Source organism: Marinobacter sp. G11, from assembly GCF_021282325.1.
GTDB classification, from domain to species: domain Bacteria; phylum Pseudomonadota; class Gammaproteobacteria; order Pseudomonadales; family Oleiphilaceae; genus Marinobacter; species Marinobacter vinifirmus.
This window is the reverse complement of sequence record NZ_JAJSPB010000026.1, coordinates 1-55,073: the sequence shown is the minus strand read 5'-3', so window position 1 is coordinate 55,073 and position 55,073 is coordinate 1. Positions and strand designations below refer to the sequence as shown.

The following is a 55,073-nucleotide window of genomic DNA, read 5'->3' as shown; positions in this document are numbered from 1 at the left end:
CCCCCGAAACAACCAGGCTAAACCCAACCCAAAACATGCCCCCGATAGAACACATACTCCCAGAGCTAAAACAAACCCTGAACGAGGCCACCACAGCCCTGCTGCAGGCCCCACCGGGCGCCGGTAAAACGACGAGGGTGCCGCTGGCTTTGTTGGATGCCCCGTGGCGGGAGAACCGGAAGATCCTGATGCTGGAGCCGAGGCGGCTGGCGGCCCGGTCGGCGGCTCGGTATATGGCGAAGCAGTTGGGGGAAGCGCCGGGGCAGACGGTGGGGTATCGGACCCGGCTGGATACCAAGGTATCCGGGGCCACGCAGATTGAGGTGGTTACCGAAGGCATTCTCACGCGCCTGATTCAGAACGACCCGATGCTGGAAGACTATGCGGCGGTGTTGTTTGATGAGTTTCATGAGCGATCACTTCAGGCAGACCTGGGTCTGGCGCTGGTGCGTGAGAGCCAGCAGGCGTTGCGGGAGGATCTTCGGTTGCTGGTGATGTCGGCCACGCTGGACACTGCGCCCATTGCCCGGGTGTTGGGGGATGTGCCGGTGATTACCAGCGAGGGCCGGGCGTTTCCGGTGGAGGTGTTGTACCGGCCTTTGCCCCGCAATGGCCGGGTTGTGGACCAGGTGGTGGCAGTGGTCCAGGAGGCCCTGCGGGATCAGACCGGCTCCCTGCTGGTGTTCCTGCCCGGTGCTGGCGAGATTCGGCGGGTGGCGCAGCAGCTAGCGGGGCAGTTCCCGGATAACGTGGTGCTGGCGCCGCTGTATGGCAATTTGAAATCCGAGGAGCAGGATCGGGCGATTTCACCGGCGCCAGAGGGAACCCGCAAGATTGTGCTGGCCACGGCCATTGCCGAGACCAGTCTGACCATTGAAGGCGTGCGGGTGGTGATTGATGCCGGCCAGCAGCGTCGGGCGGTGTTTGATCCGAACAGCGGGATGACGCGGCTGGTCACCGGCCGAGTGTCGAAGGCTTCTGCCGAGCAGCGTAAGGGCCGGGCCGGGCGGGTTGAGCCGGGGGTGTGTTACCGGTTGTGGAGCGAGTCCGAGCAGTTCGGGCTGGCGGATTACACGCCGCCGGAGATTCAGCAGGCGGACCTGGCACCGCTGGTGCTGGAATTGGCCCAGTGGGGTGCCCGGTCGCCGGAGCGGGTGGCCTGGATTGATGCGCCGCCGAACGCGCACTGGCAGCAGGCGGTGGAGTTATTGCAGTGGCTGGATTTGCTGGATGCCGAGGGTGCCATTACCGACCATGGTAAGGCCGCCCGAGAGTTGGGCCTGCATCCGCGGCTTGCCCATATGGTGATCAAGGGCCGTGCACTGGGTCTGGATCAGTTGGCGGCAGAACTGGCGGCGTTGCTGGAAGAGCGGGATTTGCTGGGGCCGGGCTCGGGGGCCGATCTGCATGAGCGGATTCGGGTGCTGCGGGGCGAGCGCGGTCACCGGGGGCTGGATCCGGCTCGGTTGAAAGCGGTTCAGCAGGCGGCGAAGCGGCTGTGTCGGGGCCAGTTTGTGCAGGAGCTACCGGCAGAAACTGAAGTCGGCCGGGTGCTGGCCCAGGCTTATCCGGACCGTATTGCCCGCCGCCGACCGGGCACAACACCCCGTTACCAGCTCAGCAACGGTAAGGGCGCAGTATTGCGGGAGGAAGACCCGCTGGCCCGGCAGGAGTGGCTGGTGGCGGCAGACCTGGATGGCAAGGCCCGGGAAGCGACGATGTACCTGGCGGCGCCGTTAGACCTGGTGGATCTGGAGCAGGATCTGGCCGGGCACATTGAAGAGCGGGAAGAAGCGTTCTGGGACGACAAACGCGGCACCGTGGTGGCCCGGAAGGTTCGCAAACTCGGTGCCCTGATCTTGGCGGAAAAGCCCCTGCAACAGGTAGCCCCGGAACTGATCCAGCAGGGTTTGCTGGATGCGGTGCGCCGCAAGGGGCTGGACAGCCTGCCCTGGAATCCGGGTGCCCGTCAGTGGGTTGCCCGGGTGCGATTGCTGGCTGCGCAGTTTCCCGGTAACTGGCCGGAGGTGAGCGACAGCGCCTTGCTGGAGACCCTGGAAATCTGGCTGGCGCCTTTTATGGCGGGCATGAAGCGCTGGTCAGACCTGGCCAGCATCAATCTCGTCCAGGCCCTGAATTCTCTGCTGGATTATCCGCAACAACAGCAACTGGAAGAGCTGGCGCCCCGATCTCTGACCATTCCTACGGGCCAGAACGTGACCCTGGATTACAGCGCCGACAACGGCCCGGTGCTGGCGGCCAAGCTGCAGGCGCTGTTTGGCTGGACAGAAACCCCAAAAGTGGCCCGCAGCCGGGTGCCGGTGGTGATTCACCTGCTGTCACCGGCTCAGCGGCCGCTGGCGGTAACGGCGGACCTGGCCAGTTTCTGGCAGAACGCCTACCCGGAAGTACGCAAGGAACTGCGGGGCCGCTACCCCAAACATCCCTGGCCGGAAGACCCGCTTACCGCCCAGGCCCAGCAGGGCACGAAAAAACGCCCGGCCAGATGAGCCTGGCCGTAACGGTTATTTCACGATGGTGCGGCTCTTTTCCAGGTACACCGCGCCTTCCTGCTTCACGGTATCCGGGTCGGCGCGCTCGGAAGCCTTGTGGACCAGCTCCAGACGCTCGGCAATGTCTTCCAGCTCGTCATCCATTTTGCCCAGGGCATTTTCCAGGGTGTAGGTGAGCTGGTGCACTTCGTTCATGGCTTCCGGGGTCAGCTCGCCGGCAAGTACTTTTTCCAGCCGGTTGTTGTACTCGGAGAGATTGGCAACCGCCTGCTCGAGGGTTTTCGAAGGCTCGCCCTTGTAATGCTCGTAGTCGTCATCGGCGAATGCGAGGGCGGCGAACAGCAGGGCAGCAGCGGCTGCGGCAATTTGCAGGGTGGTTTTCATGGAGCATCCTCTTCACTGTTAAACGTTAATGCGAATTATTACCAATAATATCTGGGCGTGCAACAGGAATTCGTGCGCAAACGGAAAAATACCGCTTGCCAGTGGCCGGAAGCTGTATAAAATGCCGCCACTCTCCACCCTGTGCGGCGATAACCATGCACCTTGTATCCTTCAACGTGTTCCGTACTCTCGGCTTTCCGGACACCACGGTCCTCAAACCTGAACATTTTTTGCGCCACAAGCCTTTGCTGCAGGATGCCGACTGGGTGCTGTTCCCCGAATACTGGCAGATCAATGCCCTGATTCACGGCCTGAAATGCCGGGTCTTCCCCAGCGTGGCCAGCTACCGTATCGGCCACGACAAAGTAGAAATGACCCGGGCCTTCCAGACCGTGGCCCCCGAGCACACACCCTGGACCATCATTGAAGCCAATGGCCCCCAGGAGCGTGAGATGCTGTGGGATGCCATGGCCCTGCCCTTTGTGGCCAAGTTGCCCAAGGCGAGCATGGGTGAAGGCGTGTGGCTGATCGAGTCCCGGGCAGACTGGCTGAAGTATTGTGAACGCAGCGATGTGCTTTATGTGCAGGAGTACCTGCCGATCGACCGGGATGTGCGGGTGGTGATCGTGGGCGACCGGGTTGTCACCGCCTACTGGCGCACCCAGGCCGAACAGGGCTTCTATAACAATGTGGCCAGGGGTGGGCAGATTGTCACCGGTGACGTGCCTGCGGCGGCTATCGAGCTGGCCCTGCGCCTGGCCCGGGAGCTGGAGGTAGACCACGCCGGCTTTGATATCGCGCTGGTCGAGGGCTACCCCTATGTACTGGAATTCAACCGCCTGTTCGGCAATCAGGGCCTGGGCCAGGGCAGTGACCTGAAAGACGCAATCCTGGATTACCTGCAGCGCCAGAGCTGCCCCCAGGACCCGGATGGCCCGACCGAACCGACCCCGCTTTGGCCGGTGGCGGTGTAAGCAAAAACTCTGTGCCGGACGTCCGGTTCCCGTTGCCGGATTTATGGGTACATATGCGCATTTGTGGTGATCAGAAAAAAGCCTGATGATCGCGACATTCACGGGTAGCACGGCGAGTCTGTGCTACCCTTTTTTTATGCCCGTTTACCCTGTGGAGGGACACACCACCCATGAACCAGACCCCCAACGCCGATATCGCCGATTACTACAGCGCCGAGACGTTCAAGCGGATCAAGGACTTTGCCGATGGCAAGGAAACCCCGTTTGTGGTGATCGACACCCAGACCATCGAACGCCAGTACGATGAGCTGATCGACGGTTTCCCCTACGCAAGCGTCTACTATGCGGTGAAGGCTAACCCGGCCCCGCAGATTCTGACCATGCTGCGGGACAAGGGTGCCAATTTCGATATCGCGTCGGTGTATGAGCTGGACAAGGTCATGGGGCTGGGTGTCACCGGCGACCGCATCAGCTACGGCAACACCATCAAGAAGGCGAGGGACATTCGCACCTTCTACGAGAAGGGTGTGCGTCTGTATGCCACCGACTCCGAAGCAGACCTGCGCAACATTGCCAAGGCGGCCCCGGGTTCGAAGGTGTATGTGCGTATCCTGACGGAAGGTACCCTGACCGCCGACTGGCCGCTGTCCCGCAAGTTCGGCTGCCAGACTGATATGGCCATGGACCTGCTGATCCTGGCCCGGGATCTGGGCCTGGTGCCTTACGGCGTGTCGTTCCATGTCGGTTCCCAGCAGCGGGAAATCGGCGCCTGGGATGCGGCGCTGAACAAGGTGAAGGTAATCTTCGAGCGCCTGAAGGAAGAAGACGGCATCGAGTTGAAGATGATCAACATGGGCGGCGGTTTTCCGGCCAATTACCTGACCCGTACCAACGAGCTGAGTGTCTATGCCCGGGAGATCCTGCGTTTCCTGCAGGAGGATTTCGGTGAGGAGCTGCCGGAGATCATTATCGAGCCGGGGCGCTCGCTGATTTCCAATGCCGGGGTGCTGGTGAGTGAGGTGGTGCTGATTTCACGCAAGTCCCGCACGGCGCTGCACCGATGGGTGTTTACCGATGTGGGCAAGTTTTCAGGCCTGATCGAGACACTGGATGAGTCGATCAAGTTTCCGATCTGGACCGAGAAGACCGGCGAGGGCGAGGACTGTGTGATTGCCGGGCCGACGTGTGACAGTGCCGACATTATGTATGAGCACCATAAGTATCCGTTGCCTTTGAACCTGGCGATTGGTGATCGTATGTATTGGCTTTCTACCGGGGCTTATACCACTACTTACAGTGCCATCGAGTTTAACGGGTTTCCTCCGTTGAAGGACTACTACATCTAGGTTTGGAGTTTCTGCCAATTGGAGTCTGGCCGCGGGGCGGGGAGGTGTTTTCCTCTGGAAAAAACAACTCGCTGCGCTCAGACATCTTTTTTCCGGCGGAAAACACCTCCCCACCCCACGGCCTGCGGCCGTGTTCGGGGGAGTCTGATTAGCTCATGCCATCATTGCAGGGGCACCATGAAAAGGATCAGCTTCCGGGCTGGTCCTTTTTTCGTTCCAGGTCCAGGGTGAAGGCCAGGGGCAGGACCAGCACGCTGTAGGCGATCATGGTGATGATGGCGTGTCTGGGGTCGCCGGTGGTGTCGGCGATGAGGCCGCCGAGCATGGGCACGCAGAAGCCCATGGTGTAGCCCACCAGGAAGGTGCCTGCGGAGAGGCGGCCGGTTTCGGCGGAGCTTACCAGGAGCGGTGGCAGGGCGACGAGCAGGATCAGGAGGATGCCGGCGACGAAGCTCATGACGGTGGCACTGGCGATGAACCACCAGCCTTCCAGGAACACGGTGCCGGTGGTGCCGAGGATGCTGAGGGCCGCGGTTATGACGATGGTGGTGCGGCTGCCTACCCAGCGGCGGGCCATTTTGAGCACGACCAGGGAGGCGAATACCTGGGCAATGTTGTACCAGAACAGGGCTTCGGAGAGCATGCTGATTTTGCCCTGCTGTTCCAGCAGGTTGCCCATGTAGGCATTGAGGCCGAAGAACATGGAGCCGGACAGGCCCAGTAGCAGGCCAATGCGCAGGGTAAGCGGGTTTTTCCAGTCTGGCAGCCAGGCGGCGCGGCGTACGGGGCGGGCCATGTCCCGTTTGGGCAGGAACAGGGTGGCGGCTACCAGCAGTGCCGGTAGCGACCAGACCAGCAGGGTGGCACGCCAGCTGTTGTCCAATAGCGGCATGAGTACCGGCAGGGTGATGCCGGCGCCGATGAATTCACCCATCAGCATGCCGTTCATGTAGATGGCAGAGCCCATGGCAATGTGGTGGGGTTCCAGCCAGCGCGGTAACAGTGCCGGCAGTGCCGGTTGCATCATGGCAACGCCCAGCCCCATCACGGCGCTGGCGAGCATCAGGGTGAAGGTGTCGGGTACCAGGCCCCGGCCGGCGGAACCGATCACCATAATAACCATGGCCATGGCCAGGGTGTTTCGGGGGCCGATGCGGGAGATCGACAGGGAGCCGGGCATGGCGCCGATGGCGAGCATCAGGATGGGCAGGGTGGTCAGGGCACCGGTGAGGGCCTGGCTCAGGGCCAGTTCGTCAGCAATAAATGGCGCGAGGGGCGGGGCGACCAGTATAGGTACCCGGAGGTAAACACCGGCCAGCCAAAGCAGCACCGCCACCGGCAGCAGCCTGGCTGGCGGTGGCGGTGTGGTCGCGGCGGAGTTGCTTGCCACGATGGTGCGAATCAGTCTTCGCTGGTGTCCGGCAGGTAGGCGCCGTCTTTGTCGTGAACTTCCTGGCCGGTGACCGGCGGGTTGAAGGCGCAGATCAGGCGCATGTCTTCGGTGCCGCCGTACAGGGTGTGACGGTCGTGCTTGTCGAGGGCGTACAGGGTGCCGTCGGTAATTTCGTGCACTTCACCGGTGGCAAGGTCCTTGATGCGGCCGTTACCGGCTACACAGTAAACCGCTTCCAGGTGGTGCTTGTACCAGAAGGTGTGCTCGGTGCCGGCCGGGATGATGGTTTCGTGGAAAGAGAAACCCATACCGTCCTTTTTCAGCAGCAGGCGGCGGCTGGTCCATTGCTGGGCGCTGACTTCGCGCTCGGTACCGATGATGTCTTGCACTCGTACGATTTTCATTCGCATTCCTCATTTGGTGATGGAATAGCCATACAGTATAAACATGTCTGTCAGGCCCGGTTCAACCGCCAGTCATCATAAACCGCCATGGCCTGCTCGATGGCGGAGGCCAGATCCTGCCGCTGGGAATGGCTCAGGGAGCGCTGTTTGCGGCACCGGTCGAAGGCTTTCTGGATCTCCCTTCGGCTGGCTTTGCCGAGCTGTTCCAGCCAGTGGTGATCCGCCGGTTCCAGTTCCAGTAAATCCCGGCCGGCGTGGTTGCGATGGCTGATGTGCCACCAGTGGTCCACGGCCCGACCTAAAACAACATAGCCGAACTGGCTGTCCTGTACAGGGCCAAAACTGGCGGTTTTCAGGCCGTCTTTTATGGGGCCGATGTTCAGGGCCGGCAGTACCAGTCTGTCTCCGTAAAAATAACTGCCCGCTGCCCCCAGTACACCACCTATCAGAGCGCCGGCACCCAGGGACGAGCCCAGGGTCAGGGCGTCCAGGCCGGCACCGCCCACGGCCCCGGCACCAAAGCCGGCGCCGGCCAGGTACTTCTTGCTGACGGCCCAGTGCTGGCGGGTGTCTTCCGAGAACAGGTCATGCTGGCTGGCCCACTCCAGTTCCGCTTCCTGCCGCTGTATGCGCTGGTGCTGGTACAGGTGTTCGATGCTCACCCGCAGGGTTTGCTCCCGTTTGCGCTGACGTTGATACCAGCGTTCCCGGAGGGTTTCGGCCAGGGTGGCATCGCTGGTGCCGGCAATCTGGTCCAGGGTCAGGGTGCGCTTTTCCTGCCAGGACATCAGGTCTTCCAGTGCCCGGGCGATCAGCTGGGCCGCTTGGTGCCGTCGCTGGCGACGTTGTTCTGACAGCAGGTGAGTGGCCTGTTCCAGGGGCTGTTCCCAGTCCGGCTCCAGTTGGCCAAAGGCCCGCAACAGGCTAAGATGTTGTTCGAACGGGGCGCGTACGGCGTCGAACTTGCGGACAACCTGGAAGAACTGGCCAAGGGCAGATTGCCAGGTGTCGCTGTAATCGTCGTCGCCGATGCTGTTGATCAGGGCCAGGCTGGGGCGCCCGGTCCAGCGCAAAATGGTCATCTCCGCTTCGTGTTCGGCGCTGTAGGGTACGGAGCCGTCCACCACGTAGATAATGCCGGCCCCTTCGGTGATCGGCGCCAGAAGTTCGCATTCATCCACAAAGCGGTCGTCGCCCCTATGCTGCAACACGAAGGCGCGCACGGTTTCCGGGTGGTCTGAGGCCGACAGGCTGTGGGCTTCCAGCCATTGCAGTACCCTTCGGGGGCGCTGGAAGCCGGGAGTATCCACCAGGGTGTACAGTTCCTGGCCGTCGACGGTCAGCGGGTAGGCTTGCCCGGCACGGGTGGTGCCCGGTTCCAGGGCAATGGCGATGGCGTCGTTCTGGGACAGGGTGGCCACCACGCTGGATTTACCCTTGTTGGGGTGGCCCACCACTGCAAACACCGGTTTCTGATTCATCATGCGGTACTCCCGGTGTGATACGGGTTATCCGGCAGCGCCGGTAGCAGGGCAACATTGGCAAACCCGGCGGGCAGGCGTTCGGTGAAGCGCAGCCAGGGCTGGACTAGGTGTTCCGCCGGTTCCCGGTTGGCATCGGGCGCCAGTGGCAGAATGGTCAGGGTGGTGCCATCCGGCCAGCGTGCCCGGGCCTGGTCCAGGAAGTCATGGAGTTCCCCGGTCGGTGGCTCCCAGCTGCGGGTAACCAGCACGACAGAAGGAGCCCGCTCCCCGGCCAGTTGTTCAGCCAGGCTCTCCAGTACCCCGTCATCTTCCGCCAGGGACGCCCGGCCACCGGCTTTGAGTACCCGGCTGTCCTGCGCCAGCAATGCTTGCGGCAGTTCCGGCTCCCCGGCTCCGGCCCAGCAGATAATGTACTGGCTGTCCTGCAGCTGCCCGGGCCTGGCCCGGGTGCGGGTATCGGGCAAATCGTCGGCATCGTTGTGCTGGTTGCCGGTGTCCAGGGTCGGAGTTTCCATGCGGTACATCAGGGCCTGCATGCCGGGATGACGTTGCAGCAAGCGCTCCGCCTTCCGGGCCAGCAACCACTGGCTGAGTGCCAGCAGAAGCAGGCGGGGCAGCAGTACCCAGGTCAACCACAGCATCACCACGAAGGGCCACCATTGCCCCCATTGAACCGGATCGGTGCCGGTACTGCCCGGTGAGGCGCGGAAGAAACGGGTGGCTTCCACCAGTTCCCGGGAAGGTTCTGCGGCCGGCCACAAGCCGCCCCAGGGGCTGGCGATGGCCTGGATCAGGCTATGGTAGCTGTGGGCGGCGGTATTGAGCGTGGTGCTCCAGCCGAAGGCCAGGTCCTGAACCACCAGCATCACCAGTAAGGTCAGCAGGCCAGCCAGGGCAAACAGGCTGCCGCCTGTGTGGGCGGCCCGGGCCATCAGCGCCGGTTGTAATTGTGCCAGGGTTGTTCCGGGCGGCTGCGCTTGCAGGCGCCGTTGCAACCAGCTCCAGGGTTGCCATCCGGCCAGCGATTGCACGGTGGTGGCCAGCGCCAGCAAAAGCTGCAGTAACACGAACGCGATGATCACCGTGACATTGATGCGCTGGCCGCCATCGTAAAACAGCAGGCCGGCCATTGTGAGCACGCCGAACACCGCACCTGCTGCTGCAAAGCCGCCGTTAATCCGCCGCCAGCGCTGCTGCACCGCCCGGCCTGCCTGGCGGGCATTGCCGGGGCCGCTCAGGCGATCCATCTGTTCCAGCCACAGGGCGGCATCCGGGCTTTGGCCCCGTTGCTGGCAGTCCAGGGCAAAGCGCCGGTCCCGGCGGTGCAGAAAGGCGGGGGCCTGGTCCCTGTCCCGCTGGATGCGATCATCAAAATCCAGCAGCAGACGAAGGGGGTTGTGGCTCATGCAGTGTCCTGATGAATTCGGTCGGATTGGCTTTCCTGCTAGGATATAGCCAATAACACTAACGAAGCCAGCCGGGAAACCCATGCCCCACCACCTGATGAACCTGCGTAACGTACCCGATGACGAGGCCGAGGAAATCCGCGCCCTGTTTGAAGAACACGAGGTGCGCTACTACGAAACTCCGCCCAGCCGCTGGGGCATCAGCATGGGCGGCTTCTGGGCCCATGATGACGACGAAGCTGCCCGGGCCCGGGCGTTACTGGATGAGTACCAGGCGCAGCGGCTGGAAAGCCAGCGTGAGCAATACCAGAGTCGCTGCGAACGGGGAGAAACAGGGCTGTGGTACCAGTTCCGCAAACGACCGGCGACCTTTCTGGCGGCGCTGGTGGCGATTGTCGTGATTCTGGGATTTTCCTTGCTACCCTTTGTGCGTCTTGGCTAGAAGTGCCCGCTATAGCTGAACACTAACAACAATCCGGAGAAACGGATGAGCAACACACAACAATCACCGGTGGTCTGGACGCCGGACCAGGACACTCTCACTCGGTCCCGCATGGGCCAGTTCAAGGCCTGGCTGGAGCAGCAGGGCTTTGGGCCCTTTGCCGATTACCAAGCCCTGCACCAGTGGTCGATCACCGAGCTGGACACCTTCTGGCAGAAGGTCTGGGATTACTGTGGCCTGGCCTGCGAGACACCGGCCAAACGGGTGCTTGGCAACCGTGAAATGCCGGGCGCGGAATGGTTCCCGGGCATGAAGCTGAACTTCGCCGCCAACCTGCTGCGCCTGTCTGATGGCGACCATGCCGACAAAGAAGCCGTGGTGGCCTACTGCGAAACCCGGCCGGTGCTACGCAAGACCTACGCCGAACTGAAAGCCGACACCGGTGCGCTGGAAGCCTTCCTGCGCAGCAAAGGCATCGAGAAGGGCGACCGCGTGGCCGGCGTGGTCACCAACGGTTATGAAGCACTGGTCGGCATGCTGGCGGCCACCAGCCTGGGCGCGATCTGGAGCTCCGCCTCCCCGGACTTCGGCATCGGCGCCATCAACGACCGCTTCGGCCAGATCGAACCCTCGGCCCTGATTGTGGTGAATGGCTACGGATACGGCGGCAAGATGTTCGCCCGCCAGGACGACTTCGCGGAACTGATCGCTGGCCTGCCGTCCCTCAAGACTGTGGTCAGCATCGCCCAGTTACCGGACGAAGCGCCGATCCCCGGCGAACTCGTCAACACCTGGGATGACGCCCTGAAAGCCGGCGAAGGCCAGGCGCCCTCGTTCACCCCGGTGGACCCGGACCACCCCGTCTACATCCTCTATTCCTCCGGCACCACCGGCAAACCCAAGTGCATCGTGCATGGCACCGCCGGTTTACTGGTCAACCACGCCAAGGAACTCATGCTCCACGGCGACGTGGGCCCGGAAGACCGCTTCCTGTACTTCACCACCTGCGGCTGGATGATGTGGAACTGGCAGGCCTCCGCCCTGATGACCGGCGCCGCCGTGATCACCGTGGATGGCTCCCCGGGTTACCCGAGCCTGAACTTCCTCTGGGAAACCGTGGCCAGGGAACGAGTCACCCACTACGGCACCAGCGCCCGCTTCATCGCCGGCTGCCGCAAAGCCGAACTGCAACCGGCGAAAACCCTGGACCAGAGCCCTCTGCGCGTGGTGTTCTCCACCGGCTCGCCGCTGTTACCGGAAGACTACGACTGGATCTACACCGGCGGCGCCCCCAATGCGTTGCTGGGCTCCATCGCCGGCGGCACCGACATCTGCGGCTGCTTTGTGGGGTCTACCCCACTGCTGCCGGTACGTAGAGGCGAAATCCAGTGCCGTTTGCTGGGGGTGGATGCCGTGGCCTACGGCGACGACGGCCAACCGGTCAGCGAAGGCCGCGGCGAACTCGTCTGCCGCCAGCCGCTGCCGTCCATGCCCGTCAGCTTCTGGCAGGACCCGGACGGTGAGCGCTACAAAGATGCCTACTTCAACACCTTCCCCGGCGTCTGGGCCCACGGCGACTTCATCGAATTCACCGAACACGGCGGCGCCATCATCTACGGCCGCTCCGACGCCACCCTCAACCCCGGCGGCGTAAGAATCGGCACCGCCGAAATCTACCGCCAGGTGGAAACCGTTGCCGAGGTCAAAGACAGCCTCGTCGTCGGCCGCCAGATCGACGGTGACGTGGAAGTGGTCCTGTTCGTCGTCCCCGCCGAAGGCCAGACCGTCACCGACGACCTGGTCAAAACCCTGAAAACCCGAATCCGCGAAGGCGCCAGCCCCCGGCACGTACCGAGGCACATCGTCGAAGTGCCCGATATCCCCTACACCCGCAGCGGCAAGAAGGTCGAGTTGGCAGTCGCCCGACTGATCAACGGCTCGAACAAAGCCGATAACCGGGATGCCCTGGGTAACCCGGAAGCGCTGGACCGGATTCGGGAGCGTTTGGCTACAGCCGGCTTGTTACCGGAATGATCAGGGGTGTTTTGTTGACAAAGTGACGGCCGTCATCGCTGAGCAAAGGGTTGCGGAAACCAGCTCGGCAGTCCGATAAGCGGTGGGGGAAAGCCCTCCCAAAACTGTGCGGAGCCATGGATGGCGGAGCCCAAGCGCCCCATGGATGGGCCGAAGGAGCGTGTTTTGGGAGGGCTTTCCCCCACCGCGATCACTCCAAAGCCAGAAAAACGAACAAATGTTAGAAAGTTTCGTAAATTCCCGCCATTTCATCAGCCTGTAACCGAAGATCAGGCATTATCCGTACGTTCTTATACTAAGATCGTAATCAAAATTCCGCAAAAAATGCTATCTTAGTAGGTCTATCAAAAGTTCCGAATCAGTCACTGGCAAAACCGGACGTTCACAAGACGCCCGAATGCGCCATGACCGTCCTGAACCCACCCCATAGCCTGAGGACGAAAATGAGCAACTCCAAATCCAAGATTGTCTACACGTTGACCGACGAGGCACCCGCCCTCGCTACCCGGTCACTGCTTCCCATCCTGGAAACCTTCGCCAAGCCGGCTGGTATCGACTTCGAAACCAGCGACATCTCTCTCGCGGCGCGTATTCTGGCAGGCTTCCCGGACTACCTCGAGGAAGACCAGCGGGTGCCGGATGCCCTGGCTGAATTGGGTGAGTACACCAAGGATCCGGACGCCAACATCATCAAGCTGCCGAACATCTCTGCGTCCATTCCCCAGCTGCGTGCTGCCATCAAAGAGCTGAACGAGCAGGGCTACAAGGTTCCCGAGTACAAAGAAAACCCGGAAACCGACGAAGAGAAAGAAATCCACGCACGTTACTCCAAAGTGCTGGGCAGCGCCGTTAACCCGGTACTGCGTGAAGGTAACTCCGACCGCCGTGCACCGGCTGCGGTAAAAGCCTTTGCCCGCAAGTTCCCGCACACCATGGGTGAGTGGAGCCCGGCTTCCCGTACCCACGTGGCGCACATGCGCGGTGGCGACTTTTACTCCAGCGAGCAGTCTGTAACCCTGGACAAGGCCACCAACGCCCGCATCGTGTTCGAGAACAAGAAGGGTGAGCAAACCGTTCTGAAATCCGACCTGCCGCTGCTGGAAGGCGAAGTGCTCGACGGCATGTTCATGAGCAAGAAGGAACTGGTGAAGTTTTTCGAAGGCGCCATCGAAGACTGCGAAAAGACCGGTGTGATGTTCTCCCTGCACGTGAAAGCCACCATGATGAAAATCTCTCACCCGATCGTTTTCGGTCACGCGGTGAAGGTGTTCTTCAAGGAGCTGTTCGACAAGTACGGCGACGTGTTCAATGAAATCGGCGTAAACCCGAACAACGGCTTGTCTTCCGTAGTTGAGAAGATCAAGCAGCTGCCGGAATCCAAGCAGGAAGAAATCCAGGAAGCCCTGCACGCCTGCTACGAGCACCGTCCGGAAATCGCCATGGTCGATTCCGTTAAAGGTATCACCAACCTGCACGTACCGAGCGACGTGATCGTAGACGCCTCCATGCCGGCAATGATCCGTAACTCCGGCAAGATGTGGGCCCGTGATGGCAAGCTGAAGGACACCAAGGCGGTTATGCCTGAGTCCACCTATGCCACCATCTACCAGGAAGTGATCAACTTCTGTAAGACCCACGGCGCGTTCGATCCCACCACCATGGGCACTGTGCCGAACGTCGGTCTGATGGCCCAGAAGGCGGAAGAGTACGGCTCCCACGACAAGACCTTCGAAATCAAGGAAGACGGTATCGTTCGCGTTGTCGCTGAAGACGGCACTGTACTGACTGAGCACAACGTTGAGCAAGGTGATATCTGGCGCGCTTGCCAGACTAAGGACCTGCCGATCCGCGACTGGGTCAAGCTGGCGGTCAACCGCTCACGTTCCAGCGGTATGCCGGCGGTATTCTGGCTGGACGACGAGCGTGCCCACGATGCCCAGCTGATCAAGAAGGTCGAGAAGTACCTGGCCGAGCTGGACACCGAAGGCCTGGAAATCCACATCATGTCTCCGGTTCGCGCTATCCGCTGGACCATGGAGCGCCTGATCCGTGGCTTGGATACCATTTCCGTAACCGGCAACGTGCTGCGTGACTACCTGACCGACCTGTTCCCGATCCTGGAGCTGGGCACCAGCGCCAAGATGCTGTCCATCGTGCCGCTGCTGAACGGCGGTGGTCTGTACGAGACCGGTGCTGGCGGTTCCGCACCCAAGCACGTACAGCAGCTGATCCAGGAAAACCACCTGCGTTGGGATTCCCTGGGTGAATTCCTGGCCACCGCAGTGTCCCTGGACGAGCTGGGCGAGAAGCAGAACAACCAGCGCGCCCGCCTGCTGGGCCAGACCCTGGACAAGGCTACCGAAAAGCTGCTGGAGAACAACCAGTCTCCGTCCCGTGTGACCGGCGAGCTGGACAACCGTGGTTCCCACTTCCACCTGGCCCGTTACTGGGCGGAAGAGCTGTCCAAACAGGATGAAGACAAGGAACTGAAAGAGTTCTTCACCAAGCTGTCTGCACAGCTGGAAGAGAACAAGGACAAGATCCTGGAAGAAATGACGGTGGTACAGGGCAATCCGGCGGATATCGGTGGTTACTACCACGCGCCGGCGGAGAAAGTGTCTGCCGTTATGCAGCCCAGCGCAACGCTGAACAAGATCCTGGTCGACGCCCAGGCATCTGTGAGCTGAGGCTCAGTGTCAGGCCGGGATGTTTCCCGGCCCTGATCAAAAAACCGGACAGCCATTGGCTCTCCGGTTTTTTTGTTTTCTAGTCGTCCTCGTCAGGGTCTTCCTGGTAGCCCTTGCCGGTCTCACCCGCCTTGCGCAGCTGGATCAGCGTCAGTGGCGGGCCAATGATCTCGAATACCACGGTCGCGCCGATGACCAGTGGCAGGATGTAACCCAGTTCCGGTAGCCGTTCGGTGGCTACCAGCGCCAGGCCCAGGGCCACGCCTGCCTGGGGCATCAGGCAGGCCCCGATGCGGTTACGGGTATCGGGCGCCGAGCCGGCCAGTACGCTGCCCAGATAGCCACCGGCAAAGCGCCCTGCCACCCGGGCCAGCACGTAGGCCACTCCCAGTGCGCCCAGTGTTGGCAGTGCCAGCCAGTCCAGCTGGTAGCCCGCCATAAAGAAGAACAGTGCCAGGAAGGGTTCGGAAATACCGTCGATTGAACGGAATGGCCGCACGTGGTGCCGGGCGAGGTTGGCGACGACCACGCCCAGGGTCATGCAGGTGAGCAGGTAAGACAAGCCGAGCCAGCCGGCCAGCCCCGCGGCTACAAACACAAAGCCGGCGGATTCTAGAAGCATGGGCTCACCGGGCCGCAGCCGGCCGGTCAGCCACGCCATGGGCAGGCCCAGCACAATACCCAGCAGTACCGAGCCTCCGACCTCCATCACCCCGTGTAACATGGCCGTAGGGCCATGGGTATCGCCGTTGCCAATCAGCAGTCCGGCGCTGACCAGCAGGATACTGAACAGGATAGCGCCCCAGGCGTCGTCGATGGCCACCACCTGGAACACCAGCCGGGTCAGCGGGCCGTTGGCGCCGGATTCCCGCAGTACATCCAGCGTGGCGGCCGGCGCCGTGGCGGTGGAAATGCCGCCCAGCAAGAGCGCTGCCGCCAGGTTACCGGTGGCCCACCAGGTAGCCAAGGTAACGGCTGCAGCGGTCACAAAGGTGACCACCAGGCTGACAATCAGAGCCTCCTTGCCCTGCTTGAGGTCCCGGGCAGACATCCGCTCGCCCAGCAGAAAGCCCACCATAGCCAGGGTCAGCTGGGTAATCAGGTGAAAGCTCTGGCTGGCATCTGCCGGCAGCAGGTCCAGAAGGTCCGGCCCTGCCAGGGCGCCCAGCAACAGCAACAGGGTGACCCGGGGCACATGTACTTTCTGGCCGACCGCATGGGCCGCCAGGGCCAATAACAGGGTGGCGCCAATCAGGATAAGGTCGTTGGCGTGATTCACCGGATCAGTCCTGTTGAAGGGGCGCGAAGGTGGCCCCGGTGAGCCTGGCCAGGTCATCCGGAGCCAGTTCGATCTCCAGGCCCCGTTTTCCGGCGCTGACAAACAGGGTTGCGAAGTTGCGGGCCGAGTCGTCGATAAACGTCTTCAGGCGCTTCTTTTGCCCCAGCGGGCTGACGCCACCCAGAACATAGCCGGTAGTGCGCTGAACCAGCTGTTTGTCGGCCATGGCGGCCTTCTTGGCCCCGGCGGCCCGGGCAATCAGCTTCAGGCTGAGCATGGCGGATACCGGCACCACGGCGACGGCGAGGTCTTTGCCATCCAGCGAGACAACCAGGGTTTTGAACACCTGGTCCGGATTGGCGCCGGTTTTTTCCACGGCTTCGTTGCCGTAGCTTTCGGCGGCCGGGTCATGCTCGTACTCGTGCACGGTAAAAGCCACCCTGGCGCGTTGGGCGGCGAGAATTCCGGGGGTCATGCAGGCTCCTGTTGCAATCACGGTTTGCCGGAATTAAACCACGGGGCGCCGGTAACTGCATCCCGGTTGCTGCCGGATGATGTGCTTTGATCTATAGTGAAACCATTCAGATATAAAACAAAGGCAACAATATGCATTCACTGGCTCGCCGCGCCCTGAACCTCAGCGCCATTCCCCGGGACCTGCACTCGGTCACCTTCCGGGACACTGCCTCGGAGCACCCGGAACGGGTCGACCTGGCCCCAGAGGTTCCGGAAGCCGTGTGGCGCAGCGTGGAAGCCCTTTACCGGACCGGGGTTCATCCCGGTATCCAGCTGTCTTTGCGTTATCGGGGCGAGCAGGTGCTGCATCGTGCCATCGGTCATAGCCGGGGTAACGGGCCCCACGATCCCCGCTCGATGCCCCGGGTGCCGATGACTACCGAAACCCCCGTCTGCTTTTTCTCTGCCTCCAAGGCGGTGACTGCCTTGCTGATGCATATGCTGGCAGAGCAGGGGCTGGTGAACCTGATGGACCCGGTGTCCTACTACTGCCCGGAATTTGCCAGCAGCGGTAAGCGCACCATAACCGTGCACCAGATCCTGTCGCACCGGGGCGGCATTCCGGCCATTCCCCGGGAAACCCCCATTGATGTGTTGTGGGATAAAGACGAAATCTGGCGATTGCTGTGTAACGCCCGGCCGGTGGAAGTAGACGGCGCCAAGGTGGCTTACCACGCCATCACCGGCGGCTTTGTGTTGCAGCGGGTGCTGGAGAAGGTGACCGGCGACAGCATTGATGCCTACCTGGACAAGTACCTGCGCGGGCCCATGGGCATGAAATGGTTCACCTACGGTATTGGTGCGGAACACCTTCCGGACCTGGCCAGTAACTACGCCACCGGGCCTACCCCGAGGTTTCCGGTGTCCTGGATTGTTAACCGGGCGCTGGGCGGCGACATCGGGACCGTTGAGCGAGTGACCAATGATCCCCGTTTCCAGGAAGCGGTGATTCCCGCCGGTAACCTGTGTGGCACCGCTGAGGAGATGAGCCGGTTCTTTCAGATGATGCTGAATGGCGGCACCTGGAATGGCCAGCGGATCTGCAGCGAACTCACCATCCGGCGTGCGATCCAGCAGTTCGGATCCCTCCAGGTGGACCGTACCATGATGTTGCCCATGCGCTTCAGTGCCGGCATGATGCTGGGCGGCAATCCGGTGGGGCTCTGGGGGCCGCAAAGCCGCTATGCCTTTGGCCACGTGGGCTTGATCAACAAGTTCTGCTGGGCGGACCCGGCCCGGGATATTTCGGTCAGCCTGCTCAATACCGGCTTCCCGATAGTCGGCCATCATTTACCCGCGCTGGGGAAGTTTGTCTATACTGTGTGCAAGCAGTTTCCGTTATTGCCGGAGCATCGCCGCAGGCTGGTGGCAGCATGAGCCGGGGCACCGGGGTTAACGGAGTGTTAAAAAAAGTGAAAGCTTGTTCATTTTAATTGAACTTTGTCGGACAGTCCGGCACACTTTTTCACGCAAGACTTTCAGGATGTGGAAGTTACCAACGACTCAATGGATGAGACCCCTATGCCAAAATCAAGGCTATCCCCGCCCGAACCCCGCCGCGTGCAACTGGACTATCACGAGAGCATGCGCTCCCAGGTCCAGCAACAGCTGTGCAACGAAGTAGAGCGGCTTGAACGCCGTATCGAAACCCTGCGCATGACCAAGGCCCCCCACGCTGCCCTGATGATTTCTACCTATGAGCGCATGATCAGCCGCAAGAAGGGGGTTTTGCAGAACTGGGATTTGTAGCCGCTACTGCCGGTTGGCGGCCGATTCAGCACTCCAGAACGTTATGGCCTGGTCTGCCGGCTGGTAGGTACAGTTGTTCTCGTTCGGTACCCTGGGAATATCTTCTTCGGTCGGGTAGTCGGCCGGATCCGCTTGTGGGTCCGGAACCCTTGCCGGCTCGTTATTGGAGGCGTACAGACGTACCTCGCTCATGGCGTAGTTCAGCTCAACCCGGATGCAGTCCGGACTGGGGTCGGCATCGGCACTCTGATAGCTGCTCAGGTCGAGTATCTGCTGGTCCGGGTTTTTGATGTACAGGGTGTCTTTCTGCGCCTCTTCTGCAAACTCCTGCCTTAACTCAATACCGCCGTAGCTCCGGCTGACATAATCGACGGTGGCAAACTCCGGCTGGTTGTAACCAAGGTTACTGAATTCATTGGCGTTGAAACGGCTGCCGGACAGCAGGCTGAGCAGCTGCGGTTGCTGCTCGCGCTCCGTTTCCTCAACGTTGCGGGCGACATATTGAATCACCCGGTAAACCTTGCCATCGAGGTTTTCCGCGGGCGGCTGATAACGCCAGTCCAGGGTCTGGTAAAACCACTGGCGATTGTTGAGCGCTTCCTGGTTGGCCACGGCATCCTGGTCGGTAAACCGGATGATGGCGCCGGCGCTGCGGCTGTTGTAGTTACCGGCTTCGCCCGAGGCGATTCGCTCGCGGATATAGCGCCTGCCTTCATCAAAGTTATCCACACGGCCCACGCTGATTACCTGGTTCATCAGGTCGAGCGGGTTTCGAACCCGGGTATAGGCCTTGCCATCGTCTGTCGGTTGGGCGCCGATAAACTGGTCGATATGACGCCGGATGCTTTCGACAAGCTCCTGGTTCCCGGCCGTGTCGTCGTTTCCGGCCGGCTCAATGCCTGGATAAAAATCACTGAAACGGGTGAAGCTCAGAGTGTCCGGGGCCTGTTCGGTGTCGGCCAGGCCAAAGGTACGGAAGGTCAGGTCGACATCATCGGCCGGGTTGAAGGCGGAGGAGTCATCGCTGCCACCGCTCTCCACACGGCACCCACTCAGGGTCAGCAACGCCAGTGATATGGCAACAAAAAGGCAGGAATGTCTCATTTCAGAAGGCCCCGGGGTGCGAAATTCGTTGTGAAAGGCTAAAGTGAGCTGTGCTGACAATAAACGATAAAGCACGCAGCTACCCGCGCGGAGATCACATTTTGCAGCAACGGTTCGCCCAGGCCGGGATTCCGGTGCTGGTCCTGTTTCTTGTACTGGCAGCCCTGATTCTGCCGGCCCCGGCCATGGCCCAGGATGCCTGCCGCAGTGGCGAAGTCCGGCTTGACCGGAACACCGGTGCCATCCGTGACCTGGGCGGATGCTTGCGGTACCTGGAAGATCCGGACCAGAGCCTGTCGATTGATCAGCTCAGAAACCTTGAGGCCGAAGCCTTCACCCAGCATGAATCCGGCGTGCTCAACTTCGGCTACACCGAGTCTGCTTACTGGACCCGCTTTGACCTGAGTACCCATGCCCTGCAGGGCGAGACCGACTGGATACTGGAGCTGGCGCTACCGCTGGTGGACAGCGTCGAGTTGTTTCTTGAGCGGGATGGCATGCTGGTAGACCAGCGCCAGGCCGGCTACCAGGACAACTGGGAAGACCGCGACCTGGCCGTGCCCAACCCTACTTTCCGGCTGAAGCTGCCTCCTGACAGCCGCACGCGGGTATTCCTGCGCATCACCAATACAAACACCTTCCGCCTGCCCATCACCCTCTGGCACCCGAACGAATACATCGAGAAAGTTTCTATTGATGAAGCGGTGCGCGGGGTGCTGCTCGGTGCCATCCTGGCGATCCTGGCCTACAACCTGTTTGTGGCGGTGTCGGTGCGCGAACGCAGCAACATCTACTATGTGCTCTACCTGGTGGGTGCGGCGGTGTTTATTTCTACCGAGCAGGTCCACGGCGTGCAGTTGCTGGATGAACGGCCTGCCTTGCTGAACAAGGATTACCTGCACTACCAGATCATCCTGACCTGGTTCTTTGGCCTGCTGATGGCCCGCTCCCTGCTGGAAACCCGTGAGCGTTCACCAGACCTGGACCAGGTGCTGCGGCTGTGCCTGTATTCGGTGGTGCTCACCTTTGGCCTGTCCATTTTTATGCCCTATTCGGTGGCGATGGAATGGATCGTACTGGATTCGATCCTGCTCAGTATCATCCTGATCGTGGTCAGTTACCTGTCCTGGCGTTACTACAACCCGGCCGCCCGGGCTTATTTCTACGCCTGGACCATGGCGCTGATCGGCTTTGGTATCTATGCCCTGACGGTGATGGGCTACCTGCCGCTGAATACCTTTACCACCTACGCCCCGCAGTTCGGGCTGACGGCCCAGATCATCCTGTTTTCCTTTGCCCTGGCCGACCGCATCAAGCAGGTACAGGGTGAAGCCATGGCCTGGAACCGCCGGGCCCTGGCCAACCTTGGGCGTTACCAGTCGCTGTTCAACAACGCCATCGAAGGCGTGTTCCAGATGTCACCGGAGCGGAAATTTGTGACCGCCAACCCGGCCATGGCAGAGCTTCTGGGTTACAACAGCAGCCGTGAACTGCTGGATGAAAATCCGGACGTGCTGGAAACCTGCATAGCCGATGAGCGCCTGCGGCGGCTGGTGGTGGAGCAGCTGGAAGCACGGGGCACGGTTAAAGGCATCGAAGCCCGGTATTTTACCCGTGAGGGCGAGGAGCGCTGGGCGACCATCTCCTTGCACACCGCCTACGATGCCGAGGGCATGCCGGTGCACCTGGAAGGCACCTGCATCGATGCCACCGAAAGCCACCAGCGCCTGCAGATCGAGCGTGAACGGGAACAGGAACGGCTGGAGAAAGAGCTGGCCCGCAACTCCGCCAAGGCCAAGAGCCAGTTCCTGGCCAACATGAGCCATGAAATCCGGACGCCGCTGGCGGCGATCATCGGTTACGGCGAAACCCTGCTGGACCCGGACCTGGACGACCGGGAAAAGCGCAGCAGCGCCGAAACCGTGGTGCGCAGTGGCCGGCACCTGCTGGAACTGGTGAACGACATCCTGGACCACTCCAAGATCGACGCCAACAAGCTGGACGTGGATGTGGTGCCGGTGAACCTGCCGGAGTTGCTGGATGAGGTCCGCGCGTTCTTCGAGCCACGGGCCCGGGAGAAAGGCCTGGATTTCCGCATTGTCTGCGAGTATCCGCTGCCAGAGCAGATCTGCACGGACCCCACCCGATACCGGCAAATTATCATCAACCTGTGTGCAAATGCGCTGAAATTCACGGAAAGTGGCTCGATTTCCCTGGTCATCCGCTGTGACCGCGAGGCCGAAACCCTGATTGCCCGGGTGGTCGATACCGGTATCGGCATGAAGCCGGAGCAGCTGGAGCGGTTGTTTGATCCGTTCGCCCAGGGCAGCACCGCCATTTCCCGCCAGTACGGTGGCACCGGGCTGGGGCTGAGTATTTCCCGCCGGCTGGCGGAGCTGCTGGGAGGGGATATCCGGGTAACCAGTACCTACGGCGAGGGCAGCGAATTCGAGGTTTCCATCAGCACCGGCAGCCTGCAGCAGGTGCACTTCCTGCGGGATGCCTCGGAATTCAGCCAGCGCCGACGGGCCATTGCCATGGTGCTGGCACCGAGGTTGTCGGGCCGGATCCTGTGTGCCGAAGACAACGAAGTGAACCGCCGGCTGGTATCCCTGCTGGTGGCCCGTACCGGCGCCGAGCTGGTGCATGTGGCTAACGGTGCCGAAGCCCTGGAACGGGTAAGGCGCGAAGACTTCGACCTGATCCTGATGGATATCCAAATGCCGGTCATGAACGGCCGGGATGCCACCCAGGCGATTCGTGAAGCAGGTATCAATACGCCCATTATTGCCCTTACGGCTAATGTCATGGCCGAGGATATTGCGGAATATCGGATGGCTGGCTGTAACGAGCACCTGGCCAAGCCGATCGACAAGCAGCGGTTCTACGAGATGCTGGCCCGCTACCTGACCCATTGCCCGGAGCCGGTTACTGCTACGGACAGGAGCTATTCCGGCCGGGTTCTGGTGGCCGAAGACAACGAGGACAACCGTCGGTTGGTGGAGCGCATGCTCCGGCGCCTCGGCCTGGACCCGGTTCTGGTGGCCTCGGGGGATGAAGCTGTGCGCCGCGCACTGTCGGATACCGTGCACCTGGTGTTGATGGATCGCCACATGCCGGGAATGGACGGCGTGGAAGCTACCCGCCTGCTTCGCCAGGCCGGATTCCGCCGGCCCCTGATAGCCTTCACCGCCGGTGACCAGGCCGAGAACGAAGCCCTGCTGGCAGCCGGCTGTGATGGCGTGCTCAACAAGCCCATCGACCAGAGCCACCTGCAGGCCCTGCTGGATCGCTATCTGGGAGCGCAGACCGTGGACAGCTCGGGCCTTGATGATGACCTGGCGCACCTTGTTTCCCGCTTCCTGTCCGGCCTTGCGGAGCGCCAGCGCCGCATGAAGCTGGCCCTGGACGACCGGAATGTTGACGTGCTGCGCACCGAGAGCCACCAGATCAAGGGTACGGCCGGAGCCATGGGCTACCCGATGATGACGGAACAGGCGGGCAGGCTTGAACACTGCCTGCGACAGAATGAATACGACTGGCCGGAAATCGCACAACGGCTGGAACAACTGAACCATATGATTGACCAGGCTCTGAAGGCACTGGTTTCAACCACCGGTACCCGACAGGAACAGACCCATGAGTGACCAGAATCGCCCCCAGGAAAACAATTCACTGAGTATGATGTACGGCACCTACGCAGACGTGCTGTTTGTGCTGTTTCCGTTTCTTGTCATTGCCATGCAGCGGCTGTGGGATGGCAATGTCTATGAAACCCTGATGCGGGCGGACCTGAGCATTGCCGCGACCATCATGGCAGGCCTGGCCATCGGCAAGTTTGTGCTGGGGCTGGTGACCAACCGCGATCTGGGCCGGTACAAGGAGCGCATTGTCTTTTTCATTGCCCTGACCTTGTTTGTGGTGCTGGGGCCGTCCATCATTCTGATGTTGAGTATCGTGGGCAATACCGAAGTCCCGGGGTTTGTGGCCTTTGTGCAGCCGGTGCTGCTGATTGTGGCCATTTCGTTGTACACAACGGCGGTCAGCATCAGCAATATACTGGTGCGGGAAGGGGCCGGAGCCGGCGAGGGTGCCGACAGCCGGCCAGCCGGCGAGCGGGAACAGGGCCGGCCGGGCCCTGCGCCGCTGGAGCTGCCGCGCAAAACCGGCAATGACTCATTCTGAGTAACGGGACACAACAGGAGAGAATGGATGACGGATCTGAGAGTACTGGTGGTTGAAGACGAGCCGGTCATGCGCGAGCGGCTGGTACAGATGCTGTACAAGGCGGGCGCAACGCTGGTGACGGAATGCAGTGATGTGGCTTCGGCCAGGGCAGCGTTCGACGCCAGTGAATACCAGATCATTCTGCTGGACCTGGGGCTGCCGGACGGCAACGGCCACGAGTTGATGACCCGCTTCAAGGAGGTTCGCAAGGAGCAGCACATCGTGCTGGTAACGGCGGATGATTCGATTGAGAGTATCCAGCGGGCAATCAGTGCCGGCGCCAACGGCTACGTGGTCAAGCCCTATTCCCAGGAAAAAATTCACGATGTGGTGAGTAACTACGCCATGGTCCACGGTGGCGACATGGCGCAGATGCAGGGGCTGAACCGGCACCACTGACCGGTCCAGCCTGCGTTGGTTCAGGCCACCTGGCGGGCAATCCAGGAGTTGTAACGGGTGGCCAGCGCACGCACATAGCGGGCCTCGGCGCCGTCCAGGTTGCTCAGCACACCCTTGAAAATCCAGCCACGCTCGTACAGACCCAGCACCCGCTGCTCGTCATCCAGGTTGACGCGCTGATTCAGTTTCTTGCAAATCGCATCCAGCAGCGGCAGCTTTTCCGGACGTTTGATCGGTGCCTGCCGGTTGGTCATTGGCTGGTTGGCTGCCCGTGTAGTCGGATGTCTTCTCATGATCTTCTCCTTGTCGTTTTGCGGCTGCAAAAACAGAAAACCCCGGGGCCTGAGGCAACCGGGGTCTGGCAGAGAAGCTGCCCCGGTCGCTGCAATGGCTCCCGGGACTGACCGAAAGCCGTTAGATGTCTTTCACCATGGCGCGCACGGATTGCCCTGCTTGGCAACCGGCGGTGGTAATAACGGTGTACTTGGTAATCATTCTGGACCTATCGGCTCTGTGATTTCGGTTCGGTATCAGTGTATCGGCAATTGGCCGGTTTGCAATAGCCTCTGCCATTCGGCAAACCCGTACAGACGCCGTGGGCTCTCGGGGCCATAATTCGCAGCGTCACGTGTTTTTACGTTGTGCAATCCTCGATGCCTCCGTATCAGGTATCGGATGGATCTCTCCTTTCTACGCAGCCCCCATGGGCTGCGTTTTTTTTCGCCTTCGGAAACTTCGTAGCCACTAGTCCCTACAGCCAATTCCGGCCGGATTGGCGATAATTTGCACACCAATCAAGTGGTACACTTAAACCGAATACAGAGGTTGAAACCGAAGAAAATGCCCGAAGACCCTGCCCCCGCCCGCAACAAGTTCCGTTCTGATTTTATCGTTGAAATCGCACTGCTCGCCGCCGTTGCCGTTTACCTGGTGATCGCCCAGGGGCAGTCTGTGGGAGACAACCTGAGCTTCACCGTTGTGGGCGCCAGCCTGATGGCCCTGGCCACTTACTGGACCCTGCATACAGCCCGGGATGGCCTGGAAGTTATTGCACTGAGGCTTCGCCCCGGCAAGTAAGTTTTTGCCAGGTGTGGTGCAGGATCAGGGCGTCGTTGGCGGCCCGGTGAACCGGCAGGCCCAGTTCGGCAATCACCTGCTGGCGCACGCCGGACCAGTGCCGGACCTGGGTCTGGTCGAGCAGCATGGAGATGGACTCCAGCTGGAAGGCCGGTGTTTCTCCGGCGGCCCGGTACAGGCGATGCAGCCAGAAACTGTCGAAGGTCCAGGCATCACAGAACACCTGCCCTGACAGCAACCCGTTCAGCTGTTCGACAACCTCGGCTACCGGCCGGCCGTCCTGCTCCAGCCGGCTGCGGGTGATACCGTGAATGGCCTCGGCACTGTCGGACCAGTCCTGCCATTGCCTGTTGGGGCGGATCAGCCAGCTGTGCAGGGTGCCGTCAGGCAGGCACAGGCCAACCTCGATCGGGTAACTGGCGATCAGGTCAAGGCTGGAGGCCTCGAAGTCGATAAACGCTGGGCAGGAATCCGGTTGCATCAGGTGTCGGTTCTGGTTCATTGTCGTTTTCTCCCGAGTTTACCGCCGATCCTGAGTTGACGCGAACCCAACCGGTGTTTGCGCTGTTACAATACCGCTCAGCTTTGAACGCCCTGTGACACACCCCCTGCTATTGTGGTGAGATTCCCATGACTGACACTGTTGTCGTTATTTATTCCGGAGGCATGGACTCGTTTACCCTGCTCCACCTGGCCCGTTCCCGGGGTCTGAAGGTCCATGCGCTGTCGTTCAATTACGGCCAGCGCCATGTACGGGAGCTGGAGGCGGCGCGCGCCGTGTGCCAGGCCGAGGGTATTCTCCACAAGGTGATTGATATCCGCGCCATGAGCGAGGTGATGGCCGGTTCTTCCCTGACCTCTGACGCCGAGGTGCCGGAAGGGCACTATGAAGAAGACTCCATGAAGTCCACTGTGGTGCCCAACCGCAACATGATTCTGCTGTCCCTGGCCACCGGCTACGCGGTAACCGTGGGCGCGGGGGCTGTCTGGTATGGCGCCCACGGCGGCGATCACGCCATCTATCCGGACTGCCGGCCCGAATTTGTGGAGAAGATGGACGCTGTATGCCGCATCGCCAATTACGAACCGGTGGGTATCGAAGCGCCGTTCATGGCCCTGGACAAGGGCGAAATCCTGGCTGAAGGCCTGAAGCTTGGCCTGGATTACAGCCAGACCTGGACCTGCTACAACGGCCGGGATAAAGCCTGCGGCCGTTGCGGCTCCTGTGTCGAGCGGCTGGAAGCGTTCGCCGCCCACGGCCTGGACGATCCGCTGGCCTACGAGGGCAATGCCTGATGTACCGGGTGAAAGAAGCCTTTTACACCTTGCAGGGCGAGGGCGCCCAGGCGGGCCGGGCGGCGGTGTTCTGCCGGTTCAGCAAATGCAATCTGTGGAATGGCCGGGAGCAGGACCGAGCGACGGCGGTGTGCAATTTCTGCGATACCGACTTTGTTGGTACCGATGGCCAGAACGGCGGCCGCTTTGAAACCGCCGAGGCGCTGGCGGCCCATATCCGCAGCCTGTGGCCGGATGCCCCTGGCAGACCCTACGTGGTGTGCACCGGGGGCGAACCGTTGTTGCAGCTGGATGAGCCGCTGATTGCAGCCTTCCATGCCGAGGGCTTCGAAGTGGGGGTGGAAACCAATGGCACCCTGCCGGCGCCGGACGGTATCGACTGGCTGTGTGTGAGCCCCAAGGCGGACGCCGAGGTGGTGATAACCGAGTGTGATGAACTGAAGCTGGTCTTTCCTCAACCGCTGGCCCCCCCGGAGCGCTTTCTGGGCATCCGGGCCCGGCATTACTTTTTGTCTCCGATGGCTTCGCCCTCGGTGCCGGACCAGGGCAATGATCCGGTCAAACAGAGCAATACCCGCAAGGCGACCGATTACTGCCTGGCCCATCCGCAATGGCGCCTGACCCTGCAGATGCACAAGATTCTGGGCATCGACTGACTCAGGCGGTTTTCCGGAAACCGGTTTCCCGGGCACGGAAGTGGCTCGGGCTCAGGCCGGTCCAGCGTTTGAAGGCACGGGTAAAGTTGGCGGCATCGGCGTAGCCCAGGGCATCGGCAATCTGGCTCAGGTTCATGCCCGTGGTGCCGAGCAAGTCCTGTGCCCGCTCCAGCCGAACCTGGTCGACCAGGTTCTGGAAACTGGCGTCTTCTTCCTGCAGCCGGCGCTTGAGCGTCCGTTCCGAGACAAACAGGGTACTGGCCACCCGGGCCAGTTTCGGCGGGAACGGATGGCTGGTTTCGATTACCCTGCGCACCCGGCAGGCAAAGCCGGCGTCTTCCGTGAGTTGTTTCAGCGCTTCTTCACACTGTTCCCGCGAGCTCTCTGCCAGCTGTTCATTGCTGAACCGGACCGGCTGTGCCAGCTGGCTGACGGGAATTACCAGGGCATCCTCATGGGCGCCATACTCTACCGGCACGCCCACCACGCGACGGAATCGGTGGAAATGATTCGGCTCCGGGCCGCGCCGGAGAATCCGGGTACCGGGCACCGCAGCCCCGGTCAGCTGGGCTCCCATGGATACGCAGCCGTACAGCACAGCATCCAGCACAAAGCCCTGCAGCGGCCCCAGTTCGACATCACAGGACACGGTGTAACGGGCGTTCTGGCCACTCAGGTGCTTTTCCACTTTCAGGTGCGGTGCCCGCAGTGTCAGATAACGGGTCATCAGCTCCAGCGCTTCTTCCAGGGTACGGCTGCTCATCACCGCAGTACCCAGGGCTCCGTGCAGGGGCAACCGGAGTTCCCTCGCCAGCATGATGCCCAGGCCAGGTTCGCCGCTTTCGATGATCGCCCGGGTAACAAATTCACTGGCCTGGGCCTGGCTGACCCGGAGATCGGTGGAGTTCAGGCGGGCCGGGTCCAGGCCGACCCGGAGGATCAGATCCCGGTCGTCGACGCCAATGGTGCGGAGCAGCTCGGCCAGGGTATGCAGGTAGATGGCCGGCATACCCAGGTCCTGTGCGGTAGAAACGGAGGCGCGCATGGGTTTCCTCGTCAGTGTCTGTTGTTGTTATGCAAGGGAGTCAGTCACAGATTATGGCCTTTTGCCGTGCCCGACCCCATGACTCCAGTGACGGGTCAACGGGCCGGAGAGGCCAATTGCCTGTATGCCGGCCCTGTCACTGACTGTGCCGGCGAATAAAGTCTTCCAGTACCCGGGCCGAGCGGCCGGGTTTCTCCAGCATGGGCAGGTGGCCCACGCCCCGGAAGACGTGTACCTCGGCATGGGGCGTGGCGGCTCCGAACCAGTCCACGCAGCGGGTGGGCGTGATAACGTCTTTGTCGCCCCATTGCACCTGCAGCGGCGGGGTTTCGGTTCCCAGATAGCGGGCCGGTGCCAGCGGGTCTGCCAGCATGTCGTTGAAAATATGGCGCAGGGAATCCCGGCGCTGCAGCAGGTCGGGCCCCAGCAGGCCAGTCATGGCCAGGCCCGGCAGAGTCGGTTTGCCGTTGCCGACGCTGTTGAACATTCGGTAGACCCCGCTCCAGTCCCGGGGAATGAGGATGGCATCCCGGTCGGTTTTGAACGGTGCGTTGAGGTCGGCGTCCGGCTGTTCCGGTATGCCGGCACTGTTCAGCAGGGTGACGGTACGCGGTGGCCGGTCGAGCGTGTGCGCCATCACCGAGGCAATGGCGCCGCCCATGGAACTGCCGGCAATGTGCAGGTTGTCGGTGGCATAGCCTGACAGCCATTGTCCGAGCCGCCGGGCCTGGCTTTCATAGCGATAGCAGGCGTCTGGCCGGTACTGGCTTTCTCCCAGGCCGGGCACATCCGGCACCAGCAGGTGCCAGTCTGCGGGTAGCATCTGCATCCACAGGGCCCAGTTTTCTTTCATGGCGGCAAAGCCGTGAATCAGCACCAGGGTCGGCTTGCCCGGTGTCGGCCGGCCCCGCTCCAGAAACACCAGCCGGTGTCCGTCGACCAGGGCCTCCTTGCGGCGGGCGCGCAGTAACCAGCGCTGGCCGGTGCGGGCGGCAGGCCACAGATTGGGGGCAGGAATTCTCATGGGGACAACCTCGTAACAACAAACCGGCTCCCAGTGTAACGGGCTGTGGCCGGGGAGCTATTGCCGGGTTGCCTGTGCTGGCGGTCGGTCGGGTCAGTTATTGCCCAGATGGATGTCGGTGATCACCGGATTGTGGTCCGAGGCCCGCCACGGCTGAGGGCCTGACAGGGCGGAGCGCTGGTTGTAGGCAAGTGCCCGGGCTTCATCGGCATTGATGTTCCAGGTTTGCGCGTGGCGGACCCGAGGCTGCAAGTGCCTGTCGGCCAGGCTGTAATCGAGCGAGCCCTTCTCACCCCGGTAACGATAGCTGTGGTAGGCGCAAGCCTCCGGCCCGCAGGGGTAAAAGCGATGTACCTGGCTATGGTATCCGGCCTGTCGGAATCTCTGAACCGGTGTTTCCATGGCATAGCTGTTGAGGTCGCCGGTAATCAGGGTGCCGGCGAATCGGGCGGGAGCGGGCAAGGAATCCAGCCAGCGGATCAGCGCCCCGGCTTCTTCGCTGCGGCGATGGCTGTAGCAGCCCTGACCGTCTTGCCGGTCGGTCTCCTGGCCGGAGGCTTGCCGGCAGGATTTGGATTTCAGGTGCGGCACCACTACCTGTAAAGCATCACCGCCGGCTGCGGGGCGAAACGCCTGTGCCAGTGGCGGACGGCCCTGGTGCCGGAATGTACCGGAGCGCAGCCGGTGCGGCTGACCGGCCGGTACAACCCGGTCTGTGCGGTACAGCAGTGCGGTACGAATGGCATCGGAGCCGTCCTGCCCCGGGGTCCTGATGAATGCCCATGGTTCTCCGAGCGTCTCTACCAGTTGCGTGATAGCGCTGTCCGGGCCGTAACCGTCGTTTTCCAGCTCACTGACCGCAAGGATGTCCGGCTTGGCCTGCAGGATGGCACTGCGCAGCCGCGAGGCCTGCACCTCCAGTTGCTGAAGGGATTCGGCACCTCTGGGTGTCGGGAAGCCGTTGCCCCGGCCATTGCCGTTAAAGAAGTTCTGCAGGTTCAGGGCCATGACCCGGACATGGTTCCGGGCCGGAGCCGGTGGTGCGTCTGGGCGGGGATTGTTGCGCTGGAACCGGGGCATCACGGACGGTTGCAGGCGCCACTGGCTGAACCGGAAATCCAGAACGCCTTCAAGCCGGGTTACCCGGTCGCCGGCGCGCAGGGGTGCATCGCCGGCAAGGTTGTTCAGCCAGGGCACGGGGTTGGGCTGGCGCTGGCTTTTGCCGTCGTCCAGAAGTACCCGGTGGAGTTGGTTACGTTGGCTTCGGGCAGCGGCTTTGGCGCCCGGGGGCAGGTGTTCGGTGGGCGTAACCTGATCGGAGCTGGCCAGGGTGAGTTCGCCATAGCGGGCCAGGTTGTAGTGGTCGATCATGGTCAGGGGCTGGCTGAACCTCACTCGCATGTTTTCAAGGTGTTCCGGTACCTCGGGCCAGGGCAGGCTGACCTCAACGGGTTCCGGGAGTGGCGCAGTACCGCAGACTTTCAGGTTCCGGACAGCCACCAGCTCGGTCAGCCCGTGGAATTCCTTGACGGTGCCGGTCACTCGCAGCCGTTGCCCGGGCTTGCCGGTTTTTTTGCGGGTGTAGATAAACAGGGCTTCGGAGGTGGCGGGGTTGTTATCGGTTTCGTGGTCGGCCTGTTGCAGGTAAAAGCCGTTGAAGCCTCCGGGTTCCCGGGCGTCCCGGGTAACTATGCCTTCTATAGTGACGGTTTGTCCGGCCAGGGGAGAGCGGGTGCCATCAGACTGGATGCGATGGATGGGGGTTGCCGGATCGCCACAGGAGGCCGCCGCCGCTGCAGGTAGCAGGGCGGCGAGGATCAGGCTGATAAGGGGTATTCGTTCTGGCTTGGTCACCGGGCCAGTCTAGCAGAGACCGGCAACCGCTTTGAGTGCCCGTTCCCGTTTGCTGCCAAAACCGAGTTGGTCGGGATTGGCCAGTTCCACCTGTTGCACCAGCGGGTCCGGGTGCAGGTTATCCAGCGTAATGCCCATGCGTGCCAGCACATAGGGTGCCAGGGCGGCGCGGGTTTCAAGGTGCAGCCTGCCCTGTTCCATGCCGTAGTCATTGGCAATGATCTGCTGCTGGGCTTCGGTCAGCCGCTGGTCGGGGGTAATTTCCAGGCTTACCATGCGCTGCCAGTCGTCATCCTGGCCGGCGGTTTGCCGGGCTTTCTGGCGCAGGGCTTCCGGGTGCCCCTGGAAACGGCTCAGGGCAAAGTCCCGGAACTCGCGGTTGGCATGGCACCAGGCGCGAACGTGCCAGTTATTGCCGGTACACACCAGGGTATGGGGTTCCAGCAGGCTTTCAGCGGCTTCTGGGCGGCTCAGGGAAATATAGCTGGCGCGCAGCTGGCGGCGGTAACGGGTTGCGGTTACCACCGCACGCATGGTTTCCGGCGCAACGTGGCGGCAGGGCTCCACGACCACGGTGTTGCCGGGCAGGCCCAGATCCAGCTCCGAGAAGGTGGCCCCGAGCCTTTGCTGGCGGGCCAGCAGGTCATGGTATTCGCTGACCTGGCCATGGGTGACCACCGGTTTGAAATCCCGGGCGGGGACATAGCCTTTAAGGTGCCGGTCGTAGACCAGGTTGCCCGGTGCCAGCTCCCGAAGGTAGGTATTGATGTCTTTGGAAGCCTGCTGCCGGCCGATTCCGAAACTGTGGCAGATGTGGTTGGTGGTCAGCCGACCTTCCCACAGTGCGATGGTTTCGATGAGTCGATAGCGAAGCAGCAGATCCCAGCGAATGGGCCAGTCCGTTTTCTTCATAACCAAGCGCTCACGATCCAGTAATTTGCGTGGCATTCATGTTACCCGCTCCCGTCACCGGGGTGTGTTACGGCCCATTAATGTAAAACATTGTCAAACGGGGCGCCAGCAGCGCCTTCGGTTTCGGCAAGTGCCTAGTGGTGCCGGCCTGGTGTGGCTGGTTAAATACCTGTCTGCAGCAACTTTTAAGGCTGCTATCTTTTATTGATTCCAATCCAGATTTCCCAGCCGGAGTTGCCGATGACCCGAATGGTCGTTTCTTTGTCTGCCTTGATCATGAGCATTGTGCTCCTGGTCAGCGGCAACGCCTTCCTTATGACTCTGCTGGGTATCCGGCTGAGTATCGAGCAGGTGTCTCCGGACGTGATCGGCTGGGTACTGGTGTGCTATTCCATCGGCTTTGTGCTGGGCACATTGTATGTGCACAAGATTATTGGCCGGGTCGGCCACATCCGTGCGTTTGCGGTGTTCGCGGCGATGGCTGCGGTGGCCGCACTGTTGTATCCGATGGCGGTATCCACCCTGTTCTGGGCGGTGTTGCGGGTATTGTCCGGTTTCAGCGTGGCCGGCGTTCTGGTGGTGATCGAAAGCTGGTTCTCCAGCCGCGCGACCAACAGTAATCGCGGTGCCATGTTTGCCGTGTACCAGATTGTGTTCTACCTGTCCGCCGCCGGCGGCCAGCTGATCGTGAATGTGGGTGACCCGGCCAACTTCCTGCCGTTTTCACTGGCCGCTATTTTACTGGCCCTGGCCCTGATTCCGCTGTCCCTGACCCGCATGGAAGCACCGGTGATCGAGCAAGCTGCCCGGATGTCGGTGTTCAAGCTGGCCCGGGAATCTTTCTCCGGGGTTGCCGGGGCGCTGGTCAGCGGGGTGCTGATTGGTGGCTTCTATGCCCTCGGGCCGGTCTACGCCACCCTGGTGGGGCTGGATGTGGCGAAAACGTCCACCTTTATGGCCAGTGCCATTGTTGCCGCCATGCTGCTGGCCTGGCCGCTGGGCCGGGTGTGCGACCGCTTTGACCGTCGTCGCGTGATGTTCTGGGTGGCCCTGGCGGCTGCCAGTTCGGCGGGCGGTGTGGCGGTGCTGGGCGCCGGCAACCTGGCCTTGCTGACCCTGCTGGTGGGGCTGTTTACCGGATTGTCTGCCACCCTGTACCCGATTGCTGTGGCTATTGCCAACGACCGCATGGACAGCAACCGTATCGTGGCCGCCAGTGCCACCCTGCTGCTGAGCTATGGCATTGGCAGTGTCATCGGGCCCATCGCCATGGCCGAGCTGATCAACCAGCTGGGGCCGTCGGGCCTGTTCTACGGCAATGCCGGTTTCCTGCTGGTCCTGGCTGTAATCACCAGCTACCGCATTACTCACACCGACGATGTGCCGGTCGAGGATCAGGAGCACTTTGTGCCCGCCATGCCGGAGGCTTCTTCGGTACTGGCCGAGCTGGATCCGCGGAACGAGGATTTCCACGAATCTCCGGAAGTGGAAGAGATGCAGGAAGAGTTGCGCCAGGCTGGCTGACGCAACTTGCTGAAACTTTCGGTTATCACCGATTATATTTTCACTTCGGTATCTGTATTTAAATCAACGATTAGCATACTATTGGTGAATATTCAGCAATAGTAAGTTTTCGTCAGTTCTTGCCCGGGCGTGGTTTGCCCCGGAGCAGATCAGCCTCAGGAGTAGATTGTCATGAGAGAACAGTTCCCCTTTGCCGTTGCCCGGGTTACCCGCCGCTGGCGTAAAATGCTTGATGAACGCCTGAAAGACCTCGGTGTTACCCAGGCCCGCTGGAGCACCATGTTCTACCTGCAGGAAGGCGGCGAAGGCCTGACCCAGCGCGAACTGGCGAGCCTCATGGCCATCGAGAACCCGACCCTGGTGCGCCTGCTCGACAGCCTGGAACAGCAGAACCTGATTGAGCGCCGCCCTTGCCCGAACGACCGCCGGGCCCGTCGCCTGCACCTGACCAAGGCGGGTGTGGACTTTATGGAAGAGCTGACACAGAGAGCCTCCGACCTTCGGGAGGAGATGCTTGAAGGGATTTCCGACAAGGATCTCGAGTGCACCCTGAAGGTGTTCCACAAGATCATGGAAAACGCTGAAAAGCAGAAGTAACCCTTGGCGGATAATTCGGTCGAGGGCCTGAAGGCTCGATACGGCGACCGCTGGCGCTGGCTGGCGGTCATCACGGTTGTGATGGGTACCATGGCCACGGTGCTCAGCGCCACAGTGGTCAACGTTGCCCTGCACGACATCATGATGGAGTTCGGAATCCGTCAGGGGCAGGTGCACTGGCTGGCGACCGGCTTTATCGCCGCCATGACCACCACCATGCTGGCTTCCACCTGGTTGCTGGACCGGTTCGGTGTGCGGCTCACCCTGGCCTGTGCCATGGCCATGTTTACCGTCATTTCAGTCATCGGCGGCTTTGCCGAAACTCCCGGCCAGCTGATCGCCGCGCGGGTGGGCCAGGGCGCGATGGCGGGCCTGATGCAGCCAATGGGCATGTTCCTGGTGTTCCGCATTTTTCCGCCTGAACAGCGTGGCCAGGCCATGGGTATCTATGGCATGGGTGTGATCCTGGCACCGGCCCTGGGCCCGGTACTGGGCGGTTTTCTGGTGGACCAGTTCAACTGGCGCTATGTGATGTACGCCCCGGCACCGGTGACCCTGCTGGGGGTGTGGATGGCCTGGCGCTTTCTGCCACTACCCCGCTCCCGGCCGGCCAATTATCCCTTCGATTTTCTCGGCCTGGCATTGCTGGGCAGCCTGATCGCGCTGACCCTGGACACCCTGACCCGCCTGCAGGAACTGACCGGCCAGGAAATCCGGGTGCTGGTTCAGGGCATGGTCGCGGTTGCCCTGCTGGCGGCCTTCCTGTTCCGTGCCCGCACGGCCCGTTATCCTCTGATAAAACTGGACTTGCTGCGCCGTCCGGTATTCCTGTTTGCCACCCTGGGTGCCATGGCACTGGGCCTGGCGCTGTTTGGCTCTACTTACCTGATTCCGCTGTTTGTACAGACCACGCTCGGCTTCTCCGCAACCGAGGCTGGCCTGCTGATGTTGCCGGCTGGTATCGTTCTGGGAATGACCTTCCCGCTGGCCGGACGGCTGGCTGACCGGCGCAGTGCCCGTAGCCTGGTGTTGTTTGGTATTGTAGTGTTTGCCCTGTCGGCGGTGCTGTTTGCGGTAACCGGGCACCTGGTGGGCTTTGGCTGGCTGGCATTCTGGGCCATTCTGGGCCGGATCGGCATCGGCTTCATGCTACCGGCGCTGTCTACCGGGGCCATGAACCCCCTGCCGCCGGAGTTGATGGGGGCGGGTTCCAGTACCATCAACTTTGCCCGGCAACTGGGCGGCGCACTGGGTGTTAATATCGTGGCGCTGACCATCGAATTCGGGGCGCATCAGGGTGGGCTTCCTACCTTTTCCGCGTTCCAGTCGGCCTGGTGGCTGGTAGCCGTGTTCGTGGCGGTAGCCGCCATCCCGGTCTGGAAGATGCGCAGCTGAGTTTTCATATAAATTTACCCACCGGAGGCCTTTCTGAATGGATGCTTTTCTCGCATCGACCCTTGCCGTAGCCATTGCCGAGATTGGTGACAAAACCCAGCTGTTGTCGTTGTTCCTGGTTGCCCGCTATGCCACCCGTACCCCGATCATCCTGGGCATCCTGATTGCTACGGTGCTTAACCATGCGCTGTCCGCGTGGATTGGCGCCTGGGTGGCGGCACAGATTCCGGCAGCCTGGCTACCCTGGATTCTTGCCGTGAGCTTTATTGCCATTGCCCTGTGGCTGCTGGTGCCGGATAAAGACGACAGCGACGACTCGAAGTTTCTGGGCATGGGGGCCTTCATGGCCACCACCATCATGTTCTTCCTGGCCGAAATCGGTGACAAAACCCAGATCGCCACGGTGGTACTGGCGGCAAGGTATACCGAGACATTCTGGGTTATTATCGGAACCACCGTTGGTATGCTGATTGCCAATGTACCGGTTATTCTGGCAGGTCGCTGGCTGATGGAGCGCCTGCCCCTGGCCACCGCGCGGATCAGCGCCAGTATTCTGTTTGTGGCGCTGGCGGCGGTTACCATTTGGACAACCTTGATGAACTCCTGACGCCTTCGCCGGTCTTCTGGTGTGGCAGGATTTTGAACAGGAAACAAAGATGATGCAGTTGAAGTACCGTTTCTCGTGGCTGCTGGTGCTGTTGCTTGCCAGCCTTGGCATGCAGGCCAGTGCCCAGCCTGCGCCGGAACCCGGGCCCGGGGAGCAGGAAGATGCAAAGGAAGAAATCGACCGGTCTCCGCGGGTGCCAACCTTTCCCCTGAACGGTGACCTGGCGGGGGAGCTGCAGGTATTCACCACCGCCTATGAAGACACCTTTGCCGGCATTGGCAACGAACTGGCGCTGGGCTACCTGGAACTGGTTAAAGCCAATCCCGGCGTGGATCCCTGGCTACCGGGGGACGGCTCGGTGATTACCCTGCCCCGTATGTATGTGCTGCCGGACGTGCCGCGCAAGGGCATCGTGATCAACCTGGCCGAATACCGTCTTTACTACTTCGCGGAAGATGGCGTGCAGGTGTATCCGGTAGGCGTGGGTACCGAGGAAAATCCCTCACCGCTGACCAACGCCGAAGTGACCATGCCGCTGGAGTCTCCGGCCTGGTATCCGCCGGCCAGTATCCGGGCCGAGTACGAAGCCTCCGGCGATTTCCTGCCCCGGATGATTCCCCCGGGCCCGGGTAATCCGCTGGGTTCCCATGCCCTGTTGTTGAGTGAGAAAGGCTACCTGATTCACGGCACCAACAAGCAGTTCGGTGTCGGCATGGCGGTCAGCCATGGCTGCTTTCGCATGTACAACGAGGATATCTCCCGCTTTGTCTACCAGGTGGAGAAAGGCACTCCGGTACGGGTGATCCGTGAATCGGTGAAGGTCGGCCTGTCGGGTGGCGAGGTCTGGCTGGAAGTGCACCGGCCCCGGGAAGATTACACCGCAGAGGATCGCGACAAGCTCTGGCAACAGGTGTTCGAGAAAGTCGAAACCTTTGTTGAGGAACATCCGGACGTGCAGGTGCGGCGACAGTCTATCGAGATTGTCGTAGACCAGGCCGATGGCATTCCCACCATGATTGGCGAAAAGCTCACGCAGATGGCCTCTGAAAAGAGCGCCGAACCGCCCCGGGAACAAAAAACCGAACCCGGACAGACGCTGTACTTCTGATAGCGTGGCGGGATCGAACAAGGCCCCTTCTCACCCTGTACCCGGGCTACACTCGCACCGGGATGAACGAAAAGGTGAAAAACACACCGTTTATTGTGGATGCACAGACCGGGTGCCGTGCTATGGTGAAAGCCATAGAAGCCGGAAAGGCCGAGCACTTTGTGCCGGCCTGGCCCTGGGCACCGCTGGGTTTCATTATCAGGCGCTTGCCGGAGGCCGTTCTGGCGCGCATGTTCTGACCATCCCGACCGGAGGGCATGATGCACGCACCGCCATTCCAGAGTCGATCCAGCCACCGGAGGGCAACCTTCTGGGGCTTGGTGTTCCTGGCCGGAGCCCTGTTGTTACTGGTCAGCCTGTCATGGCAGGTACTGGCCCAGCAGGAGCGGCGCGGAACCGCCCTGGTGCTGACCGTGGAAGGTGCCATTGGCCCCGCCACCATGGATTACGTAACCCGGGGTCTTCGCCGGGCCGAACAGGATAATGCCGGGCTGGTCATCCTGGAGCTGGACACCCCGGGTGGCCTGATGGACTCCATGCGGGAAATCATCAAGGCCATCCTTGCCTCCGACGTACCCGTTGCCACCTACGTTTCGCCCCAGGGCGCCCGCGCAGCCAGCGCCGGTACCTATATCCTCTACGGCAGCCACATCGCGGCCATGGCGCCCGCCACCAACCTGGGTTCTGCCACGCCGGTACAGATGGGCGGCCTGCCCGGCTCTCCGGAACCAGAATCTCCTTCCCCTGCAGACGACGCACCTGAAGACGCCAGCGAAACCGAAGACGCCAGCGCTGAACCGGAAAAACGCCGTGGTGACACCGCTATGGAACGCAAGGTGCTGGAGGATGCCGTCAGCTATATCCGTGGCCTGGCCGAGCGCCACGGCCGTAACGGTGACTGGGCGGAAGAGGCTGTGCGCGAGGCGGTAAACCTGGGGTCCAGTGAGGCGCTTGAGCTGAACGTGATCGATGTGGTGGCTCCGGACCTGGCAGGACTGTTGTCCGCCGTTGACGGTCGCACCGTGCAGATGGCCTCTGGCCCGCGCACCCTTGAAACCGCCGGGCTGCAACTGGTTCGGGCCGAGCCGGACTGGCGCACCCGCCTGTTGTCGGTGATCACCGATCCCAACGTGGCCTACTTCCTGATGATCATCGGCTTCTACGGCATTATTTTTGAGTTGGCTAACCCGGGGGCCGTGGTGCCGGGCGTGATCGGCGCCATCAGCCTGGTGCTGGCACTGTTTGCCTTCCAGGTACTGTCGGTGAATTACGCCGGCCTGGCGCTGATTATGCTGGGGTTGGCATTTATTGTGGGGGAAGCCTTTGTGCCCAGCTTCGGGATACTGGGTATTGGCGGCATTGTCGCCTTTGTGACCGGTTCGGTGATCCTGATGGATGGCAGCCACCGGCAGATTTCCCTGCCCACCATTGGCGGAACAGCGGTGGTGGCTGGCGGCTTTATGCTGTGGACAGTCACCCGCTTTATCGGCCTGCGGCGCCGGCACCCGGTCAGCGGCAGCGAGCAGATTGTCCATGAACATGGCCTGGCGCTGGACGATTTCAAGCCGGAGCATGACCAGTTCCTTGGCCATGTGCGGGTCAGTGGCGAGCGCTGGAATGCCCGCAGCGGCTCGGCCATTACGGACGGCATGGAAGTCAGGGTAACCGGCATCGATGGGCTGACCCTGCAGGTAGAGCCCGGGTCTGACGCAAGGTAGAACAATCACAGGCAATACAAGGAGGCCGTATGAATCTGGGTGATTTCATTCCCTATCTCGCACCCACCGTGGTGCTGTTGCTGATCCTCGGGTCAGCGATCAAGATCCTGCCCGAATACGAGCGTGGCGTGGTTTTCTTCCTGGGGCGGTTCCAGGGCGTGAAAGGGCCGGGCCTGATTATCGTGATTCCCGGTATCCAGCAGATCGTTCGGGTAGACCTGCGGGTGATCACGCTGGACGTGCCCAGCCAGGATGTGATCTCCAAAGATAACGTGACCGTGCGGGTGAACGCCGTGCTGTATTTCCGGGTAGTGGATCCGGAAAAGGCGATTATCCGGGTGGAAGACTATGGCGCGGCGACCAGCCAGCTGGCCCAGACCACCCTGCGTTCGGTGCTGGGTAAACACGACCTGGACGAGATGTTGTCAGAACGTGACAAGCTGAATGCGGACATCCAGGAGATCATCGATGCCCAGACCGAGGAGTGGGGTATCAAGGTGGCCAACGTGGAAATCAAACACGTAGACCTGAACGAATCGATGATACGCGCCATCGCCCGGCAGGCCGAGGCTGAGCGGGAGCGGCGGGCCAAGGTTATCCACGCCGAAGGTGAACTGCAGGCTTCAAAGAAACTGGTTGAGGCGGCAGAAGTGATGTCGGCCAACTCCGGGGCCATGCAGCTGCGCTACCTGCAAACGCTGGCGGATATGAGCAATAACAACTCGTCCACCATCGTGTTCCCGCTGCCGATGGATATGATCAAGAACTTTCTGGACAATCAGTCCGGAAACAAGGCACCTGACAAGCTGGATCAGTAACTCCCTGACTTTTCAAACGCCCACAAAAAAGGCCGGTTGAACCGGCCTTTTTCTGCTTTGCGTCAGCCTTACTTCTGGCTGGCACGCTCCAGCATACGCTTGGCGCGCTCGTTCGCTTCGTCAGCGGACTTCTGAGCAGCGCGGGCAGCAGCCAGGGCTTCTTCAGCAGTCTGCTGAGCAGTGCGAGCATCGCTTGCAGCGCTGTTAGCAGTGTTCAGAGCGTTGTTGGCAGTCTGCTCAGCGGAGCTTGCAGTTGCATTGGCTTCGTCGAGAGCAGCCTGGTCAGTGGTGGCACAACCTGCAGTCAGAGCAGTGGCCAGTGCAAACCCAGCGATCGTCAGTTTACGCATGGTAAATCCCCTTATTGGTCGTTTTATTTCCTGTGATCCAGAAGTCAGTATAGACGACTTCCTGTCAGCTATGCCCGATAGGCAGTGACTACCGGAGTCGTTAAACAGTGTAAAACACTATGAAGCAAAATGTTAACCGAGGATAGGTAAAAATTCTTAGCTTATGACAACAACTTAATCGGCGTGTCATGAACGTACCGGGTTCAGGGCATGATCCGGATGGGGGTGCCGTCGTTGACCAGGGCCCAGATCTCATCCATCTCTTCATTGGTCACGGCAATGCAGCCCTCTGTCCAGTCCAGCCCCACATAGGCAAAGGCCATGTCGCCGACATCGTTGGGTAGGCCGTGAATCATGATGCTGCCACCCGGGTCGAGCCCCCAGGCCTGTGCCAGCTCCCGGTCTTTCGGGCTCGGATAGGAAATATGGATGGATTTGTAGAAATCGCTCTCCGGGTTGCGCCAGTCAAGGGTGTAGTCGCCTTCCGGGGTGCGGGAGTCGCCTTCATAAAGCTTGTGGCCGACCGGGTTGTCGCCCAGGGAAATCCGGTAACTGCGCACCTTGCGGTCGCCACTGAGCAGGTGCAGGCGGCGCTCGCCTTTATTCACTACCACCTGGGTAATTTCGAAGTGGTCAGCCAGCTCGGGTTCCGGGATAGCCGGAGTCATCCGGGTGTCGGCCCGGGCTAACAGCTCGGTAGCCCCGGCAAAGGGGGTAAGGAGTGCTACAAAAACGATCAGAAAAGCTCGAAAAATCATGGCGCCGGCGATGGATATCCAATGGTTAAACTTTATTCATGCAGTTTATAACACAGCGGGCAGGCAGATTGATAAGGGGTTTTGTTACATTTTATGTTGCGTCCATCTTCAGGCCCACCTTGGTTACCCGGTCTGCCTCGGTGGCACGGGCTACCAGGGTGACCGGGCCCAGAATGACCTTGTCGCCCACTACCGGGTGGCCCTTGGTGCGCTTGGCAAAGCATTCTGCGAGCGAAAGATCCGGTGGCAATTCATCGAATTCGATGCCGTACACCTGCTCTACGTCCCCCAGCAAGGCGTCGCCATTGAGCACGAAGTCACCGAAGAAGGCACGCTCGGCCAGGTGCTTCGGTGCCTGCCGGCCACTCAGGGCCTTGCCAAGTTCCGGAAGTACCGCAGGTGTGGCGAACATGGCGACGACGTCTCCGGTCGAGACTTCCAGGTCTTTGGTGGGCTGCAGGCACTGGCGACTCCGGAAGACCCCGGCAACGGCGGTGTTGTCCGGAAGCCGCAGCTGCCCGAGCCGTTTCGGTGATTCCCAGTTCTGGCCCCGGAGCGGGAACAGCATCAGCTCGTGGTCGCCCGCCGCGGGGGCATCCAGGGGCAGGCGTCGGTAAGGGTCTTCGCCGGCTGGAACTTCCAGCTTCAGTTTGCGGGCCAGCGGCGCCATGGTTGTGCCCTGTACCACAAGCGACACAAGCACGATGAAGAACGCGGCATGGAACACCAGCTGGGCATCCGGCAGACCGGCGATGATCGGGAACAGGGCCAAGACAATTGGTACCGCGCCCCGCAGGCCCACCCAGCTGATAAAGCCCAGCTCCCGGCGGTTGAAGCCGAAGGGCCAGAGCGTCAGCAGAACCGTCAGCGGGCGAATCACGAAGATCAGTGTAAAGGCCAGAATCAGGCCGCCCCCAGCCAGGGGTACCAGGTCAGACGGGCTCACCAGCAGCCCCAGCATCAGGAAAAGACACAGCTGGGCCAGCCAGGCCAGGCCATCGTGTACCTGCAGGATCATGGGCATCATTCGCACGTGGCGATTACCGATCACCACGCCACTCAGATATATGGCGAGAAAACCGCTACCGCCAATGGCGTTGGTGGCAGAAAACACGGCGATGCCGGCTGCGGCCACTAACAGGGGGTAGAGAGCAGGCGTCAGGCGCATCCGGTTGGTCAGGGCGACGATGGCAAAGCCACCCAGAATGCCCGCTGGCGCGCCGATACCGAATTGCTGGACCAGCATCAGCAGGCCAGAGGCAAAGGCGCCGTCCTGGTGCTGGCTGATCAGGGTAACCAGCATCAGGGTCAGGAAAATAGCCATCGGGTCGTTGCTGCCCGATTCGATTTCCAGAGTGGCGCTGACCCGTTCGTTCAGATGCAGCCCACGGCCCTGAAGCAGGGAGAAAACCGCAGCGGCATCGGTGGAGGAGATAATCGCGCCGATCAGCAAGGCGATCAGCCAGTGCAGGTCGAATACCCACCAGGCAACGATTGCCGCTCCGCCCGCCGTCAGCGCGACACCCACGGTGGCCAGCATCATGGCGGGTTTCAGACCAACCCGGAAGGTGTCCACCCGGGTGCGCATACCGCCGTCCAGCAGGATAACACCCAGGGCCAGGTTGGCAATCAGGAAGGCGAGCTCCACATTATCGAACTCGATACCCCCGGGCCCGTCCTCGCCCATCAGCATGCCTACCACCAGGAAGACCAGTAGCACAGGCATGCCAACGCGGCTGGAAAGGGGGCTGAGCACGATGCTGAAAACCAGCATCAGGGCGCCGATCAGGGTGAAGGTGGGATCCATCAGACTCCAACTAAAGGGGCTTGCCCGGCTATGGCGACGGGCTTATATTGCGTGAACAGCCATTATGCCGGCGGGCGTAGCTCAATGGTAGAGCTTCAGGTTCCCAACCTGGTGACGTGGGTTCGATTCCCATCGCCCGCTCCAGTCCGGCAATTTCCCCTCAGTGCAGCTTCAATCTCGGGTGCATGGCCCGGCTGATCTTGTCCATGAGCCAGATAATGCCCGTACGCACAAACCCGTGCAGCGCGACCTGGTGCATCCGGTACAGGGACACGTAAAACAGCCTGGCCACCTTGCCTTCAATGTACATGCTGCGGCCAGACAGGTTGCCCATCAGGTTGCCAACGGTGGTGTATTTGCTGAAGTTGATCAGTGAACCGTGGTCGTTGTAGACAAAGGGTACCGCTTCCTTGCCGTCAAGCCGGTTACACAGGGTTTCGAACAGGGTATCTGCCTGCTGGTGGGCGGCCTGGGCCCGTGGAGGTACCGGTCGGTCAGAATCCGGTTGCGGGCAGGCTGCGCAATCACCGAAGGCGAAGATGTGGTCGTCCCGGGTGGTTTTCAGGGTCTGTTCTACCATCAGCTGGTTGCCGCGGTTGGCCTCCAGCCCGTCCAGGTCGGCCAGAAAGCCCGGTGCCTTGATGCCGGCGGCCCAGATGGTCATCTCGGACGGCAGTTCGGTGCCGTCTTTCATCACCAGGCTGTTCTCCCGTACTTCGCTGACCGGCTGGCCGGTCAATACCTGCACTTTCTGGCGCTGCAGTTCCCGGGTTGCGGCGGCAGACAGCCGGCCAGGCAGCGCCGGTAGAATGCGGTCGGCCGCTTCGATCACACTGATGGAAACGTCGGAAGACTTCAGGTGGTTCATGCCATATACCGGTAGTTCCCTCGATGCCAGCCGCAGCTCCGCGGCCAGTTCCACACCCGTGGCGCCGGCCCCGATGATGCTGATGTTCAGGCTGTGGGGCTTGCCCTGCAGGGCTTCATGATTCTTGCGCAGGAAGGCATTGAGCATCAGGTTATGGAACCGCCGTGCCTGGCGCAGGCTGTCCAGGAAAAGGCAGTGTTCCTGGGCACCCGGAGTGCCGAAATCGTTCGCAGTGCTGCCCACGGCAATCACCAGGGTGTCGTACCGGATGCGGCGTTCGGGCACCACTTCATTACCTTCGTCATCGTGGAAGGCGGCAATGACGATTTCCTTCGCTGAGCGGTCGAGCCCGCTCATCCGGCCAAGCTGGAATTCGTAATGGTGCTTGCGGGCGTGGGCGCGGTAGTTGATTTCGTTGGCGCTGGCGTCGAGGGAACCGGACGCGACCTCGTGCAGCAGGGGTTTCCAGACGTGGGTCAGGCCGGCATCGACCAGGGAAATGCGGGCTTTGTGTTTCTTGCCCAGTTTGTTGCCCAGCCGGGTGACCAGTTCCAGGCCGCCGGCGCCACCGCCGACAACTACGATGTGGTGCAGGTTTTCCATAACGATCGCCTTGAAGTGAAGAGAGCCAAGCGCTCTTTCGGCGAAAAACGCTTGGCTGTCCTCACTGACTTTGTCCAGTCCCTGACTGGAGGCGGCTAATACTAACGTCGTAGTTCCGGCATGACAATTCAACGAAAGTGGCTTTTTGCTGCCTCGTTGGGCCTGCTCGCGATTGATTAATCCGATGCCATGCGGCACTTTAGGGTAAACGCCCACAGAGGCTTGGACCCTAACCCTGCTAACAGGAGAACCACTGTGAAACTGGAAGTCAAAGGCATTGCGGACGGCCAGCCGATTCCCGAAAAGTTCGCGTTTGGTGTATTCAGTGAACAGGACCACATGAGTTTTGGCCCCAACCGGAACCCGGAACTGGTGTGGGAAGGCGCGCCGGAGGGCACCAAAAGCTTTGTGGTAGTGATGTTTGACCCGGATGTGCCCGGCGTGGCCGACGATGTGAACCAGGAAGGCAAGACCGTAGCGGCCGACCTGCCCCGGGTAGACTTCTTCCACTGGCTGCTGGTGGACATCCCGGCCAGCGTTGCTCGCATCCCGGAAGGTGAGGACAGTGACGGCGTCAGCCCCAAGGGCAAGGATCACGGCCCCGGCCCGATCGGGGTGCGCGGTGTGAATAACTACACCCAGTTCCTGGCCGGCAATCCGGACATGGCCGGCACCTACGCCGGTTACGACGGCCCTTGCCCGCCCTGGAACGATGAGATCATCCACCATTACCACTACGAAGTGCATGCGCTGGATGTGGAAACGCTGGGCCTGGATGGCGAATTTGACGGCAACGACGTGCGCCAGGCCATGGCCGGGCATGTGCTGGCCAGTGCCCGGGTAACCGGTACCTACACCCTCAATCCGGATCTGCGCTGAGCGGGTTCTGACGGTGCGGGGCTGCAGCGGCTCCGCGCCTGTCTTCATCTAACTGTCTCGTGGTTGTCACCTGCGTGTCACCCGGCCTTGTCAGAGTTTTTCCTGCACTCTGACGGCTGGCCTGACAATGCAGGAGGCACCATGGGCAATTATCGCAGCGTCTTCATCTCGGATGTCCATCTTGGCACAGCGGATTGCCAGGCCGGACAACTGCTGGATTTCCTCAATACCATCCGGTGCGACACCCTGTACCTGGTAGGCGACATCGTCGACCTGATTGCCATGCAGCGTCGGGCCCACTTTCCGGAAAGCCATCGGCAGGTTGTTCACAAACTGTTGGAGCTGGCCGCCACCGGCACCCGCGTTGTCTATGTGCCCGGTAACCACGATGAATTCTTCCGCCGCTTCTGTGGCCAGACCCTCTCCGGTGTGGAGCTTCTCTACAAGGCCGTGCATACCACCGCGGATGGCCGCCGCTTTCTGGTATGCCACGGTGACCAGTTCGACCAGGTAGTGCGATGCAGCCCCCTGATGTTGCTGGTGGGTGACCATGCCCACGGCCTGCTGCTGCGGTTGAACCGCTGGTTCAACGCCCTGCGCCGTTTGCAGGGCAGGCCCTACTGGTCGCTGGCGGCCTGGATCAAAAGCCGCATAGGTAAGGCCAGAACCTTTATTCGCCGGTTTGAACTGGCAGCGCTGACGGCCGCGGAGAAGGGCGATTTCGATGGTTTTATTTGCGGACATATTCACTCTGCTGGCTTCTTGCGTGGCGAGGACGGTCTATACTGCAATGATGGTGACTGGGTTGAGCACTGCTCGGCCCTGGTGGAAACAACCGATGGCGAACTGCAGTTGCTGCAGTGGTCTGATCAGCCGGTGATTGTCATGACCGAGCAGGATGCGCCCGCGGTGGCGGGCCCGGAAGGAGAACGCCCGGTGGTGGACGTGCTGACGCCGTCGTTCATCGAACAGGTTAACCGTATTGCCGGTTAACGGCGCTGATGTTTGGAGGCCTAAACAATTTGGTTTCGGCTCTTTAGCCTTGGGTAGCTACTCATTCGGGGGTTTACGGTAAATTGTCAAAATAATCCATAAAAAACATCAGGTTAAAAGAGTTTGACCAAGAAGCTATTGGTACCATTCAGTGTCAGGGAGGGCGGTAGCCAGAGAGGGTCGACTTGAAATATATTTTGTGGTCTATATAATTCAGCTCTAACTTTCGAAGCGAATTGATCACGTTATGACATCAGAAGGATCGAATACCACCGCCATCACCTTGCGCAAACCCACCAAGGATGATGGCTACAGGCTCCACCAGCTGGTTGCGGAATGCCCGCCGCTGGACCCCAACTCGATTTACTGCAACCTGTTGCAGTGCAGCCACTTTGCCGAGACCGGCGTGGCGGCGGAGAAGGACGGCGATCTGGTCGGCTTTATCTCCGGATACATCCCTCCCCAACAGCCCGAGACCGTGTTTGTCTGGCAGGTGGCGGTACACGAGAAAGGTCGTGGCCAGGGCCTCGCCAAGCGGATGCTTAAGGAAATCGTAGGTCGGGACGCGTGCAAGAACGTCACGCACCTGGAAACCACGATTACAGAAGACAACGAGGCTTCCTGGGCGCTGTTCCGCTCATTTGCCCGTGATCTGGGAGCCGAGCTCACCTATCACGAGCACTTCGAGAAAGAGACCCACTTTGGCGGCAAGCACGATTCTGAGTTCCTGCTGCGCATCGGGCCTTTCACGAAGCCTGTCTGAGAGCCCTGATTCACGGTATGTGAATCGCTGACTGCGAATCTGAACAGCCGGCAGGCCACCCGAGGTGGGCCTGCCAGATGGCTGACATCAACGCACGGCGGGCCTGTTGCGACCGACACGTTTTACCAGCAGGCCACCGCGCATTTACCTCGAACCTGACATGCTAAGAGGCAAGACAATGGAAATTTTTAAGTCTACTGAATCCGAAGTTCGTGTTTATTCCCGTGCCTTTCCGGTGATTTTCAACCGTGCCAAGAACGCGCACCTGTACACCGAAGACGGCAAACAGTACCTGGACTTCCTGGCCGGTGCCGGTTCCCTGAACTACGGCCACAACAACGATGTCCTGAAGAAAGCACTGCTCGAGTACATCGAGGCAGACGGCGTGAGCCAGGGCCTGGACCTGTTCACCACCGCAAAGCACGACTTCATGGAATCGTATAAGAAGTACATCCTTGATCCCCGTGGCCTGAACTACAAGATGCAGTTCACCGGCCCCACCGGTACCAACTGTGTGGAAGCGGCCATGAAGCTGGCCCGGAAGGTGAAAGGCCGTACCAACATCATTTCTTTCACTAACGGCTTCCACGGCGTAACGGCCGGTGCCGTTGCCGCCACCGGTAACGAACATCACCGTGGTGGTGTAGGCGTACCCCTGGGCCACGTGGACTTCATGTTCTACGACGGCTACCTGGGTGAAGACGTAGACACCCTGGACATCATGGACAAGGTGCTGTCTGACAGCTCCTCCGGTGTTGAAAAGCCGGCGGCGGCTATCGTTGAGGCCGTTCAGGGTGAAGGCGGTCTGAATGCGGCCCGCGCTGAATGGCTGAAAGGCTTGTCTGAGCTGTGCAAGAAGCACGACATCCTGCTGATTGTGGATGACATCCAGGCGGGTAACGGCCGGACCGGCGAGTTCTTCAGCTTTGAATTTGCTGGCATCAAGCCGGACATCGTGACGGTATCCAAGTCCTTGAGTGGCTACGGCCTGCCGATGGCGCTGGTGCTGTTCAAGCCGGAGCTGGACGTGTGGGAATCCGGTGAGCACAACGGTACTTTCCGTGGTAACAACATGGCGTTCGTAACGGCCCGCGCTGCCGTTGAAACCTACTGGAAAGACGATGCCTTCGCCAACGAAGTGAAGGCCAAGACCAAGGTGCTGGGCGATGCCCTGCAGGCGATCTGCGACAAGTACCCGGGTGAGTTCTCGATGAAAGGCCGTGGCCTGATGCGTGGTATCGAAGCCAAGCATGCAGACGTGACCGGTCCGATCACCAAGCGCTGCTTCGAGAAGGGCCTGATCATCGAGACCAGTGGCCCGAACGATGAAGTGATCAAGTGCCTGATGCCGCTGACCACCAGCGAAGATGACCTGCGTCTGGGCGCGAAACTGCTGGGCGAGTCTGTTGACGAGATCATGCAGGAAGGTGTGAACGAGGCGTCGTAAGACGCCCGTTTCCCCCACCTTTCCAAAACGCAGATTACGAAGGCAAGGATATGACTACGGCACAGCACACCGTCGAGAAAATCGGCGGTACATCAATGAGTAATTACGAGGCCGTGCGCGACAATATCATTATTGGCAAGCGCAAGAAGAGCGACCTCTACCAGCGGATTTTCGTGGTTTCAGCCTATGGCGGCGTAACCAACGAACTGCTGGAACACAAGAAAACCGGCGAGCCGGGCGTTTACGCCCTGTTTGCTGATGCCGAATCGGACTGGGCCTGGGGTGACGACCTCACCAAGCTGATCCAGTTGCTGACCGACATCAATGGCGAGCTGTTCAGAGACCCGATGCTCAAGCAGCAGGCCGACCAGTTCATCACTGACCGTATTGAAGGTGTTCGCGGCTGCCTGATCGACCTGCAGCGCCTGTGTTCCTACGGCCAGTTCCAGCTTGAAGAGCACCTGCTGACTGTCCGGGAAATGCTGGCGGGTATCGGCGAAGCGCACAGTGCGTTCAACACCACCCTGAAGCTGCAGCAGGAGGGCATTAATGCCCGCTTTGTCGACCTGACCGGTTGGCGTGATGCCGAGCTGCTGCCGCTGGATGAAAAGCTGAAGCAGGCGTTCGACAGCATCGACCTGAGCCGCGAGCTGCCGATTGTGACCGGCTACGCCCAGTGCAAGGAAGGTCTGATGCGCACCTTCGATCGTGGCTACAGCGAGATGACGTTCAGCCGGGTGGCTGTGATGACCAACGCCCGCGAAGCCATCATCCACAAGGAATATCACCTGAGCTCCGCCGACCCGAAAGTGGTGGGTGAAGACAAGGTAGTTCCCCTGGGTCGTACCAACTACGACGTGGCGGACCAGCTGGCCAACCTGGGTATGGAAGCCATCCACCCCCGGGCCGGTAAGGGCTTGCGCCAGAACGAGATTCCGCTGCGGGTGATGAACACCTTCGAGCCGGAGCATACCGGCACCCTGATTACCGGTGATTACATCAGCGAGAAACCGCAGGTGGAAATCATTGCCGGCGCCAAGGGTGTGTTTGCCATCGAAGTGTTCGACCAGGACATGCAGGGCGAGCCCGGCTCGGATCGCAAGATCCTGGACGTGCTGACCCGCTTCAAGGTGCGCTTCATGTCGAAGGACACCAACGCCAACACCATCACTCACTATGTGGGCACGACGCTCAAGCACGTGAAGCGAGTGGTCAAGGCGCTGGAAGAAGAGTTTCCGAATGCCGAAGTCAGCACCCGCAAGGTGGCCCTGGTGTCAGCCTGTGGCAGCGACATGAAGGTGCCCGGCATCCTGGCCCGCTCTGTGAAGGCGCTGGCAGACAAGGAAATCAGCGTGCTGGCCATTCACCAGTGCATGCGCCAGGTGGATATCCAGTTCGTGATTGACGAAGACCATTACAACCAGGCGATTGTGGCCCTGCACGGAGCGCTCATCGAGCCCCACAACCACGAATACGCTATCGTGGCGGCAACCACCGCCTGAAGAATTGCCCGCAAGCGGAACCGGTCGCTTCGCTTGCGGGTGATGGAGGACGTCTTGCCTCCTGATCGGGCGCCCGGTCGGCCGTCTCGCCTCTGGCGAGTTATTATGGCCGGGCGTGGCCGATCACCTTTCCTTCCCCCGTTTTCTTTCCCTTCAGCCGCCGTGCAACAGCCAGAACCAGGCGCCGACCGTCAGTTGGCAGAGCAATACCACCACCGTCAGCAGCAGTCGCAATTTCAGGTACCAGGCCGGCCAGTACTGGCGCATCCAGCGCGCATCCACCAAATACAGTAAGGCGAAGGCCACGGTGTAGAGCAGGATTTTCTGGGGTGTGTGCAACAACAGTCCCAGCCCCGCGCCAACAAAGAAGACCTGGCTTAGCAACATGGTTACCAGTGGCGATTGCGGGTAGGAGCGGTTCTCCAGCTGCAACGCCATGGTCCAGTAAATGCCTCCCATAAAGGCAAGTATCCCGGCGCTGTAAAGATAGAACCAACCGAGAATAGCGACACTGTTGGCGGGCAGGGCAAACAGGCCGACAACCCCTGCGATAAACGGAACCAGGCCGGCAATGCCGACCAGAATGGCAAGGCGGGCAACGGCGATCACGACCGCTGCCTCGGTTTCAGTTCATTGAGAATTATTCGCACGGTATAGCTCCCTGAATTGCGATACAGGGAGATTTACGCTTGCCATGCCCGTCGGGATCATCGGGCCAGTTCGAGACATTCCCGATGGGCCGGGCAGGTGACCAGGTGATCGTTCACCATACCGGTAGCCTGCATAAAGGCGTACACGATGGTTGGGCCGACAAAGTTGAAACCGGCTTTTTTCAGGGCCCGGGACATGGCCTCGGATTCTGCGGTGGTGGCCGGTACCTGTTCGATGGTTTGCCAGTGGTTTTGCCGGGGTTGGTGCTCCACGAACTGCCAGAGAAAATCGGCAAAGCCGATGCCTTGCTCCTTCAGCGCCAGATAGCTGCGGGCATTGCGGATAATGGACTGCACTTTCAGGCGGTTGCGGATAATACCGGGGTTCTCCAGCAGCCGGGCCTGGTCCCGCTCGGTGAAGCGCACGATCTGTTCCGGATCAAAGCCGGCGAAGGCGGCGCGGTAGCTTTCCTGCTTGCGCAAAATGGTGATCCAGCTCAGGCCGGCCTGCTGGCCGTCCAGGCACAGCTTTTCGAACAGCGCCTGGTCATCATATTCCGGGCGACCCCAGACGGTGTCGTGGTAGTGCACATAGAGCGGGTCGGTTCCGCACCAGGGGCAGCGTTCGCGGGTCTTGCTCATTGGGGGCCTCCGGGTCAGCGCCTGGCGCGGATTATGCGTTGGAACAGGGGTTCCCAACTGGTGTCTGTTGGCCGCGCCGGGGTCAGTGCAAAGTCGTCCGCCGGCGGCTCCAGCAGGGTGATGTCCGGCCACAGCGTGCGGTTGCCATCGGTGGACGCCTGGTGCACCAGAGTAATCACAAAGCCTTCGGCATAGAAACAGCTGGCCTGCCAGAGGCCATCAGGCTGGTCTCCGTAGAGTTCGAAGTTCTTGCGTACTTCCAGGGTTTGCAGGTTGCCGGCAATGCCCCGCCCTGTGGCTTTCAGCCAGGCTTCCTTGAGAGTCCAGACCTGCAGGAAAGAAAAAGGATCATCGGCCCGGAACAGCCACTCCTGCTCCACCGGCGAAAACCAGCGCCTGGCCACGCCGGTCCAGTCCGGCTTGCGCTGGCCCGGTTCAATATCAATGCCCAGTGGCCGGCCAGCCGTGGCCACGGCCGCCAGCTCCCGGCTGTGGCTGAGGCTGAGGCACCAGTGCGGGGGAGAAACGGTCGCCACCGGGCGTCCGTCCACGGGCTGGCAGTGCTCGGGAGCCGTGCCGCTGGCCTGGCTGATACCCTGCCGCATCAGCCAGCGGCTGGCCAGGAATTCTCGCCTGCGGACACCTTCTAGCCGGGCCATGGTGTCGGCCTCAAAACGGGTCATCCACTCCGGCGGTGCGGGCAGGTCCCGCTGGATCTGGTGACACAGCCAGATCTGGGGCCGGTCAGGGCTGCAGGCGTTGGATGGTCCAGCCATCACCCTCTCTCACGTATTCGAAGCGATCGTGCAGCCGGCTTGGCCGCCCCTGCCAGAATTCAATCCGCTCCGGAACCACCCGGTAACCGCCCCAGAAACTGGGCAGGGGAATCTCGCCGGAGCTGAACTTGCGTTTCATCTCCGCCACTTTCTGTTCCAGCAGGCCCCGGGAAGTAATCGCCTTGCTCTGCTCCGATACCCAGGCGCCAATCTGGCTGCCCCGTGGCCGGGAGGCGAAGTATTTCAGGGATTCCGACTTGCTGACCTTTTCCACCGGCCCCTGAACACGTACCTGACGGTTCAGGCCGATCCAGGGAAACAGCAGCGCTGCCTTGGGGTTCTGCTCCAGCTCCAGCGCCTTGCGGCTGCCGTAATTGGTGTAGAACACAAAGCCCCGGTTATCGAAGTATTTCAGCAGCACGGTGCGCAGGTCCGGCATCTGGTCGGTACCGGCGGTGGCCAGCGACATGGCGTTGGGCTCGAGAATGCCTGCGGTGCGGGCATCTTCAAACCAGGCCTGGAACTGCAAAACCGGGTCGTCGTTCAGGTGTTCACGATCCAGCCCTTCACTTTCAAAATCCCGACGCATATCGCCGATGTCCATACTGCTCTCTCCGTTGGGTTGCACAGGGAGTGTTACGTCTTGCGAGGATATCGGGTTCAGTGCCGGCTGTCAGGTCTGGCTGACAAAGACTGGCGCCCGGCGGTATGCTTGAAGGAGTATCCGGAATTTCAGTGCTGTTTCAGAGGGAGTGGTCTGTGGCCGAGCAAAAGGCAGAACGTCATCTGGCGCGAAATAGTGTCATCGTGCTGGCGGTATTGGTGGGGTTGTACGCACTGGCGGGGTTCCTGTTGCTGCCCTGGTGGCTGGAAAAAGCCCTGCCCGAACAGCTGGAGCAGCGTATGGGCTGGCAGGCGCAGGTGGAAAGCATCCGGGTTAATCCGTTTGCCCTGAGCATGGAAGCCGAAGGCTTTGCCGCCCGTGACCAGGCAGACGAACCGGTTACAGCCTTCGAAAAGCTGCGGGTGGATGTGAGTTTTCTCCGGCTGGTGCGGGGTATTATCGGCTTCGAGGAAATCCGCCTGACCGAACCGGATATCCGCCTGGATCTGCTGGAAGACTACTCGGTGAACTACGCCCGGGACTGGCAAAACGCCAACCCGCCTGCCAGCGAACCTGAGCCGGTTCAGGAGCCGTCGGAGCCGTCGGAACCACCCAGGCTGTTTTTCCGGCAGATCGCCATTGAAGGTGGCCAGCTGCTGTTCCGGGATTTCTCCCAGCCGGAAGCGGCCGAATTCCTCATCGAACCGCTGGATCTTGCCCTGAACGACCTGGCCACCTGGCAGAGGGAAGAGTCTGACAGCCAGTACTCTGTCACCGCTGCCATCGGGGACCAGCACATCGACTGGCAGGGCGACCTGAGCGTAACGCCGCTGTATTCCGAAGGCCGGTTGCGTATTGCCGATGTTCGCCACGACACCCTGGCCCACTTCCTGGCCCCCTATTTGCCCTGGCAACTGCGGGATGGCGCCGTCACCGTGGAATCCCGCTACCAGCTGGCCGGTGGTGACCAGTTTGAACTGATTACCTCCGGTGGCAAGCTGTCGATCCGTGACCTGGCCCTAGCCCTGAACGAAGGTGACGAAGAGCCGGCGCTCACAGCCCGGGCCCTGACCGTGAATGACATTGGCTTTGACCTCACCGCCCGGGAAGCTTCTGTGGGCATGGTGACCATCGAGGCACCGTTCGTGGCCGCCAGCCGTGATGCCGAAGGTATGGTCGACTGGGTAACCTCGCTGCCGGCCGGTGAGCAAACTGCGGAGGCCGCGGAGGAAGAGCCCGCAAGCTCCGCCCCGGCTTTCCGCTGGTCCGTTGAGGGTGTGGAACTGACCGAAGGTGGCGTCCGGTGGCGCGACCGGGTTCCGGAAACCCCGGCGGAACTGGCCCTGACCGACCTGGCGGTCACTCTGGGTGGGCTGTCCCAGCAGATGGATGAGCCTGTGCCCTACAGCCTGTCGGCGGGATTGGCCAGCGGTGGCAGCCTGCGGGCCGACGGCCAGGTGACACCCGCACCGTTCAATTTTGAAGGGGCCCTGGCCGGCACAGACATCGCGCTGGCGGCAGTAGAACCCTATCTGCAGCTGGGCGCCAACCTGGCGGTAAACGATGGCCGGCTCGGCTTTGACGGCAACCTGGACCTGGACAGCCAGGATGATCCCATGACCGGTACCTTCAGCGGTACCGCGCAAATTGCCAACCTGGACCTGCGGCTGGCGGACCAGGACGGGCAACTGGTGTCCTGGCAATTGCTGCGACTGGCGCCGGTGGAGTTCAACGTCAACCCGGCCCGGCTGGAAATCGGCACCGTAACCCTGGCACAGCCGGCCTTTAACCTCGTGCGGGATACCGGCGGTACCCATAACGTGGAGCGCATTGTCAAAACCGGCGCCGATGCCGGCACGGAACAAGCCGACGCGGCGGAAGGTGACAGCGCAGCCGAACAATCCGGCGAGCCAGGGTTTATCTTCCGCATTGGCGAGCTGCTGGTGGAGGAAGGCTCCGTAGCCTATACCGACCGCACCATGGAGCCGGTGTTTAACACCACCTTCGATACCCTGAGCGGCAGCGTAACCGGCATCAGCAACGTGCCACCCCAGCAGGGTTCGGTGAATTTGCAGGGCCGGCTGGCGGGCGTGGCGCCGGTCACCTTCAAAGGCACCCTGGGCGCCCTGGGTACGGAAGACCCCAGTGAGCTGCAACTGAATATGGACGACCTGGCCCTGCCGGTGCTGTCCCCCTACTTCGGCCGCTTTCTGGGTTACGGCGTGGACAGCGGCAAACTGAAACTGGACCTGGACTACGAATTCACCGGAACCCGGCTGAGGGCATCGAACCAGGTGGTGCTGGACCGAATGGAGCTGGGCCAGGCTGTGGCCTGCGTATTCCAGACCAAGGTTGCCACTGATTCCAGACGAAGCCTGCCACCCATTCCACGCGAAAGCTGCCACTGATTCCACGGCAAAGCTGCCACCCTGGCAGGCTGCCTGATTCCCCCATCAAAA

Annotated in this window: 51 protein-coding genes and 1 tRNA gene; 30 read left to right on the top strand and 22 right to left on the bottom strand. The window is 61.1% G+C overall.

The features are described 5' to 3' along the window. Positions 1 to 35 precede the first annotated feature (35 nt). On the top strand, positions 36 to 2,510 hold the full coding sequence (hrpB, locus tag LWH94_RS14885; protein ID WP_232902721.1) for an ATP-dependent helicase HrpB: 2,475 nt from the start codon (positions 36 to 38) through the stop codon (positions 2,508 to 2,510). Positions 2,511 to 2,525: 15 nt separating this feature from the next. On the opposite strand, the gene LWH94_RS14880 is transcribed toward hrpB, so the two are convergent. Next, entirely contained in the window at positions 2,526 to 2,897 is a 372-nt protein-coding gene (locus LWH94_RS14880; protein ID WP_022990464.1) for a DUF6746 family protein, read from the bottom strand. Positions 2,898 to 3,052: 155 nt separating this feature from the next. Between LWH94_RS14880 and LWH94_RS14875 the strand changes: the two genes are divergently transcribed. Together LWH94_RS14875 and LWH94_RS14870 are read left to right on the top strand one after the other, a co-directional pair. Then, positions 3,053 to 3,871, top strand: coding sequence for an ATP-grasp domain-containing protein (locus tag LWH94_RS14875; protein WP_232902717.1), 819 nt, complete (start codon positions 3,053 to 3,055; stop codon positions 3,869 to 3,871). Between the two features lie 170 nt (positions 3,872 to 4,041). Then, positions 4,042 to 5,217: a type III PLP-dependent enzyme gene (locus LWH94_RS14870; protein WP_094624353.1), complete on the top strand. Its 1,176-nt coding sequence runs from the start codon at positions 4,042 to 4,044 to the stop codon at positions 5,215 to 5,217. Between the two features lie 187 nt (positions 5,218 to 5,404). Here the strand turns inward: LWH94_RS14870 and LWH94_RS14865 are convergent, their stop codons facing one another. From LWH94_RS14865 to LWH94_RS14850, 4 genes are read right to left on the bottom strand one after another with little or no spacing between them, the layout of a single operon-like run. After that, positions 5,405 to 6,607, bottom strand: a complete 1,203-nt coding sequence (locus LWH94_RS14865) for an MFS transporter (protein ID WP_232902716.1) — start codon at positions 6,605 to 6,607, stop codon at positions 5,405 to 5,407. An 11-nt stretch (positions 6,608 to 6,618) separates the two neighbouring features. Continuing rightward, entirely contained in the window at positions 6,619 to 7,014 is a 396-nt protein-coding gene (locus LWH94_RS14860; RefSeq protein WP_232902715.1) for an ectoine synthase, read from the bottom strand. A gap of 50 nt (positions 7,015 to 7,064) precedes the next feature. Then, positions 7,065 to 8,495, bottom strand: coding sequence for a GTPase/DUF3482 domain-containing protein (locus LWH94_RS14855; RefSeq protein WP_232902720.1), 1,431 nt, complete (start codon positions 8,493 to 8,495; stop codon positions 7,065 to 7,067). Then, positions 8,495 to 9,904, bottom strand: coding sequence for a DUF2868 domain-containing protein (locus tag LWH94_RS14850; RefSeq protein WP_232902714.1), 1,410 nt, complete (start codon positions 9,902 to 9,904; stop codon positions 8,495 to 8,497). Before LWH94_RS14850 ends, LWH94_RS14855 begins: the two co-directional genes overlap by 1 nt. 82 nt (positions 9,905 to 9,986) lie before the next feature. On the opposite strand from LWH94_RS14850, the gene LWH94_RS14845 reads away from it, so the two are divergent. From LWH94_RS14845 to LWH94_RS14830, 4 genes are all read left to right on the top strand, one after another. Next, a complete protein-coding gene (locus LWH94_RS14845; protein ID WP_022990471.1) occupies positions 9,987 to 10,346 on the top strand; it encodes a DUF6164 family protein in 360 nt (119 codons plus the stop codon). A gap of 45 nt (positions 10,347 to 10,391) precedes the next feature. Further along, a complete protein-coding gene (locus LWH94_RS14840) occupies positions 10,392 to 12,380 on the top strand; it encodes an acetoacetate--CoA ligase (RefSeq protein WP_232902713.1) in 1,989 nt (662 codons plus the stop codon). 120 nt (positions 12,381 to 12,500) lie between these two features. Then, positions 12,501 to 12,716 carry a hypothetical protein gene (locus tag LWH94_RS14835; protein WP_145840293.1) on the top strand — a complete coding sequence of 72 codons (216 nt, stop codon included), beginning with the start codon at positions 12,501 to 12,503 and terminating at the stop codon, positions 12,714 to 12,716. 107 nt (positions 12,717 to 12,823) lie between these two features. After that, on the top strand, positions 12,824 to 15,067 hold the full coding sequence (locus LWH94_RS14830; RefSeq protein WP_232902712.1) for an NADP-dependent isocitrate dehydrogenase: 2,244 nt from the start codon (positions 12,824 to 12,826) through the stop codon (positions 15,065 to 15,067). Between the two features lie 79 nt (positions 15,068 to 15,146). Here LWH94_RS14830 and LWH94_RS14825 read toward each other — a convergent pair whose 3' ends face one another. Next, positions 15,147 to 16,346, bottom strand: a complete 1,200-nt coding sequence (locus LWH94_RS14825) for a cation:proton antiporter (protein WP_232902711.1) — start codon at positions 16,344 to 16,346, stop codon at positions 15,147 to 15,149. Between the two features lie 4 nt (positions 16,347 to 16,350). Beyond that, the gene (gene ybaK / locus LWH94_RS14820) at positions 16,351 to 16,821 is read right to left on the bottom strand and encodes a Cys-tRNA(Pro) deacylase (protein WP_232902710.1); all 471 of its coding nucleotides are present in this window, start codon (positions 16,819 to 16,821) and stop codon (positions 16,351 to 16,353) included. Positions 16,822 to 16,952: 131 nt separating this feature from the next. Between ybaK and LWH94_RS14815 the strand changes: the two genes are divergently transcribed. Together LWH94_RS14815 and LWH94_RS14810 are read left to right on the top strand one after the other, a co-directional pair. Further along, a complete protein-coding gene (locus tag LWH94_RS14815; RefSeq protein WP_094624361.1) occupies positions 16,953 to 18,239 on the top strand; it encodes a serine hydrolase domain-containing protein in 1,287 nt (428 codons plus the stop codon). Positions 18,240 to 18,383: 144 nt separating this feature from the next. Next, a complete protein-coding gene (locus LWH94_RS14810; RefSeq protein ID WP_232902709.1) occupies positions 18,384 to 18,611 on the top strand; it encodes a hypothetical protein in 228 nt (75 codons plus the stop codon). 3 nt (positions 18,612 to 18,614) lie between these two features. On the opposite strand, the gene LWH94_RS14805 is transcribed toward LWH94_RS14810, so the two are convergent. After that, a complete protein-coding gene (locus LWH94_RS14805) occupies positions 18,615 to 19,715 on the bottom strand; it encodes a hypothetical protein (RefSeq protein WP_232902708.1) in 1,101 nt (366 codons plus the stop codon). Between the two features lie 101 nt (positions 19,716 to 19,816). On the opposite strand from LWH94_RS14805, the gene LWH94_RS14800 reads away from it, so the two are divergent. The 3 genes from LWH94_RS14800 to LWH94_RS14790 are packed head-to-tail and all read left to right on the top strand — an operon-like array spanning position 19,817 to position 24,341. Next, positions 19,817 to 23,362 (top strand): response regulator, encoded by a 3,546-nt coding sequence (locus LWH94_RS14800; RefSeq protein WP_232902707.1) that lies wholly within the window; start codon positions 19,817 to 19,819, stop codon positions 23,360 to 23,362. Further along, on the top strand, positions 23,355 to 23,900 hold the full coding sequence (locus LWH94_RS14795) for a hypothetical protein (protein WP_232902706.1): 546 nt from the start codon (positions 23,355 to 23,357) through the stop codon (positions 23,898 to 23,900). The genes LWH94_RS14800 and LWH94_RS14795 overlap by 8 nt, the downstream gene beginning before the upstream one ends. A gap of 27 nt (positions 23,901 to 23,927) precedes the next feature. Beyond that, complete coding sequence (locus tag LWH94_RS14790; RefSeq protein WP_232902705.1) at positions 23,928 to 24,341, top strand: response regulator; 414 nt, start codon at positions 23,928 to 23,930, stop codon at positions 24,339 to 24,341. A gap of 20 nt (positions 24,342 to 24,361) precedes the next feature. Here LWH94_RS14790 and LWH94_RS14785 read toward each other — a convergent pair whose 3' ends face one another. Beyond that, positions 24,362 to 24,634: a hypothetical protein gene (locus tag LWH94_RS14785; protein ID WP_036220218.1), complete on the bottom strand. Its 273-nt coding sequence runs from the start codon at positions 24,632 to 24,634 to the stop codon at positions 24,362 to 24,364. A gap of 532 nt (positions 24,635 to 25,166) precedes the next feature. Between LWH94_RS14785 and LWH94_RS14780 the strand changes: the two genes are divergently transcribed. Then, on the top strand, positions 25,167 to 25,418 hold the full coding sequence (locus LWH94_RS14780; protein WP_022990482.1) for a hypothetical protein: 252 nt from the start codon (positions 25,167 to 25,169) through the stop codon (positions 25,416 to 25,418). On the opposite strand, the gene LWH94_RS14775 is transcribed toward LWH94_RS14780, so the two are convergent. After that, on the bottom strand, positions 25,387 to 25,899 hold the full coding sequence (locus LWH94_RS14775; RefSeq protein WP_094624547.1) for a 3'-5' exonuclease: 513 nt from the start codon (positions 25,897 to 25,899) through the stop codon (positions 25,387 to 25,389). The two genes, LWH94_RS14780 and LWH94_RS14775, sit on opposite strands and share 32 nt — an antisense overlap. Before the next feature lie 149 nt (positions 25,900 to 26,048). Between LWH94_RS14775 and queC the strand changes: the two genes are divergently transcribed. Further along, positions 26,049 to 26,714, top strand: coding sequence for a 7-cyano-7-deazaguanine synthase QueC (gene queC, locus LWH94_RS14770; protein WP_232902703.1), 666 nt, complete (start codon positions 26,049 to 26,051; stop codon positions 26,712 to 26,714). Then, positions 26,714 to 27,370, top strand: coding sequence for a 7-carboxy-7-deazaguanine synthase (queE, locus tag LWH94_RS14765; RefSeq protein ID WP_094624366.1), 657 nt, complete (start codon positions 26,714 to 26,716; stop codon positions 27,368 to 27,370). The genes queC and queE overlap by 1 nt, the downstream gene beginning before the upstream one ends. 1 nt (position 27,371) lies before the next feature. Here queE and LWH94_RS14760 read toward each other — a convergent pair whose 3' ends face one another. The 4 genes from LWH94_RS14760 to LWH94_RS14745 all read right to left on the bottom strand — a co-directional run bounded on the left by LWH94_RS14760 (position 27,372) and on the right by LWH94_RS14745 (position 32,205). Next, positions 27,372 to 28,415 carry an AraC family transcriptional regulator gene (locus tag LWH94_RS14760; RefSeq protein ID WP_232902702.1) on the bottom strand — a complete coding sequence of 348 codons (1,044 nt, stop codon included), beginning with the start codon at positions 28,413 to 28,415 and terminating at the stop codon, positions 27,372 to 27,374. A gap of 136 nt (positions 28,416 to 28,551) precedes the next feature. Continuing rightward, the gene (locus LWH94_RS14755; RefSeq protein ID WP_199457731.1) at positions 28,552 to 29,439 is read right to left on the bottom strand and encodes an alpha/beta fold hydrolase; all 888 of its coding nucleotides are present in this window, start codon (positions 29,437 to 29,439) and stop codon (positions 28,552 to 28,554) included. 93 nt (positions 29,440 to 29,532) lie between these two features. Next, on the bottom strand, positions 29,533 to 31,293 hold the full coding sequence (locus LWH94_RS14750) for an ExeM/NucH family extracellular endonuclease (RefSeq protein WP_232902701.1): 1,761 nt from the start codon (positions 31,291 to 31,293) through the stop codon (positions 29,533 to 29,535). A 9-nt stretch (positions 31,294 to 31,302) separates the two neighbouring features. Beyond that, entirely contained in the window at positions 31,303 to 32,205 is a 903-nt protein-coding gene (locus tag LWH94_RS14745) for a helix-turn-helix transcriptional regulator (protein WP_094624548.1), read from the bottom strand. 240 nt (positions 32,206 to 32,445) lie between these two features. Between LWH94_RS14745 and LWH94_RS14740 the strand changes: the two genes are divergently transcribed. The 8 genes from LWH94_RS14740 to LWH94_RS14705 all read left to right on the top strand — a co-directional run bounded on the left by LWH94_RS14740 (position 32,446) and on the right by LWH94_RS14705 (position 39,972). Next, positions 32,446 to 33,729, top strand: a complete 1,284-nt coding sequence (locus LWH94_RS14740) for an MFS transporter (RefSeq protein ID WP_232902700.1) — start codon at positions 32,446 to 32,448, stop codon at positions 33,727 to 33,729. Positions 33,730 to 33,900: 171 nt separating this feature from the next. After that, complete coding sequence (locus LWH94_RS14735) at positions 33,901 to 34,326, top strand: MarR family transcriptional regulator (protein ID WP_022990491.1); 426 nt, start codon at positions 33,901 to 33,903, stop codon at positions 34,324 to 34,326. A 3-nt stretch (positions 34,327 to 34,329) separates the two neighbouring features. Next, positions 34,330 to 35,721 (top strand): DHA2 family efflux MFS transporter permease subunit, encoded by a 1,392-nt coding sequence (locus tag LWH94_RS14730; protein WP_232902699.1) that lies wholly within the window; start codon positions 34,330 to 34,332, stop codon positions 35,719 to 35,721. A gap of 37 nt (positions 35,722 to 35,758) precedes the next feature. Next, on the top strand, positions 35,759 to 36,328 hold the full coding sequence (locus LWH94_RS14725) for a TMEM165/GDT1 family protein (protein ID WP_232902698.1): 570 nt from the start codon (positions 35,759 to 35,761) through the stop codon (positions 36,326 to 36,328). Between the two features lie 52 nt (positions 36,329 to 36,380). Further along, positions 36,381 to 37,436: a L,D-transpeptidase family protein gene (locus LWH94_RS14720; RefSeq protein ID WP_232902719.1), complete on the top strand. Its 1,056-nt coding sequence runs from the start codon at positions 36,381 to 36,383 to the stop codon at positions 37,434 to 37,436. A gap of 74 nt (positions 37,437 to 37,510) precedes the next feature. Then, positions 37,511 to 37,675, top strand: a complete 165-nt coding sequence (locus tag LWH94_RS14715) for a hypothetical protein (RefSeq protein ID WP_232902697.1) — start codon at positions 37,511 to 37,513, stop codon at positions 37,673 to 37,675. Positions 37,676 to 37,696: 21 nt separating this feature from the next. Beyond that, a complete protein-coding gene (locus LWH94_RS14710) occupies positions 37,697 to 39,154 on the top strand; it encodes an NfeD family protein (protein WP_232902718.1) in 1,458 nt (485 codons plus the stop codon). Positions 39,155 to 39,183: 29 nt separating this feature from the next. Then, complete coding sequence (locus tag LWH94_RS14705; RefSeq protein WP_058342252.1) at positions 39,184 to 39,972, top strand: slipin family protein; 789 nt, start codon at positions 39,184 to 39,186, stop codon at positions 39,970 to 39,972. A 68-nt stretch (positions 39,973 to 40,040) separates the two neighbouring features. On the opposite strand, the gene LWH94_RS14700 is transcribed toward LWH94_RS14705, so the two are convergent. From LWH94_RS14700 to LWH94_RS14690, 3 genes are all read right to left on the bottom strand, one after another. Then, positions 40,041 to 40,322 carry an Lpp/OprI family alanine-zipper lipoprotein gene (locus LWH94_RS14700; protein ID WP_232902696.1) on the bottom strand — a complete coding sequence of 94 codons (282 nt, stop codon included), beginning with the start codon at positions 40,320 to 40,322 and terminating at the stop codon, positions 40,041 to 40,043. A gap of 203 nt (positions 40,323 to 40,525) precedes the next feature. Beyond that, entirely contained in the window at positions 40,526 to 41,080 is a 555-nt protein-coding gene (locus LWH94_RS14695; RefSeq protein ID WP_232902695.1) for a L,D-transpeptidase family protein, read from the bottom strand. A 91-nt stretch (positions 41,081 to 41,171) separates the two neighbouring features. Then, positions 41,172 to 42,887, bottom strand: a complete 1,716-nt coding sequence (locus LWH94_RS14690; RefSeq protein WP_232902694.1) for a potassium/proton antiporter — start codon at positions 42,885 to 42,887, stop codon at positions 41,172 to 41,174. 70 nt (positions 42,888 to 42,957) lie between these two features. Between LWH94_RS14690 and LWH94_RS14685 the strand changes: the two genes are divergently transcribed. Continuing rightward, a tRNA-Gly gene (locus LWH94_RS14685) sits at positions 42,958 to 43,031 on the top strand. A gap of 16 nt (positions 43,032 to 43,047) precedes the next feature. Here the strand turns inward: LWH94_RS14685 and LWH94_RS14680 are convergent. Next, the gene (locus tag LWH94_RS14680) at positions 43,048 to 44,358 is read right to left on the bottom strand and encodes an NAD(P)/FAD-dependent oxidoreductase (RefSeq protein ID WP_232902693.1); all 1,311 of its coding nucleotides are present in this window, start codon (positions 44,356 to 44,358) and stop codon (positions 43,048 to 43,050) included. A gap of 255 nt (positions 44,359 to 44,613) precedes the next feature. On the opposite strand from LWH94_RS14680, the gene LWH94_RS14675 reads away from it, so the two are divergent. The 5 genes from LWH94_RS14675 (at position 44,614) to LWH94_RS14655 (ending at position 49,942) form a co-directional block, all read left to right on the top strand. Then, positions 44,614 to 45,237 (top strand): YbhB/YbcL family Raf kinase inhibitor-like protein, encoded by a 624-nt coding sequence (locus LWH94_RS14675; protein WP_022990501.1) that lies wholly within the window; start codon positions 44,614 to 44,616, stop codon positions 45,235 to 45,237. 141 nt (positions 45,238 to 45,378) lie between these two features. Continuing rightward, a complete protein-coding gene (locus LWH94_RS14670; protein WP_232902692.1) occupies positions 45,379 to 46,230 on the top strand; it encodes a UDP-2,3-diacylglucosamine diphosphatase in 852 nt (283 codons plus the stop codon). A 247-nt stretch (positions 46,231 to 46,477) separates the two neighbouring features. Next, positions 46,478 to 46,993: a diaminobutyrate acetyltransferase gene (gene ectA, locus LWH94_RS14665; RefSeq protein ID WP_232902691.1), complete on the top strand. Its 516-nt coding sequence runs from the start codon at positions 46,478 to 46,480 to the stop codon at positions 46,991 to 46,993. A 178-nt stretch (positions 46,994 to 47,171) separates the two neighbouring features. Next, positions 47,172 to 48,440, top strand: coding sequence for a diaminobutyrate--2-oxoglutarate transaminase (gene ectB, locus LWH94_RS14660; RefSeq protein ID WP_022990504.1), 1,269 nt, complete (start codon positions 47,172 to 47,174; stop codon positions 48,438 to 48,440). Between the two features lie 50 nt (positions 48,441 to 48,490). Beyond that, a complete protein-coding gene (locus LWH94_RS14655; protein WP_022990505.1) occupies positions 48,491 to 49,942 on the top strand; it encodes an aspartate kinase in 1,452 nt (483 codons plus the stop codon). A gap of 153 nt (positions 49,943 to 50,095) precedes the next feature. On the opposite strand, the gene LWH94_RS14650 is transcribed toward LWH94_RS14655, so the two are convergent. From LWH94_RS14650 to pdxH, 4 genes are all read right to left on the bottom strand, one after another. Further along, positions 50,096 to 50,551, bottom strand: coding sequence for a DUF3429 domain-containing protein (locus LWH94_RS14650; protein ID WP_199457738.1), 456 nt, complete (start codon positions 50,549 to 50,551; stop codon positions 50,096 to 50,098). A 98-nt stretch (positions 50,552 to 50,649) separates the two neighbouring features. Then, entirely contained in the window at positions 50,650 to 51,234 is a 585-nt protein-coding gene (locus LWH94_RS14645) for a DNA-3-methyladenine glycosylase I (protein ID WP_232902690.1), read from the bottom strand. Positions 51,235 to 51,248: 14 nt separating this feature from the next. After that, positions 51,249 to 52,010 (bottom strand): 4'-phosphopantetheinyl transferase family protein, encoded by a 762-nt coding sequence (locus LWH94_RS14640; RefSeq protein ID WP_232902689.1) that lies wholly within the window; start codon positions 52,008 to 52,010, stop codon positions 51,249 to 51,251. Next, complete coding sequence (gene pdxH, locus LWH94_RS14635; RefSeq protein ID WP_022990509.1) at positions 51,979 to 52,614, bottom strand: pyridoxamine 5'-phosphate oxidase; 636 nt, start codon at positions 52,612 to 52,614, stop codon at positions 51,979 to 51,981. Before pdxH ends, LWH94_RS14640 begins: the two co-directional genes overlap by 32 nt. A 155-nt stretch (positions 52,615 to 52,769) precedes the next feature. Between pdxH and LWH94_RS14630 the strand changes: the two genes are divergently transcribed. Continuing rightward, positions 52,770 to 55,022 carry a DUF748 domain-containing protein gene (locus tag LWH94_RS14630; RefSeq protein WP_232902688.1) on the top strand — a complete coding sequence of 751 codons (2,253 nt, stop codon included), beginning with the start codon at positions 52,770 to 52,772 and terminating at the stop codon, positions 55,020 to 55,022. Positions 55,023 to 55,073 lie beyond the last annotated feature (51 nt).

Excerpts from the sequence above, each read along its gene's own strand:
- hrpB (WP_232902721.1), top strand. The coding sequence starts at position 36 with ATGCCCCCGATAGAACACATACTCCCAGAGCTAAAACAAACCCTGAAC.
- LWH94_RS14880 (WP_022990464.1), bottom strand. The coding sequence starts at position 2,897 with ATGAAAACCACCCTGCAAATTGCCGCAGCCGCTGCTGCCCTGCTGTTC.
- LWH94_RS14875 (WP_232902717.1), top strand. The coding sequence starts at position 3,053 with ATGCACCTTGTATCCTTCAACGTGTTCCGTACTCTCGGCTTTCCGGAC.
- LWH94_RS14870 (WP_094624353.1), top strand. The coding sequence starts at position 4,042 with ATGAACCAGACCCCCAACGCCGATATCGCCGATTACTACAGCGCCGAG.
- LWH94_RS14860 (WP_232902715.1), bottom strand. The coding sequence starts at position 7,014 with ATGAAAATCGTACGAGTGCAAGACATCATCGGTACCGAGCGCGAAGTC.
- LWH94_RS14855 (WP_232902720.1), bottom strand. The coding sequence starts at position 8,495 with ATGAATCAGAAACCGGTGTTTGCAGTGGTGGGCCACCCCAACAAGGGT.
- LWH94_RS14850 (WP_232902714.1), bottom strand. The coding sequence starts at position 9,904 with ATGAGCCACAACCCCCTTCGTCTGCTGCTGGATTTTGATGATCGCATC.
- LWH94_RS14845 (WP_022990471.1), top strand. The coding sequence starts at position 9,987 with ATGCCCCACCACCTGATGAACCTGCGTAACGTACCCGATGACGAGGCC.
- LWH94_RS14840 (WP_232902713.1), top strand. The coding sequence starts at position 10,392 with ATGAGCAACACACAACAATCACCGGTGGTCTGGACGCCGGACCAGGAC.
- LWH94_RS14835 (WP_145840293.1), top strand. The coding sequence starts at position 12,501 with ATGGCGGAGCCCAAGCGCCCCATGGATGGGCCGAAGGAGCGTGTTTTG.
- LWH94_RS14830 (WP_232902712.1), top strand. The coding sequence starts at position 12,824 with ATGAGCAACTCCAAATCCAAGATTGTCTACACGTTGACCGACGAGGCA.
- ybaK (WP_232902710.1), bottom strand. The coding sequence starts at position 16,821 with ATGACCCCCGGAATTCTCGCCGCCCAACGCGCCAGGGTGGCTTTTACC.
- LWH94_RS14815 (WP_094624361.1), top strand. The coding sequence starts at position 16,953 with ATGCATTCACTGGCTCGCCGCGCCCTGAACCTCAGCGCCATTCCCCGG.
- LWH94_RS14810 (WP_232902709.1), top strand. The coding sequence starts at position 18,384 with ATGCCAAAATCAAGGCTATCCCCGCCCGAACCCCGCCGCGTGCAACTG.
- LWH94_RS14805 (WP_232902708.1), bottom strand. The coding sequence starts at position 19,715 with ATGAGACATTCCTGCCTTTTTGTTGCCATATCACTGGCGTTGCTGACC.
- LWH94_RS14795 (WP_232902706.1), top strand. The coding sequence starts at position 23,355 with ATGAGTGACCAGAATCGCCCCCAGGAAAACAATTCACTGAGTATGATG.
- LWH94_RS14790 (WP_232902705.1), top strand. The coding sequence starts at position 23,928 with ATGACGGATCTGAGAGTACTGGTGGTTGAAGACGAGCCGGTCATGCGC.
- LWH94_RS14785 (WP_036220218.1), bottom strand. The coding sequence starts at position 24,634 with ATGAGAAGACATCCGACTACACGGGCAGCCAACCAGCCAATGACCAAC.
- LWH94_RS14775 (WP_094624547.1), bottom strand. The coding sequence starts at position 25,899 with ATGCAACCGGATTCCTGCCCAGCGTTTATCGACTTCGAGGCCTCCAGC.
- queC (WP_232902703.1), top strand. The coding sequence starts at position 26,049 with ATGACTGACACTGTTGTCGTTATTTATTCCGGAGGCATGGACTCGTTT.
- queE (WP_094624366.1), top strand. The coding sequence starts at position 26,714 with ATGTACCGGGTGAAAGAAGCCTTTTACACCTTGCAGGGCGAGGGCGCC.
- LWH94_RS14760 (WP_232902702.1), bottom strand. The coding sequence starts at position 28,415 with ATGCGCGCCTCCGTTTCTACCGCACAGGACCTGGGTATGCCGGCCATC.
- LWH94_RS14755 (WP_199457731.1), bottom strand. The coding sequence starts at position 29,439 with ATGAGAATTCCTGCCCCCAATCTGTGGCCTGCCGCCCGCACCGGCCAG.
- LWH94_RS14745 (WP_094624548.1), bottom strand. The coding sequence starts at position 32,205 with ATGAAGAAAACGGACTGGCCCATTCGCTGGGATCTGCTGCTTCGCTAT.
- LWH94_RS14740 (WP_232902700.1), top strand. The coding sequence starts at position 32,446 with ATGACCCGAATGGTCGTTTCTTTGTCTGCCTTGATCATGAGCATTGTG.
- LWH94_RS14735 (WP_022990491.1), top strand. The coding sequence starts at position 33,901 with ATGAGAGAACAGTTCCCCTTTGCCGTTGCCCGGGTTACCCGCCGCTGG.
- LWH94_RS14725 (WP_232902698.1), top strand. The coding sequence starts at position 35,759 with ATGGATGCTTTTCTCGCATCGACCCTTGCCGTAGCCATTGCCGAGATT.
- LWH94_RS14720 (WP_232902719.1), top strand. The coding sequence starts at position 36,381 with ATGCAGTTGAAGTACCGTTTCTCGTGGCTGCTGGTGCTGTTGCTTGCC.
- LWH94_RS14710 (WP_232902718.1), top strand. The coding sequence starts at position 37,697 with ATGCACGCACCGCCATTCCAGAGTCGATCCAGCCACCGGAGGGCAACC.
- LWH94_RS14705 (WP_058342252.1), top strand. The coding sequence starts at position 39,184 with ATGAATCTGGGTGATTTCATTCCCTATCTCGCACCCACCGTGGTGCTG.
- LWH94_RS14700 (WP_232902696.1), bottom strand. The coding sequence starts at position 40,322 with ATGCGTAAACTGACGATCGCTGGGTTTGCACTGGCCACTGCTCTGACT.
- LWH94_RS14695 (WP_232902695.1), bottom strand. The coding sequence starts at position 41,080 with ATGATTTTTCGAGCTTTTCTGATCGTTTTTGTAGCACTCCTTACCCCC.
- LWH94_RS14690 (WP_232902694.1), bottom strand. The coding sequence starts at position 42,887 with ATGGATCCCACCTTCACCCTGATCGGCGCCCTGATGCTGGTTTTCAGC.
- LWH94_RS14680 (WP_232902693.1), bottom strand. The coding sequence starts at position 44,358 with ATGGAAAACCTGCACCACATCGTAGTTGTCGGCGGTGGCGCCGGCGGC.
- LWH94_RS14670 (WP_232902692.1), top strand. The coding sequence starts at position 45,379 with ATGGGCAATTATCGCAGCGTCTTCATCTCGGATGTCCATCTTGGCACA.
- ectA (WP_232902691.1), top strand. The coding sequence starts at position 46,478 with ATGACATCAGAAGGATCGAATACCACCGCCATCACCTTGCGCAAACCC.
- ectB (WP_022990504.1), top strand. The coding sequence starts at position 47,172 with ATGGAAATTTTTAAGTCTACTGAATCCGAAGTTCGTGTTTATTCCCGT.
- LWH94_RS14655 (WP_022990505.1), top strand. The coding sequence starts at position 48,491 with ATGACTACGGCACAGCACACCGTCGAGAAAATCGGCGGTACATCAATG.
- LWH94_RS14645 (WP_232902690.1), bottom strand. The coding sequence starts at position 51,234 with ATGAGCAAGACCCGCGAACGCTGCCCCTGGTGCGGAACCGACCCGCTC.
- LWH94_RS14640 (WP_232902689.1), bottom strand. The coding sequence starts at position 52,010 with ATGGCTGGACCATCCAACGCCTGCAGCCCTGACCGGCCCCAGATCTGG.
- pdxH (WP_022990509.1), bottom strand. The coding sequence starts at position 52,614 with ATGGACATCGGCGATATGCGTCGGGATTTTGAAAGTGAAGGGCTGGAT.